Source organism: Paenibacillus sp. BAC0078 (assembly GCF_054483875.1).
In genome coordinates this window covers 1-57671 of record NZ_JBTLRW010000025.1, presented here as the reverse complement: position 1 = coordinate 57671, position 57671 = coordinate 1, and the positions used below count along the sequence as shown (strand labels likewise).

Genomic DNA, 57671 nt, shown 5'->3' with positions numbered 1-57671 from the left:
TGAAGTAATCTGGACAGCGAAGGATGAGAACGGCAATGTGTCCACCGGCGTGCAAAAGATCACGGTCGTGGATACAACGAAACCCGTTCTAACCGTGCCGAAGGATCTGACCGTAGAAGCGACCGCAGTGAAGACTCCAGTGGAGATCGGACAAGCGGCAGCAACGGATATTTTCAAAGTAACTGTAACCAGCAACGCTCTGGAAGTCTATCCGCTGGGAACGACAGAGGTCACCTGGACGGCCAAGGATGAGAATGGCAATGTATCCACCGGCGTGCAGAAGGTGACAGTTACAGATACAACCAATCCTTTGCTGAAATTCAAAGGCTCGCTGCATATCACTCGTGAGGCTTCCGCGCTCTCAACGCCTGTTGAGCTGGAAGTGCCTGAGGTGCAGGAAATTTTCCCGTTCACCTTAACAACCGATGCGCCAGGGTTCGGCGGCAAGGGGCCGATCAGTTCCGGGGAGACAATTACAGCTAAATTCCCACTCGGAACGACAAAAGTGACCTGGACCGCCGAAGATGCCAACGGAAATGTAATGATTGGCATTGTGACAGTAACCATTACGGATACCGTCAAGCCTGTACTCAAGCTTCCGGCAGATATCACTCTGGAAGCCACTGCAGTCAAAACGCCTGTTGAGATTGGTAAAGCAACAGCGACGGATATCTTTGACGTAACTGTAAAGAGCGACGCTCCGGCAGAGTTTGTGCTGGGAACAACTGAGGTAAAATGGACGGCTATGGATGCGAACGGCAATGTAACCACTGGCGTGCAGAAGATCACGGTCGTGGATACAACGAAGCCGGGACTGATCCTGCCAGCCGACAAAACTGTAGAAGCAACTGCACTCAAGACTCCGGTGGACATTGGAGAAGCCAAAGGAACAGATATTTTCAAAGTAACCGTAACCAGCAACGCTCCGGCAGATTATGCGCTGGGAACAACTGAGGTAAAATGGACGGCTACGGATGAGAATGGCAATGTGACCACAGGCGTACAGAAGATCACGGTAGTAGATACAACGAAGCCGGGACTGACGCTTCCAGCTGACAAAACCGTCGAAGCGACTGCGCTGAAAACTCCGGTGGATATCGGAGAAGCCAAAGGAACAGACATTTTCAAAGTAACTGTAACCAGCAACGCTCCGTCAGAGTTTGCACTGGGAACAACGGAGGTAAAATGGACGGCAACAGACGAGAATGGCAATGTGACCACAGGCGTGCAAAAGATCACGGTAGTGGATACGACGAAGCCGACTCTGGAGCTTCCGGCGGATAAAACGGTAGAAGCAACTGCGCTGAAGACTCCGGTAGATATCGGAGAAGCCAAAGGAACGGACATTTTCAAAGTAACCGTAACCAGCAACACTCCGTCAGAGTTTGCACTGGGAACAACGGAGGTAAAATGGACGGCAACGGATGAAAACGGCAATGTGACCACAGGCGTGCAGAAGATCACGGTAGTGGATACGACGAAGCCGACTCTGGAGCTGCCAGCGGACAAAACCGTCGAAGCGACTGCGCTGAAAACTCCGGTAGACATCGGTCAGGCAAAAGGCACAGATATTTTCAAAGTAACCGTAACCAGCAACGCTCCGTCAGAGTTTGCACTCGGAACAACAGAGGTAAAATGGACGGCAACGGATGAAAACGGCAATGTGACCACAGGTGTGCAGAAGATCACGGTAGTGGATACAACAAAACCAGGACTGACACTTCCGGCAGATAAAACCGTCGAAGCAACTGCGCTGAAGACTCCGGTGGATATCGGCCAGGCGAAGGGAACAGACATTTTCAAAGTAACCGTAACCAGCAACGCTCCGTCAGAGTTTGCACTGGGAACAACTGAAGTGAAATGGACGGCTACAGACGAAAATGGCAATGTGACTACCGGCGTGCAAAAAATCACGGTAGTGGATACGACGAAGCCGAATCTGGAGCTTCCAGCGGACAAAACGGTCGAAGCCACAGCGCTGAAGACTCCGGTGGACGTCGGTCAGGCGAAAGGAACAGACATTTTCAAAGTAACCGTAACCAGCAACGCTCCGTCAGAGTTTGCACTGGGCACAACTGAAGTGAAATGGACGGCTACAGATGAAAATGGCAATGTGACTACGGGCGTGCAGAAGATTACGGTAGTGGATACGACAAAACCAGGACTGATCCTGCCAGCCGACAAAACAGTCGAAGCAACAGCACTTAAGACTCCGGTGGACGTCGGCCAGGCAAAAGGCACAGACATTTTCAAAGTCACTGTAACCAGCAATGCCCCAGCAGAGTTTGCACTAGGTACAACAGAAGTAAAATGGACGGCAACGGATGAGAACGGCAATGTGACCACAGGCGTGCAGAAGATTACGGTAGTGGATACGACGAAGCCAGTGCTTAAAGCCCCAGCAGATGTATCTGTAGCCGCGACCGGAACACGCACCAATGTAACGTTGGGCCAAGCCACAGCGAGCGATATTTTCGGCTATACGCTGAAGAACGATGCTCCTGCAGATGGATTCCCGGTTGGAAAAACAACTGTCACCTGGACCGCCACCGATGCGAACGGCAATGTATCGACGGCAGTGCAGTATGTAACCGTATTTCAGACGTTTAAAGTCGAGTCGTTCAATGCCAACAGAGCGAGCGTTACGAATACGATTGCTCCAAGAATCTTATTCACGAATACGAGCAACAGCACTATCCAGCTCTCGAATATCAAGTTTAGATACTACTACACCATTGATGGTGAGAAACTGCAAGGCTTCTACTCCGATTACGCCCGGGTATGGGGCTCCAGCAGCACCATTCAGTCCTATATCACAGGAAGCTTCCAAAAGACCACTAGCAAGACCGGTAGTAATTATTACCTGGAGATCAGCTTCTCCAGAAGTGCCGGAAGTCTGAAGCCGGGTGAAAAAGTAGAAATTCAATGCAGATTCTGGAAATCAGACTATTCTAACTACATCCAGACTAATGATTATTCCTTCAATGCATCGGCAACAGATTATACAGATACCAATAAAATTACGGTCTATTCCTCAGGAAATCTGATTGCAGGGATAGAACCGTAAGCACATAAAAGCAATGAAGCGCTATTTCCAGGCTGCCGTCCGCTAATGGATGCGGTAGCCTGGAGCTTAATATGAGAGATCAACCAACCAGCTCCATTCCGGGGGTACTATATGCCAGATGACATGAATGAAATATTACAACGGTTGACCCGCGTAGAAACAAAGCTCGACATTATGAACTCAGCAAGAGATATTGCGCTTGAGGCGATGCAGAGCACCAAATCGGCACATTTGCGCATAGATGAGATGCGGGATGAGCTGGCCAGATTGAAGGTTCGGCAAGGGGAGAACCAGCGGTGGCTGGTAGGAACCATAATCAGCAGTGTGGGGTTATTTATTGCGGCTGCAGGGCTTTTGTTGAAAATAATGATTGGATAACCTTAATGAAAGAACACTATTTGCTTAAGCCACCCTTGGGTGGCTTTTTGGCATTTAATTTTTGAAAAAAATTCAATAAATAGATTTATTTATGTTTCCGGCTGTAAAAAGCGCTATGGAATTTACATCTTCTATAGGACTGATTTTTACAGAGGGGGGACCCAGCTTGCAGACTCAGGCAACCGTGAGTAAGGAAAAAGAGAACACTTCCGCTCACCAAAAACCATACAGAACGCAACTGACATACACGAAACCAGCGGCTGCGCGGCAGCCGGACCCGGTGGAGATTATCCGGCGTATCCGCAAGAACCCGGCTTCGTTGACGCGGGAGGATCAGATGGCGCTCCAGCGGACCCTGGGCAACCGCGCCGTTGTTAAGTTGTTATCCGAGCTGAAGAAGAACGGCAAGAAAGAGGAGAAGACGGATAACGAGGCAGACGGAAAGCAGGAGGGGAAGGAACCAGGAGGTCTGGATAAGGCCGGCGAGAGTCAGGGGGCTCAGGGGGCACAGCCGAATCAACCTGCACAATCCGAACAACCCTTACAACCTGCACAGGTAGAAGAGACGCCGGTGGTTAAGGTGGAGCAGCGGGCGAGTGAGCCGCAGAAGCAGAGCCAGGGTGTGGAACAGTCGGCGGTGAAACAGAGCAGCTTTGTTCTTGAGCAGCAGCCGATTCAGAAGGCGAAGCCTAGCGGGGGAGTAATGGGTTTTCTAAAGAAGAATCTTCTGGAAAGCTCTGTAACCGGGAAAGCTTCACCTGGAAGTGAGGAAGGCACTAGGAATTCGGCTGCTGGGCAATTGGATGGGGAAGGTAAAGCTGCAGCGGCTCAGCAGAAGAATGAAGCGGGAGCCACTTCGAAAGCTGCGGGCGGCGGGAATGTACCAGCGGCGGAGTCGGCTGAAGTGCAGTCAGCGGATGAGAAGGACAGCAAGGCTGGCGAGGGCGCAAAGGGCAGCAAGGAAGTGAAGGGTGGCAAGGGAAGCAAGGACGCCAAGGAAACCCAGGAAGCGGAAGGTAAGGAGGGCAAGGCTGGCAAAGGGGGGAAGGGCGCTAAAGACGCCTCGGAGAAAGCTGAAAAAGGCGAGCAAGCCGCGTCAAAGGAGCCTTCACTAGGAGATGCCCTCGGCGCTATAGCCGGGGACGGCAAGGAAACCCCGGTCAAAGCCAAGAAGGTCAACATTCGCGGCGAAGATCCGGGGCAAATCCTGGATCAGCTCACCCAGGTTCAGCCTACCGAGATGGGCGACGCGTATGCCCAGGCCGTGGAGGTTTCCGCAGGAGCTTTTGAAAAGCAGAAGCAGAAGACCAAGCAATCCCTCCCGGCGATTCCCGCGCCGACAGGACTGAAAGGGAAGGTGCTGCAAGCCCGGAAAAAACCGGTGCCGCTGAAGCACTCTGCTCCAGAGAGCTATAAGAGTGAGCGGTCCGGGGGAGCAGCAGCTCCGGGGAACCTCGAACGCATGAACATCGGCTCCTCCGGCCCGGACGGAAATCCCGAAGCCATCATGAGTGAAATCCGTTCCGCCGCAGCCCAGCCGCCCGGCATCAGCATGACCGGCGAAGCCGATCCCTCCCAAGTGGAGGGCTTCAGCCAGGAAGCGTCTCAGCAAGTAGGCGCGGCAAAGCAGGCGGAGATGGGCCAGATCAACAATCCGTTCGGTGAAAATGACATCTATCCCGAACCGGATGGCTCGACCCTGAAAGCCAATGCAGAGCTGCAAGGCGGCAACAGCCCCGCCGCCAAAAAGCTGCCGGGTCTGGCGATTCCAGGAGAGATGACCGCAGGCCTCAACAAGACGCTTGCCCCGGAAATGAATAAGCAGCTCGGTGCCAAACAGGCCGAATACAATAAAGAAAAAGAAAAATTCGACAGCAAAGTTATGCTCTCCAAAGCTGACAGCCACTCGCAAATCCAGCAGGCGGAAGCCGAAGCCAAGGAACAGCAGCTCAGCCAGCAGGCCGGTGCAAAGGCTGAAGTGGACAACCTAAGGGGCGAGTGGAAGAGTGAACTGGATGCTGCAGAAGCCGACTATGCCGGGCAAGCCGGGGCAGCAGCCCAGCAGAAGAAAAGCGAAATCAACACCGTGCGCACCGAAAAAGAACGCGAAGCCCAAAAGCGGCAGTCCGAAGCCGAACAAGAAGCCACGACCGCCTACAGCAAAGCCAAAAAAGAGGCCGACGGAAAACATGAAGAAGAAAAAGCCAAGGAAGAGAAAAAAGGCGGCTTCCTCGGCTGGGTGAAAGACAAGCTCGAAGCAGTGGTTGAAGTCGTCAAGAAAGCCGTCAACTTCATTTTTGAGGGTCTGAGAAAAGCGGTTAAGTTTATTTTTGAAAAAGCGAAACAAGCGGTGCTAGGTATCATCGAGCTGGGCCGCAAGCTGATCACCACCCTGATCAAAGGACTGGGAACCCTGCTCAAAAAGCTGGTCTCAGTAGTCTTTGCCAAATTCCCGGGCATTGCAGCCAAAATCTGCAGCAAAATTGACGGCGTCGTGAACAAAGCGGTCAAAGCCGTCAACCAGCTCGCACAAAAACTCAAAACGAAAGTCACCCAAGTCATGGACTTCCTGGCCACCAAAGTGGATCAGGCCTTGGCTGTGGTGCAGAACTTCTACACGAAATTGATCTCCACCTTGGGCAACCTCCTGATCGCCGTGTTCCTCGATGTGATGGAACGGATCGGGGCGCTCGGCAAGGCGGCAAAGCGGTCATTCAGCCATTTGGAAGGCAAGATGTGGGAGTATCTGCTGGGAGTGGATATCTCGAAGCCGCTGGGCGCTGGTGCAGCAGAAGGCGGAGCAGCAGAGCAGGCCCAGGAAGCAGGAGAACCGCAACCGGAAGAGAAGCTTACCGCAGACGACATCGAAATGGAATCGGTCGAAGAGGGCGAAATGGACCCTGAGCTGGTCCAGGAAGCAAATCTCAAAGACGGAGGAAGCAAGCAGCTTCCGGGCAGCAGCGACCCGCATACGATGGATAGCATCATGGCGGATTTTGATACCGGAAAAGCGGACCAGAGCCTCGGAGGCAAAATCGCAGACGGCGTATCGCTGCGGGCAAACAATGCCAAAATGGTGTTTGACCAGATAAAAACATATGTAATAAAATGGATGAAGAGTAATGGATTGAAGCTTTTGGCTGCGGTCATCGGGATATTGGTTGGCGTTGTTGTCGCAGAGATCCTCACGGGTGGAGCCATCACGGCAGCTCTTCCGCTCCTGATGAATATTTTAATGACCGTCATGGAAGCGCAGGCGATTGTATCCGTAGCGCAGACACTGGCAGAGGCCTCTGTCCACATTGGCACTTACCTCAGCCAAGGCTGGCAAAAGCTGATCGAACCGGCGGCAATTGCACTGGCAACGGCGATGGCGATGGGCCTGGTCGAGCTGGCGATGGAGCTGGGCTTCAAGGGCCTCGGCAAGGGGCTCAAGAAGACCGGACAAGCCGTGAAGAAAAGCGCAGCGGCAACGGCCAAAGGTGTGAAGAAAGTAGCTGGCGCAGGAGCCAAGGGCATCAAGAGCCTATTGAAAACCGGAGCGAAGCTTGCCTCTAAGAGCGGCAGCATGATCATCCAGAGCGGCAAAATCGTGATCAAGAGCCTGCAAAAAGGGCTCATGAAGGGGGCTAAGAAGCTCAAGGGCCTGCTTGACCGGATTCTTGCGAAGTTCAAGTTCAAGAAGTTTAAGCTGGAGCGTAAGGGGAAACATATCCGTCTGTATGGTGAGGTTAATCCTTGGGTGCTGCTTGCGGACGGAACGATCCGGGATGTTGATGAAAAAGAGTTGAAGCAGCTTGAACTCGATGGCAAGAAACCGATCACCCTTAGCGATGCGGAGTTAGAAAAACTCAATAAATTAGATAAGGATCAGAGAGTAAAAGTCTCCGAGGAAGCGGATGGAGATAAGAGTAAAATAGATTTTGATAATGTGGGGAACCCTAGCAAGGTTGTCGAAATTACTCTTACTTACGATAAAAAAATGCCAAAACGTGAATTTGAGAAAAAAGCTGGCGAACTGAAGAAACTAGGCGAGCAGGGTTTATTATTTAAATCACAAAATCCTGTATCCCGAAATCCTGCTGTTACTAGAGAATATCGTCAGGACATGATAAAAAGGATTTGGAGTCAATATGGTCAAACTAATCCTGCATTTGGAAAGAAACTAATAGATAGAATAACGAAACGTATGCAGCCAGATCATATATGGGAGTTACAGTTAGGTGGACCTGATATTGTTGGGAATTTGAAATTTTTAGACTCCTACACGAACTGGAATATTGGCAGTATGCAAATAAGACCTCAAATTAGAGATCTACCAACTGGTACTAAGATAAAAGTAAATATTGTTATGGGGGAATAATATGTATGGATAGCCACTTGAAATCAATAATCGAAAAGGTTAAAAAAAAATTGGTAAATGAACCGGATAGTATAATCATTGGCGAATTAAATCAGGGGAATATTTCAATTAAACCTAACGAAGATCACCTTAAAGACTACTTTGATTTTTTAAGTGAAGTTGATGGTGCCAGATGTGGAGCAATTGACATTTGGTCGTATGATGAACTTGCTGAACATCAATTCCGTGTATCAGATTACTTGGAAGAAAAGGAGGATGACAAATGGATAGAAATTGGTCAAGTTTTATATGAACCTTTATTCATCAATGCAAATTCTGGACGGGTTCTCTGTTTCAAGCAAGGCTATCCACTCAGCGAGGGACAGTCTTTAGGAGATTTTAATTACTTTTTGCTTAATTATGTTTTTGGTCGAAAATACGCAGAACTAGTGCCTGATTCTCACTTGGAGTACTGGTATCAGTTCCTCGTAAAGATAAAAATTGTCTGAAATTAGTTTATAACTCAACCTTGTGGAGTAAGGGGATAAACGAAGGAGTGTCAAAAAATGATGTGTTTTCCAGTGAATAAAAAGAAAATTTTAAAATGACGATACATGATGCAGTTTTTGGTGAACTTGATTATGAATTTGGTTGGGTAAGGAACACGACCATTGAGTTTTGTGGAAAAGAAGCTGAGATAGCATTGATGGTAGATGGTGAAAAGGAAGGAGGATTTTTAGAAAAATAATATGCAGCACATAACGCATTTTTGCAAAATTGGGCAAAATTCCAACAAAGTATCTTGCAACCCATATTGGAGTATTACGAAGAAAAGTGGCATGAACTTGGTTATGATATTGAGTTTAATGAAAATTACCCATTAATTGAAACAACCGATCAACTACTCGCTAGAATAAGTTTAGTTGGAATTACTGTTCCAAATTTGAAACGTTTGGAGGGCAGATACATTGGGCTATCCTTTGACTGTACATGGGATGAAGAAAATGGGTTAGGTCTTCGTCTTATAGATGAAAAAGTCATCGAAGTAGGATACCAGGATGTTGCGATCGGAATGCTTAGGTTAAGAACTCCTCTTAAACAATGAAACTCTTATAACGCTAGTATGTTACATTCAACAGGTTTGATTATGGTCAGGGGCTACCATGATCAAACCTGTTTTTTTTATTTTCGGATTATTCCTTTTTATGGAAAAAAATTATATTAGGTTTATGGATTGAAGCTTTTGGCTTTTGTAGCAAAGGACCAAGAACAGATTCAGAAATATCACGTATGGAAGGACAGATAAATAAAGATATAGAACTTTTCAATTTAGGAGAAGCTAATCCACATTGGCATTTTGATCATGATCCGACAGTGTCACCTGAAATGAAGCCTTTACTTGATAAATTAACAAACGCAGGTATACCTTGGACATTTGGTCCCAATAAACCATTTTAGATAATTGGAGGATCACTATGGGGCAAACTTTTAGTAAGGATATGGAAGAAACACTTGGTGTAACTGTTGCAACGGCAGGGTTCAAAGTAACTCCACCATTAATTTCTGAAGATGATTATTGTGTATTTGTAAAACGCTATAATGAAAAAATTGCGCTATATATTAAGTGTACGGATAATCGAGCGCAGGGGGGCGACGTGGTAATAGCTCTCTGGATAGCACCGGTCGAATTTCCTGATGATAGAATAGAAGTCCTTAATATTGGGTTTAAGATCGTTGTTTATTCCGACTATGAAGTCTCTGATGAAATCATATACTCAGTGGGACAAAAACTTGTTGAACTAAGTAGCAATATAACAAGTTTAGCTGTCTCAGTAGAGAGGGATATGGCTAATCCTTTCATAGTAAATAAACGCACAAAATTCTATTTCTATTCAAGGGAGATGTACGATAAACTTTGTGCAGCTAAAGAATATTCGGAAGCATTTGAAGAATTGAGATCTGTAACTAGAAAATGTATAGAGAACAATGCATCATTTGATAAATTAGGGGAGGATTATTTCTCCGATGCACTATCATCTTTGAAATCTCAAGAAAAAGGCAGGTTACTAGCTTGTGCTTTATATGCAGAAATGTTGATACAATAATTATCTGAATGAAAATTTAATGATAAATAATCACAATAATTGGAATATGAAACAAAATTACTACAAGTTGAGGTGCTTGTTGACGAAAGAATTCCATCAAAAGAAAGATTTATAAAGTATTATTCCTAAGAAGTGAGAACAGAAAGTGTGAAGATGTGGATATGAAAGTTAAGTAACACTGCTACAAGACAGGTCGATTACAGTCCAATGACTGAATAATCGGCCTGTCTTTTTCTTTCTTCTAGCTCTCCCAAAACTTCCTTCCTCATCCAGTTGTAAACCCTCACCCCAAACTTACTTTATATATGAACGAGAAAATATAGAGTGAGGACATAAACGGGCGATGAAATTCAAAAAACTTGCCAGAACCTTTCGTCAGGAAACGCCGAAAGCCGAGTGTATGGAAGAAGCTCGACGCCCCTTGAAGCAAGATCTTTCGCAGACTTATGAGATGGAGCTTGCTTCGGATCGGAGCGCCGAACATGCTGTGGATCAGGCAAATAAGCATGCTGCGAATCCGGCGGCTGCCCCCACTCCTGATCAAGCCAATGCAAGCACCGATGCAAGCGAAGCAGCCGATTCAACGGCCGCTCATTCCCCAGTTCCCGAGGCTGTGCCCGAAGACGAGGGGAGCGAATCCGCCCAGCCCTACACCTCCAGCCATGAGCATCTGGCGGAGGAATTGCGGCGGCTGGATTTGCAGCTTCTGCTGCAAATACTTGCGGAGCCGCAGATGGACTCCGAACTGGCCCTGATGGACAGTGAGATCCGCAGTTTGCTGGATGCTGAGGCAACAGGGGAGGAGGATAGCAGTCTCCTGACTGCAAAGCTCGGCCTGCTAGAGCTGCGCATCGCAGCCAGGCTGGAGGCTAGCAGCCGGCAAGGGATCAAGCTGCCGCTCCTGCAGTTGGCCTCCAAGCTGAAGCTGTCGCAGCTCGAAATGCGGTGCATTATCGCTTGCCTCGCGCCTGAGCTGGACCGGAAGTATGAGCGCATTTACGCCTTTCTGCAGAATGATATGTCGGATATGCGCCCTTCCGTGGATTTAATCCTGCAATTGTTTACTCAGACGGAGGAAGAGCGGCTCGCGGCCCGTCTGCTGTTCGATGCAAATGCACCGCTGATGAAGCTCCTGCTGGAACGGAAGGGGGAATACGGCGACAGCCGCATCCCGCTTCTGGCCAGACCGCTTAAGCTGGAGGATTGGACAGTGAATGCGCTGCTGGGCTATGAGGTGCTCGATGAGCGTCTGGCGAAGGTGGCCGGCCTCAATCCCCTGGCGATCCCGGAACAGACGGGGCAGCCGGATGAAACGGAGCAGCGCATGCTCCGGTTTGTGAAGCACTACAGCAGCAGGATGGAACGAAGGAGCGGCAGTCTCCTGTACTGCAGTGGGCCGGATGAAGCCGGGAAGCTTAGCTCGGTCAAGGCGGTCTGCGGCCAGCTTGGCGTTTCGCTGCTGGTGGTCGAGATGGACAAGCTGCTGCAACCCGAGGCGGATTACAGCGAAATGCTGCGCCTGCTCGGAAGGCACACGCTTCTTATGACAACGGCGCTCTGCATTACGGGCTTCGACAGCATCGTGTCGGAGGATGACCGCTACAAGCTGAAAATCCGGATGCTGGTGGACATGCTGGAGACTTACGCACCGCTGACTTTCATCCTTGGAGAATCGGAATGGGGAATAAGCTTGACCGGGTTCAGTCTGAATTTCATCCAGGTTGATTTTCCTTTCCCGGATGCTGCGGCCCGCAAGCAGTCTTGGGCAACCTTCAGTCAGGACTACAAGCTGTCACCGCAGATCAACATGGCAGATCTCAGCGGCAGCTTCCGCTTTACCTCCGGGCAGATCCGGGCCGCGTTGACCGGAGGCGAGAATATCGCCGTCTGGAACGGTTCCGGCAGCGGAGAGGTTAATACGAAGGAGCTGTACCAGGCGTGCTACTTCCAATCCAGCCGCAAAATTCAGGCGCTGGCCACGAAGATCCGCGCGGCCTATACCTGGGACATGCTGGTGCTTCCGGGCGAGCAGATGAGCCAGCTGCGGGAGATTTGCCACCAGGTGAAGTACCGCTCGCTGGTCTATGGAGAGTGGGGCTTCGCAGGACGGCTGTCACTGGGCAAGGGGCTGAACATTCTGTTTTCCGGCCCGCCGGGATCGGGGAAGACAATGGCTGCCGAGGTAATCGCAACAGAGCTGAACCTGGAAATCTACAAAATTGATGTTTCACAGATTGTGAGCAAGTACATCGGGGAGACGGAGAAGAATCTTTCGCGGATTTTCGAGGAAGCGGAAACCTCCAATGCGATTCTCTTTTTTGATGAGGCGGATGCCTTGTTCGGCAAACGCTCCGAGGTCAAGGATGCGCATGACCGGTATGCAAATGTGGAGATCAGCTATCTGCTGCAGAAGATGGAGGAGTATACGGGGATCGTCATCCTGGCTACGAATCTCAATCAGAACCTGGACGATGCCTTTGCGCGCAGGCTGCATTTCAAGCTGGAGTTCCCGTTCCCGGAAAAGAACCAGCGCGGGCTGATCTGGCGGGGCATGTTCCCGCAGGGAGCGCCGCTTGATCCTGACATGGATTACGATTTCATGGCGGACAAGTTCATCCTTGCCGGAGGCAATATCAAGAACATTGCACTGAATGCCGCTTTTTATGCCGCGCATGAGGGCTGCCCCATCGGGATGAAGCAGATCATGCTCGCAGCCAAACGGGAATATCTCAAGCTGGGCAAAACCTTTTTGCAATCCGATTATGCTCCCTACCACAAACTGATTGAGGTGAAATAAGCATGGCCGTGGACACCGGTACGGTAATAAGAGATGTCAGTACGAGCCTCAAGGCTCTGCTGAAGGCACACGTGCCGGAGCTGAATGACGACAGCTTCATCAGCTTCGGCTCTCCAAGCGACATTGACAGCTCAACGATGAAGCTCTCGATGTGCTTGTACTATTTAAGCCACAGCCCAAGCATGCGCAACAGTGAGAAGGAAGAGATTAGCGGCACGAACGAGTTCCATTACCCGCCTGCCTATCTCGATTTGTATTATCTGCTCACCCCGTATGCCAAGGACAGAGAGACTGAGCAGCTCATCCTGGGCAGAATCTTTCAATTGTTTCATGAGCATCCGGTGCTCAGCGGATCTGACCTGACCGGCAACCTTGCCGCATGCGGCAACGAGAAAATCAGGATATCCTACAACAATCTCACGATTCAGGATATCAAGCAGCTATGGGAGGTCTTTCCCGGCAAGCCTGCGAAGGTGAGCCTGTCCTATCTGGTATCACCGGTAAGGCTGCCGGCTGACAAGACTATCAAGATTCCGCGGGTTCAGGTAAGGGATCTGGGCATCCACCCCATTTAAATAGAATGGCCCAGGCTTCTTCTTTGAAGGGAGTGATTCATGGAAGGAATAAGCTCATCTGCAAGGCAACCCGAATCAGCGGATTTTCCGCAAATCTATAGCGTATGCTTCCGAAGCGAGTTTTGTACGAAGCGGAATCCGCGAAGTGATGCTAACAAAAATAAGCGTATGCTTCCGAAGCCAGTTTTGTACGAAGAGAACTCATAGAAGCATCTGCTAACAAAACTTTTAGGAGGGTAAGAGATGGCAAATTATTCATCGCCAGGAGTGTATGTGGAGGAAGTCTCAAGCGGTGTCAAGCCGATTGCCGGCGTGGGCACATCTGTGGGGGCTTTTGTAGGGATTGCGGAAAAAGGTGTGATCGGAAAAGCGGTGCTGGTCACGAACTGGAGCCAATTCGTAAACGAGTTCGGCCAATTTATTCCGAACGGCTATTTGGCCTATGCCGTGTATAACTTTTTCGCCGAAGGAGGCACCTCCTGCTATGTGGTAAGAGCGGCAGCTAAAGACATTCAGCCAGCTTCTCTTACGATCAGAGACACAGACAACCTGGATCTGTTCAAGGTGGTTGCACGCTCGGAGGGGAATTGGGGCAACCGGATTTCGGTTAAGATCAGCCAGTCCTCCAACAAGCAGCAATTCGGCTTCAAAATGGTTGTGCAGTATTTGCTCGACAGTGAATTCGATGATGAATACACCGGGGAAGACGAAGACGGCAAAATCGTCGAGGTTTTCGATAATATGCTGCTGATCAATTTCGAGGAGAAGATCAATCAGGTGTCCGCTTTTGTCAAAGTAAAGCCGCTGGTTGACCTGACCATTCTGGAGAATATGGAGAAAACACCGGCCTTCAACACAGCGGCCTTGTCGCTTAGCGGCGGCGTGAACGGGATGAACCCGATTGATTTCCTCGGCGATTCTGTTGGCCGGACCGGTATCCATGCGTTCGATACGATTGACGACATCAATATTGTTGCGGCTCCTGACCTTGCGGATATGCCATATAGCCGGGGCACCATCCTGGATATGCTCAATTATTGCAAGCTGAGAAAGGACTGCATCTTCATCGTTGACCCTCCGCATGGGCTGAGCCCAATGGAAGTCAAGGATTTCAAGGAAGGCGCAGGCAATTATTCGGGCAACTCGTTCAACACCTCTTACGGTGCTCTGTACTACCCTTGGGTGTATATCAATGATCCGCTTACCGGCAAGCAAAAGCTCGTGCCGCCGTCAGGCGCCGTTGCCGGGACTTACGCTTATGTGGATTCTGTACGCGGTGTTCATAAAGCGCCGGCAGGCACAACGGACGGTTATCTCGATTCCGTCGTTGGCATTGAGAAGGTCATCACCAAAGCGGAGCAGGAGCTGCTCAATCCCGACGGCATCAACGTGATCCGTTCCCTGCCGGAAGGCATCTGCGTATGGGGAGCCAGAACCCTGTCCTCCGATTCCGAATGGAATTATGTCAACGTTCGGCGTCTGATGATGTACATTGAGGAATCGCTGGACGAGGGCAGCCAATGGGTTGTTTTTGAACCGAATGATCCAAGCCTCTGGGGCAAGGTGAAGCGTAACCTGACGGCCTTCCTGACCCGTGTCTGGAGAGACGGCGCTTTGTATGGAACTACGCAGGAAGAAGCCTTTTTCGTCAAAGTGGATGAGGAGAACAATCCTCCGGCAGTACGGGATGTAGGCCAGCTTATCATTGAAGTCGGCGTAGCACCGGTCAAACCTGCTGAATTCGTAATCATTCGGGTCAGCCAGAAAACCCTGTCCAAATAAAAGATTGAGAGGAGAATGATCCTATGGCAACCGGCAAAAGATTGGACCCATACCGCAATTACCGTTTCCGGGTCGTTATTGATGGCATTCAAACCGCGGCATTCGCGGATGCGACGATTCCGGATACTTCCACAGAAGCTGTGGATTACCGCGAGGGCATAGATGCTCCGCATGCACGCAAGCTGTCAGGACTGACTAAATTCGGGAACATTACCCTGAAAAAAGGCCTGACCGACTCCCTGGAGCTCTACAACTGGCGTAAGTCGATTGAAGACAAGGGAGCCCTTAAGAACCGCAAGAGCTTGTCGATTATCCTGGTCGATGAGGAAGGCAACGACAAGGCGCAGTGGGATATCCTCGAAGCCTGGCCGATCAAGTACGATGTCAGCGCATTAAGCGCGAAAGGGAACGAGGTTTCTGTCGAATCTATGGAGCTTGTGCATGAAGGTGTGCGCCGGGTGAAATAGTCTTCGTCCATCGTCACAATGAATTTGATGCGATACTCCAAAACATGAGACGGAAGGTATGCGATCAAATTCAGATGCTGATGATGCTGTCCGGGAAAGGCGAACACATTATATAGGTTGAACTAAAGAAAACATAAATAGGGTAGAAGTGCGGAGGGGAAGTTTGGATACTTACGGAGCGAACGCGTCCGCCTTTGTCTTCAAATTTCATCCGCTAAAGGCGGTATGAATCAAGAAATTTGAAGACAACAGCGGCCGGAAGTCCAAACATTCCCCGCAGTTACGACCAGACCCCATTATGAAAATCTAAAGTTCAACTTATATAGAACTATCTGAGTAGAAGCGAGGGATATCATGGAACTTTTGCAGACTGAATTCAGCTTTACGCTACCCAAAGGGTACGTGGATGAAGCAGGCACACTGCATAAACAGGGTACGATGCGCCTGGCGACAGCCGCAGATGAAATTACGCCGCTCCGGGATTCCCGGGTCCAGCAGAACCCTGCGTACTTGACCGTCATCCTGCTCTCCAGAGTCGTAACCGGCCTGGGAGGGCTTAAGATGATTACACCGCGGGTAATCGAAGAGCTGTATACTTCCGATTTTGCCTATTTGCAGGATATGTATAACCGGATTAACCAGAACGGCGCAAATACGGTACATGCAAAATGCCCTAAATGCGAGCAGCCGTTTGACATTGAAATGGAATCTCTGGGGGAATAGTCGGCTACCCTCTCGACCGCCTCTATGAGGAGGTAGCCTTTCTAACCTACTATCTGCACTGGGACTATACAGCGGTGCTGAACCTGGAGCATTCCGAACGGGGCCGCTGGTGCAAGGAAGTCAGCAAAATCAACCAGAAGCTGAGCGGCGGGGAAGACAAGAAGGACTTCTTTGAGGCTTAGGAGGATAACATGAAGGCACAAAACATATTGAATATCGGAGCGAAACGGAACTGGGTTCCCGGATACAGGGAAGACCCCTATCTTGCCTTTAATTTTATTGTGGAGATTGACGGGATTTCTGTTGGCGGATTTACCGATGTTTCAGGCCTGAGCATTGAGACGCAGGTGGAGCGCAAAAACTTCGGCGGGGAGAATCATAAGGAGTTCGTCTTCCTCAGCCAGACCAAATTTTCTGACCTGACGCTGAAGAACGGAGTCACGAACGACGACTTTCTCTGGAATTGGTATCAAAATGTGATCAACGGCGTGATCAAGCGGCGCAGCGGCTCCATCTGTCTGCTGGACCAGTCCGGCACGCCCAAGGTGTGGTGGAACTTTATCGAGGCCTGTCCCATTAAGTGGGAAGGACCGGCCTTCAGTGCAAGCAGCAGCTCGGTTGCTGTCGAGAGTCTGGTTCTAACCCATAACGGGCTGTACAGGTACAGATAATGAAACAGAGCATCCGGGCGCATATTCCACTGGCGGATCGGAAGAGGCTGGACTTTGTACAAGGCATCCTAGGGAAGTATGGCTTAACGAGATGGCGGCGGCAATTTCAGAGCTTGATCCTGCTGCGGTACCCTTTGCTGCCGGCAGAGCCGGCTGCTGTGAAGCCCTCTGACGTGATTGTTAACAATATTAGCTCTCACACAGAAAAGCATATCTATCATTCTATTTACCATCCGGTGATGCAGACCCTTACACTGCAGAAGTCACCAAATCTTATGTTGAAAATAAACCCTGACAGCATCGTTACCCGAATTTCTACCGGGAGCTTGTCTGTCCTTCCGCCGAATGCAGGCGGTGATAAGGGAGACAGCAAACTGATCTACAGCAGCCCTCACCCGGCTGAGGCACTGGAGGAGAGAGTCAGGGAGTATAGAAGATCAGGACAGAATCGGCTGGCCGATTCCTACCCGCCGCTTCATTCCGGCCTTAGGGAACCGCAAGCGCTGAAGGATCTGGCGGCCGTAAGGAATCCCGAGGTGACCGGTGATTTCCGGCGGTTTGTTCCTCCGCTGAAGTCAGCCTTGGCAGATAGAGCGGCAGAAGCGGCTAACGGAACAGGGAGCGAACTTCAGCTACAGCAGTTTAAGCTGCCCCGGCTGCGGGAATCCATTGCTGACAACGCTCCGCAGCATTTGCCAACTGCCTATCGCCAGCTTCAGGCTCTACGGATCTACAGTCTGATTAATGGTCCTAAGGCTTCTTCCACAGCTCGGCCTCTGGCGCTGAATCAGGAAGTGCAAGCTGCACGGTCTGAAAAGGCTGAAAGGGCTGGACTGGCTGGACTGACTGGGCCTCCATTAATGGCACTGAAGCATATTACCAAAGAGGCAGTCTCAGGCTCTGCCGGGACCGCTGTGGGAACACAGCATAGCACTCCATCAACAGCCTTCGTGCCAAGTCCGGGGCTCCAGTCTTCGCCAGGTCCTAGCCTTAAGCTGGCCCTTGGCCGGAGAATTGAGGCGGCACTGGAACATATGGAGGCCACGCCAAGCCAGAGGGAGGCGCAGCAGCAGGGGACTGTAGTAGCGCCCAAACTGCTCCCGCAGTTGAAGGAGCGGATGATTCTGCAGTTGTCGGTTCCACAAGAGCCGCAAGAACTGCAAGAACCGCAGGAGCCACAATTGCCGCAGGCTGCCGCTTTGCGGCACACTCCAGCCATGATGAACAGCGCTGCCCGGCTGACGGAAGCTTACGGGCGGTACGCTAATGTTCTGAAGTCAGGCCGGCAGATCACAACCGCCCCGGAGCAAGCGGATAGCCTTCAGCTCCCTAGCCAGCCGCGCAGCCTGATTCTGCGCAAGCCTGAACCAAGAACGGCAGTGCCTTCAGCGCCGGAACACTCGCACACGGAAGATGTCCTCCGGGAGCAGGCTGTCCAGCCCCCGGCCCATTCTCCCGTTCAAGCAAAGGCTCCCGCTACAAAACTGGACGCGGCAGAATTGAACCAGCTCGCAGAGCGGGTCTATCAGGTGCTCGAAAAGAGAATAGCCATTCGAAAAGATCGGAGGGGGCTTAGATAATGGCGGAGAAAGCGAAAATTATCCCCCTGGATATGGGCGGCGGAGCCATTGAGGTGATGTTCAACCCCAATGAGTACACCGTTTCGTTTGAAGGCAAATATACCGGGGAGAAAAACAACAAGCAGTTTCAAATTACCGAAACGCCTGAATTCAAGGTTTCTTTATTCTATGACACATATGAAAAACGCACGGATGTGCGCAAGAAAACCAAGCTGCTGACCTCACTGCTTGATCCCAAGGTTAGCGGCAAGAGTACGAAAAAGCCGCCGGTCTGCATGTTCGTCTGGGGCGGCTTCACCTACCGTGGCCTACTGAGCAAAATTGAACAGAAATTCACGATGTTCATGGAGAACGGGACACCTGTGCGTTCCTTGCTGGACGTAACGTTCATCACGGATGAGCCGGACAAGACGGTGGAGGACAGCCAAGGGCTTAATGCTTGCCGGAAGCTGTGGGTGGTCAAGAGCGGCGACCGGCTGGATCTGATTGCAAACGAAGCGCTGAAGGATCCGCTGATGTGGCGCAGAATCGCCGAGCTGAACAAGATCGTCAATCCCATCGGTTTTCCTGGAAAAAATGATGTCGGGAGGACCTTGGTCATCCCGGATTAAGGCGGGGGTTACATGAGCACCAGCGTTGCGAATTACAAGATTGAGCTGAATGGAAGCAAGCTTTCCCAAGAGCTGACGGCAGCGGTGGAGGGCGTCACGCTGGAGGATGAAATCAATCTGCCGGCTTTATTTTCCATCCAGATGAATATGGTCAATTCCGGCAGCGGCATGTGGCGGGGAACTGATCTCAAGAGCATCAAGCCGGGGGATAAAGTGAAGCTATCGCTTGGGCTGGACAAAACCCAGCCGCTCATCAGCGGGGAGGTCACTTCCCTGGATCTGAATTTCTCCGAGCATTCCGTGGTGGAGATCCGCGGATATGACCTGCTTCACAGGCTCCGCATGGGGACAAGAAGCAAAGCTTTTTTGAAGAAAAAGGACAGTGACATCGCTTCGGAAATCGCCAAAGAGCATGGACTGACGCCAGTGGTCGATGATACGGGGACCGTATATCCCTACATATTCCAGAACAATCAGAGCAATTACGAGTTCCTGCTGGAAAGGGCGGCCATGCTGGATTATGAGCTCTATGTGGACGACAAGAAGCTGTATTATGTCAAGTCGCGGGCCGGGAAAGCTCCTGAGCTGCCTGAGATGAGCTTTAAGAAGGATTTTGAACGGCTGAACCTGGAGCTGCGGGCGCTGACACGCGGAAGCAAGGTGAAGATCAGAGGCTGGGACGTCAAGGAGAAGAAGGAGCTGGAGGCCGAAGCCAAGACCGGGGATGAGAAGGCCAAGATGGGCGGGACAGAGTCCGGGTTCGCGCTGAGCGCGAAAGCCATCGAGGAATCGCCGATTGCCATCATGGCCGAGAATCTGCTGGATATGAGCGAGGCCAAAACACTGGCATCCGCCGCGTACAACAGCCGTCTCCGCGACTTCATCGCCGGGGAAGGCATGTGCTGGGGAAATCCGCAGCTTAGAGCCGGTCAGACGGTGAAGCTGATGGGACTCGGCGACCGCTTCAGCGGCATTTATTACATTGTCTCCACGGTTCACAAGATAGACAGCAAAGGCTACACAACGACATTTAAGGTAAAGAGGACTGGCCTATGAATGAAGGACCCGGAATTTCAAATTTTACCGACAGCATCATTAATGAAGGACGGATCTACGGGGTCATGGTGGGGATTGTCACAAGCAATGATTCTGCTAACAATGCGGATAAGCCGGGGCCTGGACGGGTGAAGGTGAAGATCCCGCTGATGGGCATGCCGGAATCCAATTGGGCGCGGATGGCCTCCTGGATGGCAGGGAAGGAGCGGGGAGCTTTTTTTCTGCCGGAGGTGGATGATGAGGTGCTGGTGGCTTTTGAGAACGGTGATGTCAACCGGCCTTATGTAATCGGCTCTTTGTGGAACGGCAAGGATACCCCTCCCGAAACGAACAAAGACGGCAAGAACAACATCCGAACGATTAAATCGCGCAGCGGTCATGTGCTGGAATTTGACGATACAGGGGGGAAAGAGAAAATAACGCTCACCTCCTCCAAAGGGCATGTCATCCAGCTCGATGATAAAAGCGGTGCAGAGCAGATCAGGATCGCCGACAAATCAGGCAAAAACAAAATCGTCATAGATATCAAAGCGAATAAGCTGTCGATCCTGTCAGATCAGGATATCGACATTTCCGCGCCCAAGGGCAAGCTGTCCTTCTCCGCCAAAAATATTGAAATGAAATCATCGGCAGCGACCAAAATCGAAGCCTCGGCGGGGATGGATGTCAAAGCATCGGGCAGCATGACCCTCAAAGGGGCCACAGTGAATATCAATTAGCGAGGAGAACTGACACATGGGACAACCTGCCGCGAAAAAAGGGGACCGTATTCTTGCCACGGATACGCACATCGTTATGCTTCCTGCCGGTTCCGCCCTCGTTCCGACGCCCTTGCCCCATCCGTTTACGGGGATTCTGGACGGTGCGCTAAGCGGCAATGTCAATATTATGGGACAGCCGGCAGCTACCGTGGACTCCACAGCCACAAATACACCGGCCCATGTCCCGCAGGGAGGCCCCTTTCAGAAGCCTCCGAAGAATCAGGGGAAAATCATAGCCGGAAGCGCAACAGTAAAAATCAATGGAAAAATGGCCGCCAGAAACAGCGATCCGGCGCTAACCTGCAATGATCCGGCTGACCTGCCTGTCGGCAAGGTGGTTGCGGCGGGGACGGTCTTAATAGGAGGCTGAATTATGGAAGTCGTTGATTTTTTGGGACGGGGGTGGAAATTTCCCTTCTCTGTCCAAAGAGGCAGTATCAATAATTCAGATGGAGAAGACTCCATCAAGGAGTCAATCATTCTGATTTTATCCACCTCCCGGGGTGAGCGTGTAATGAGGCCCGATTTTGGCTGCAGGCTGAACGAGCTTGTCTTTGCGCCAAATACGATGAGTACCGCCACATTGCTCAGAAGCTACATTCAAGAAGCGCTGCTGAACTGGGAGCCGCGGATTGAAGTGGAGGATATTACAGTTACGCCACGCTCTGATCTGTCGGAGCTGGAAGTGTCCATCGACTATTCGATCAGGGCCAGCAACAGCAAGTACAATCTGGTCTATCCATTCTTCCTTGAAAGCGTGGGGAAATAATGCCGAACATTGTGCCTACTATTGACAAGCGGAATCAGGAGCAGCTGGTTCCGGAGCTGAGACGCTTAATTCATCAATACTGCAGCAAAGAATGGACGGATCTGACGGAGCTGGAAGCGGATAAGAAGGTGGACGCCCTGGTCCATATTTTTACGGGCATGATGGGAAAAGTCATTGACCGTTTGAACAAGGCGCCTGAGAAAAACTTCATTTCCTTCCTGAATCTGATCGGCATTCATCCTACACCCCCGAGAGCCGCCAAAGCCCCCCTGCTGTTTAAGCTGAAGCCCGATTCGGACAAAATCAGCACGATTCCGGCAGGGACCAAGGTATCGGCACAGCCGGAGACCGGAGCCGAGGTGATTTTTGAAACCGAGAAGGATTTGACGGTCATCCAGCCCCGTCTCGTCAGAGCCGTCAGTCTTGATCCCGGGGAAGACCGGTGGAGCAATCAGGATTTTCTGTTCGCTGAGGAGCGCTCCGGCAAAAACGCCAAATTGTTCACAGGAGATTCCACAGTGGTTCACAGGCTGTATCTGGGCCATTCGCAATTGCTGGGCTTCGAGGAGGCGGGCAGCCGCTTGTCGGTGTACTTTAACAAGCCTGAAGCTGCTGCGTCCGCGAAGGCGGAAGGGGACACCGAACAGCGCAGCCCGCTGCTGGATATGAACTGGTTCATCTTCGATGATCAGGGGAACGCCGTCCGGCAGAAGCCGGATTATATCCGGGAGACAGCAGATACCGCATGGAGGGCTGTTTTTCAATTCGATCATCTGTCCGGGGTTCATTCCAAAGCCATTTCCGGTTATGAACGCGGGGAGGAGCTGCGGTCCTGGACGAACAAATGGATATTTGCCGAGCTGCAAACTTCGATCACCAAAGCTGGCCTGATGCCGGATATCGAGGACATCCGCATGGAGCTGAGCGTGGTCAGCCCGGCTCCATTATTGCCCGATTTGGCTGTGAACAATGGAACGCTGCTGGAAATGGGCAAGGATTATTATCCCTTTGGCGAAAAGCCCAAAGTAAATGACACGTTCTACATCGCCTGCAATGAGGCTTTTTCCAAGGCGGATTCAGAGATTTCGCTTAAGATTGAGCTGTCCGAGCCGGAAATCAGCAAGCTGCCGGATACCCCCTATGTCAAGCTGGGCTGGGAGTATTGGAACGGAAGCGAATGGCTCGCTATTAACAGCCTGCATGAAGAGAACAGTGGAAATGCTGGGAATTCAGAAGCCGCTGCTGCCCGCGTATCCTGCTTAACCACAAGCGGGACCCTCAGCTTCCGGTGCCCGGGGATGCGGCCGCTTACGATTAACGGTGAAGAACGCCACTGGCTTCGCGTCCGCATCACCGGCGGGAATTACGGTGAGGATGCGAAATATGAATACCAGGATGAAGCGGTCAAGCTTGGCGAGGCCAGCATCAATGTGGCCCAGCTCAAGGTGACGCAAGCGACCTACGCGCCGCCCTCGATCCGCAAACTCAGCATAACCTACAGCTATACGCTGGAGGCGCACCCTGAAATGGTGCTCACGGAGAACAATTTCAGCTTTGCGGATAAGACGGCTGAATGCATGGAGCCGGGTCAATACTTCAAGCCCTTTTATCCTTGTGCCGAGGTGGAGCCGACGTTTTATCTTGCTTTTGACCGTGATATCAGCAATCTGCCGGTGTCGCTCTTTTTCCCGTTGACAGGGGAGCAGCTCGGGCACCCGATCGTGGCCTGGGAGTATTGGGAGGGCAGACGGTGGATGACGCTTAGTGTCAATGACGAGATCAGAGGTTTTACCAGAAGAGAGATTCTGCAGTTTGCCGTTCCCGCGGATATCGAGAAGCGTCCGCTGTTCGGAACAGAGCATTACTGGATTCGCGCCCGTCTGGACGAAGGGGATTTTGAAATTCCGCCGCAGGTGGATGCGATCTCCGCAAATGCGGTGTGGGCCCGCAATTCCAATTCGATTGCCGGCGAGATTCCCGGCTCCAGCAACGGCGAAGAGAACCAGACATTCCAGTTATCCAAAACGCCGGTATTGCCCGGCCAGCTTCTCAGCATCCGTGAGACCTCGGGGCAAGGAGAATGGGTGCGCTGGGAGGAAGTCGATGCCTTCTCCATGTCGGCATCCGGCAGCAGGCACTATATGATGGACCGCAGCAGCGGAACGATTATTTTCGGGGATGGCAAGAACGGCATGATCCCGCCGACCGGAATCGACAATATCAAGTGCGATTACAAGCATGGGGGCGGAGCCACGGGGAATGTGGCGGCTGGAACCATTACGAAGATATGGGACAGCTTCAGTTGGCTGGATTCCGTGACCAATCCGGTGGCGGCGGATGGCGGCTTTGACCAGGAAGAAGCGGAGCAGGCGGAAATTCGCGGCCCGCATACGCTGAAAAGCTGGGACAGAGGTGTAACCGCCGAGGATATGGAGTGGCTGGTGCGGGAAGCGATGCCGCAGATTGCCAAAGTAAAATGCCTCAGCGCCATGAACAGCGACCTGGAATTTGTTCCCGGTACAGCCACGATGATTGTCGTGCCGGAGACAAACGATCCGAAGCCGGTTCCCAGCCAGGAGCTGCTCAGTGAGATTGAAGCTTACCTGTGCGAACGGACCTCAGCGATTCTGGACACCAATGTGCCGGGAATCCAGGTGATGGGCCCGGATTATGTCCGCGTCGGAGTGGAAGCAAATGTAACCTTCACCTCAGTGGATCAGCGGAAGGTTGCGGAAGGCCGGATTATTGATAATCTGAAGCAGTTCTTTCATCCACTGTATGGAGGCGACGGAAATACGGGCTGGGATTTAGGCAAACACCTGTATGTGTCCGAGGTCTATGCCGTGATTAAGAATACTCTCGGTGTCGACTTTGTCTCCGGAATTGCCATCAAAGCTTCGGTGCAGTGCTTTACTGTAAGCCTTGAACCCTTAGAGAGCGGCCCTTATAAACCTCTGGCAGCTTATCCGAAATACAGTGCGGTCAGATCCGACGACAACTCCATCCTCTATGCCCTTGGGGAAAAAATTGAGGCCGGAAGCAGTGTGAAGACACTGGTGCTGAAGGGCTTCAAGGAGAAGGAATTCATCAGGCTCCGCTACAGAAGCTATACTCCGGTAGAGCTGATAGTGGTATCCATTGACGGTGACATTCTGGAATGCCGGACCAAGGATGAGGAACCGCTGGAGCGGAGCTATCCCGAAGGCAGCGATTTGGAGTTTGACATTACCGAGGATTTGACGCTCCGTACCTACATTCTAAATGAGGTCTCAGCGGGTTCGGTTTCATTTTTTGTAAAAATCGCAGTGTTTGAGCCAAAGGACATTGTGTACCTAAGCCGGACCGATGAGTATGTCAACACTACGCCGCTCAAAATTCATGAAGTCAGCGCGGAAAATATTTATCTTGAGTCAAATGAGCTAATCTATGGCGGGACTCATTTCATTAACAAGCCGGACGAGCTGGTCTTTCCTTATTTATTGGACAAGAATGCGAACCGCATTCACGATCTGACCGGCACTACGACAGACTGCAAGCTTGCGTCGATCATGAAGGAAGACCGGAAATATTTGACCGAGCTGACCGCAGCACCGGAAACGGCAACCCGTTGCCTGTATTGTTTTGCCAATAATTAACACATAAGTTGAACTTAAAAAATTCACTATAAGGTGAAGTGCGGAGGGGAAATTTGGAACTGGAGGAGCGAATGCGTCCGCCTGAAAGCTTTCCGCAGGAAAGCTCGCTTCGGAAGCATAGGCAGTCTACGGATTTCATCCGCTACAAGCGGTATAAATCAAGAAATCTGTAGACGGGCAGCGGCCGGAAGTCCAAATGTTCCCCGCAGTACGACCGACCTTAAAATTAATAACTAAAGTTCAACTTATGATCACAGAAAGGAGGAAATCGCATGCCGCTTCCTGTACCCAATCTGGATGACCTTGGATTCGATGCCCTTGTCGCCGATGCCAAATCATTGATCCCGCTCTACGATCCGGATTGGACGAACTATAACCCCTCCGACCCCGGTATCACACTTTTGGAGCTGTTTGCCTGGTTCAGTGAAATGGTGCTGTACCGTATGGACCAGGTGACCGAGGAGAGCCAGCTTCAATTTCTCAAGCTGCTCGGCATTACGCTGGCTGAAGGGGAAGAGCTGGCATCCGGGATACGCCGCGGGGCGCAGCAATTCACGCAAAGCTACAGAGCTGTAACCGCAGCGGATTTTCAGCTTCTGGCAGAACAGGGTTTGCTCGAAATTCCCTCAATCCTTGTTAAGTATCCCGATCTGGCGGTCCGCACATTATGTCTGATCAATACAGATCTGGAGAACGGCACCGGAGTGAAGAAAGAAGCCTTCGGGCATGTCTCCGTGATTCTGATTCTGCAAACGGGCAATCAGAAGGATCTGCTGCGGGAAATAACAGAGATCAAACAAAGCGTCAAAGCTTATCTGGATGCCCGCAAGCTGCTGACCACCCGGGTTCATGTGGTGGAGCCTGACTACCTTGAGGTCCAGATCGAGATGGTGGTTGCAGCCAAGGATAAGAGCATTGGCAGCACTGTAAAGGACAGCATTGTCCGGTTTCTTGATCCGGTTAGCGGGGGAGAGGAAGGCAAGGGCTGGCCTCCGGGGAGAAGGCTGTACGCTTCCGATTTGTACCATCTGGTAGAGGGCATGACCGGAATCGACCATGTCACCCGTGTGGTGCTTGAGTCGCCTGAGCTGCTGCCCTATCAATTATTCAAGCTGCAGGAGCTGAAGGTTGAGGTGGAACCATGAGCAGTCCGAATGATAACAGCTATGTGCAGTACCTTCCGCGGGTGTTCCAGCAGAAATCGGGAGAATCCGATGAGAAGTTTTTTCTGGGCCGGTTCCTGAAGGCGTTTGAAGCGATGCTCTCCGGTAAAACTGGGGCAACCAGTGAAGAATCGGTGGGCATTGAAGCTCTGCTGGACAGCCTGCACCAGTATTTTGACCCGGCTATGGCCCCGTCGCAGTTTCTGCCCTGGCTGGCGGGTTGGGTAGGACTGGAGCTTGCGGAGGGGGTGGAGTATGACGGAGAGCAGGATAACCGGGAGCGAACGCTTGCCACCCTGCAGACTCTTCCGCTGTCCGCCGCCCGCAGCACGGTCAACCGCAATCTGCTCGGCAGCATTGTCCAGTTGTACAAAAAACGCGGAACGCTGGCAGGGCTTGCGGAATATTTGCAGGTCTATGCGGGTGAAGAAGCAGCGATTCATATCAGTGACTACGAAGAGCCGGTCCGCTGCGGCAATGAACAGCGTGTGGGGATCAATACAATGGTGGGGGCAGCGGAGCCGAGCTATTTTTCCGTTCATGTTGTCCTTCCTGCGCACAGCCGGACGATTCTGCAGAACAAAGTGCAAATCCTGCAGGAGGTTATCCGGAAGGAAAGACCTTTTTACACCAATTCCAGCCTGAATGTTGAAGTCCCGTATATGTGCCTTGGGGTCTATGGCGCGCTAGGAATGGAAACCTTGCTCGGGGGTATGACAGAGGAATAGAGATTATAGAACGGAGGCAAGTCAATAATGGGAAAAGAATTTGCAAGAATGCGGTACTTTGACGGTCTCTTCCTGAACGCGGAGGACTATAAGCTGGACCAGGATTTCTATCTCCGCCTGCAGCGGCTGCATAACCGCTATCTGCACACCTGGGGGATTGTTTGCGGGCTGAAGGTGCTGCCAATGCTTGCTCAAGGGGAACAAATGAAGGTGAAGGTTGCGGAAGGTCTGGCGCTGAATCAAGTGGTGATCAAGGGGACAACTCCCCAGAAGAACGAGAGCATCAGCCAGGAGATTCTCATTTATGAGGGACACCCGGACAATCCGGTGGATCTCTCCGAGTACAATGCCAACGAGAGCATTTATCTCTGGGTCAGCTATCAGGAAGTGGAAGCCGAGCGGAATATTGAACGTGGCCAGGGCCAGGAGATTCATATCTGGGAGCGGGGGAAGATCAGCCACAGCACCACCAAGCCCACAGGCCCGGAGAATATTGTGCTGGCCCGGATTGTTCCGCGCAGGGAAGCTGCCGGACTCATAATCGACAATACATGTATTTTTGATTATGACAGCGATGCGGCCCGCACGCCGCTTCGGGTATACGCCGGGGCAGCAGGCAAGAAGATGGTTACGGAGAAGCTCGTCATCAAAGCCAAGAGCGATGACAGCATCGAGGATATGCAGCTGAATGAAGAAAGCCTGGCCGCCATGCCATCGGTATACACCCTGCAGGAAGGTACGGTGCTGGAGGTTAACTCCAAGGATACCCAATTTACAGGAAACATCAAAGTTGGCGGTGATTTGACGATTCAGGGAGAGCTGCTCCTGCAGAGCAAGGATCGGTCACAGAGCGAACTTCGGATTATGAACAGCTTCGTTGAGGTCAACAGCCCGAACTATGATGACCCGAAATATGAATTTCCCGGCCCGCGGGACGGCGGACTTGAGGTGTACCGCGGAGACGGGGGCACGCATGACGCCCGGATAGTCTGGGTGGAGAATGAGAAATGCTTCAAGGCGGGGCTGGGTACGGACCTGAAGAAAATCGCTTACGGCAATGAGTGGGACGCCCTGATCAAATATGAGTTCGCCGACCTGCTCCACAGACACAGCAAGCTTTCCTCACAGGGGGGATTGTCCCTTGGCTTCAATAGTTCAGGCAAGCTGTACAGCGATGCTGACCTGGCGCTCAAGGACGACAAGACCTTTTGGCTAAAAGCGACGAACCAGGATACGATTGACGGCTCGCATGGGCTCGGCTGGTTCGGAACAGGCAAGCCTTTTGCCGGACTTGAGGTTGACGGACCTGTATTGTTCGGGAATGCCGGAGGTATTCTGGGTGCCAGAACGGCTAACCCCGACGGCACACGGACCGAAAAGCCGGTTCTCTCCTGGAATAAAAACGGGTATGTCGGAATCGGCCCCCAAAAGGCGCTGGAGGATTCGCTAGATGTCGATGGCAGCCTGCGCATCCTCAGCGGCAGGAACCCGATCCGCTTCACCTCTGTATGGTCCGGCTTCCCGGACAATAAAATTAACGGCGCTGAAATAAGCAATGATATCACCGATCACAAAGCTTTGATGATTGTCGGCAACCAGTCAGCCGGGCAGGGAAGAAAGGTCGCAATCTGGGACCGCCTGGATGTGAACGGGTTCCTGTATGTGAACGGCAAAATGCAAGCGTCACAGGAGATCATTCCAAGCGCGGGCAACGGAGAGCATAACGGCATTATCTTCCCGGCCAATCCGGGCGGCGGCGGCTATGACCTGGCGTGGATCAAATATTATCCGCGCATCGGAGAAGATTGCACGCTGGAAATCGGCACCTCCAACGATGGCAATGATCACATTTCCCTGAATGCTTCAGGCAATGTGGGTATCAGTACGCTTAATCCGGCGGACAAGCTGGATGTTGCCGGTGGCATGCGTTTGTTGACCGGGGATAAGATGAATCCGATCCGTTTCACCTCCGGCTGGACGGGCTTCCCTGACCAGGCCAATAACCGCGCTGAAATCAGTAACGACACCACCAATTACAAAACCTTAATGATCGTCGGCAACTCCTCGGGCGGACAAGGCCGGAAGGTTTCGATCTGGGACCGTCTGGATGTGAACGGCTTCCTGCAGGTGAACGGCAACGCTCAGATTACAGGGGATTTGGTGATTAACGGCAAGATCAAGACCGATGTGCTCACCTTCGACGGACAGTTCAACAGGCTGAATGTAGGGAATTACTTCACCGCTACCGTAGGCTGTGCCGATTTCTGCATGGGTTACTCCGCGCGCCGGGGCTCCCCTGGCAGAGCCTTGGTCGATAATGGAAGCAATCTGGTGCTGAATTACGGCAACGATTGGTCGTATGCCTCCGTACACAGCAGTCTTGAAGTGAAAAACGCCATTATTCCAAGCGCAGGCAGCGGCAACAACGGCATTGTTTTCCCTTCCGATCCCGGCGGCGGCAGCGGCGACTCGGCATGGATCAAGTACTATCCGTCCGGCGGGGAAAACTGCGTGCTGGATATCGGTGTATCCAATGACGCCGGGGACCGCATCTATCTTCACGCCAGCGGCGGCGTATACGCCAACGGCAGCATGTACTGGTGGTCTTCACGTGAGCTGAAGGACAATATCGCCGATCTTCCGGTCAAGGAAGCGAAGCAGCTGCTGGATGGGCTGAACCCGGTTTCTTTTAAATACAAAGGCGGCACGAAGGAAAGAACACTTGGTTTTATAGCGGAAGAGGTTCCAGCAGTTCTGGCGGATGCCGATCAACGGGCGGTTAGCGGAATGGATATCATCGCGGTACTGACCAGTGTCGTGAAGGACCAGCAAAAAGCAATCACAAGAATGCAAAAACAAATTGCCACCCTGCAGGGTGCCTAAACCATTGGAGGATGAACGATATGAAAGAACAAGTAGTAGCACGTATTAATGAACTGAAGGCAGAACTCGAATCCGGGCAGCGGATGATGCAGGAGCTGGATGAAAAACGCAGCAATCTGGGTTACACCATTATGCGCATCAGTGGTGCGATTCAAGCACTCGAGGAATTAGTTGCCGGGGAAGAAGAGTCTGCCCAGGCCTGAACAAACGCCGTATAGCCGCATATTTGAAAAGCCGGGAGGAGTGGGATTGTGCCAAAGGACATGAAACGCATGCATTATTTCAACGGGCTTTTGCTGAAGGAAGATGATTTGACGCTGGATCAGAACCATCACAAGCGTTTACAGCGCCTTCACAACCGTTATTTTCATGATTGGGGAGTTATCACAGGCCTCGAAGTTGAGCAGAAAGAGCTGACCAAAGTAGAGATTACGCCGGGCTTCGCCTTGAACAGAGTCATTGACCCGGACAACAATGAAGAAATCAGCCAGGAAATTATAATCAGTGATACTCATCCTGCGAGGGTGCTCGATTTATCGGGCTACAGCACCTCAGATCAAATCTATATTTCAGTGAACTACAAGGAAGAGCTGGCGGATAAGGACCTCATCAAAGGCGGGGGCAAGGAAATTCATGTGTGGGAGATTTCAGAGCTCAAAGCCAGCTCCAAGAAGCCTACGGATGTCCAGAAGGATATTCTGCTGGCCCGCGTGACCATGAAGCATAACCAGGACGGAACCTTGGGCATCGACCAGATTTATGATACGGATGTGGATGGAAAACCCCTGAGGATCAGAGCGGTAGGCGGAACTACGCTGAAGGCCAAGAAAATAATCATTGGTTCAAAAGAAGACCCTGCTCTGCCCTTTTTCGACATCTCTGTGGATGAGAAGGGTAAAGAGGGGAACAACCTCAATGTTCATGCCTCTCTGACAGAGTTCACGGGGAAAATTAAATCCGGTGCAATCGACACCTATGGAGCAGTTGAAGTTAACGGCGAGCTTACGGTTAAAGCCGGCAGTGAGCAGGCGCTCAAGGTTAACGCTTCCGGGGATGTGGACATGTCCGGTTCTGCCAGTGTGGCAGGTCCGTTCTCGGCAAAAGGCGGGCTTGATGTCAGCGGGGGAATGGCGACGCTGGATGTTCCGCAGGTGGTCATTGGCGGGAATATGGTCACACTCAACAAAAATGCCAATAAGAATTCCAGCAGCGGCATCGAGATCAACCGCGAGGATCAGCCAAACGCCAAGCTGGTGTGGGATGAAAAAGACAAAGCCTGGAAGATCGGAACGGATCAGAAGGAAGGTCAACCGGACAGCGGAATGTATAAGGTAGCTTACGGCGCTGACTGGGAGAAGCTGCATGGCGGGGCCAATGCGGACAGCCTGCACACCCATAGCCAGCTTCATTCGGCAGCCGGAAATCCAGTGCTTCGCAGCGACCCGAACGGGAATATTGTCATTGAGAACACCTTAACCGTGAACGGGGGGCTCGTATCGAAGGGCGGGGGACTGGAGGTATCCCGTGGAGAAACGCTGCCGAACGCCAAGATTGCCTGGAATGAACAGGAGAAATCGTGGCAGATCGGTACGGTGAACGGCGATATGACCAATATTCCTGACGGGAAGCAGTGGGAAGAGCTGACCGGCGGAAGCAGCAATGCGGATGCCCTGCATACCCACAGACAATTCCATAATGAGGATAAAAGTCTGCTGGCGCTGGAGATCGGTGCGGACGGGAACGTTAACATTCCGCATGAGCTTATGGTTGGCGAGACGCTTACGGTGAACAAGCTGATCGTTAGAGAAGAAGAGGTTGTCATCAAGAAGGTTGAGCAGGAAGTGGCGGACAGCTTCATTACGGTGAACAAGAACGGCAATAACACGCTGGACAGCAAGGGTGGTCTGGGCGTCTACCGGGGAAGCCAGAATCCGAGTGCCCGGATGGAATGGAATGAGACAGACCGCAAGTGGAAAATCGGCATTGAAGGCAGCCTCTCCGACATTCCGTATGGCAACAAGTGGGACTCCCTGACGAACGGCTCAGTGGCTGACAAAGCCCACAAGCACAGTACGCTGAGCACCTCATCAGGAGGAACCGTAGTATCCGTAGATGATCAGGGCAAGCTGTCGGCTTCCGGAAATGCGGAGATAAGCGGAACGCTGCTCGGTAAAGGCAATGCTGATCTGAAGGCCGATCTGAATGTGGGCGGTTCTGCAACCATTGAAGGGAACCTCACCGTAAAAGGTAAAACTACATTCGTGAAAAAAGAGGACCTGGTGGTTGTCAGCAACCGCATCGAGATGAATAAATTTGAAGGAGACAGCTCGACCCTGAATCAGAGCAGCATTGAGGTATACCGGGGCAAGTCTAAGCCCAGCGCCAAGCTGGTCTGGAACGAGAGTGAGGGCAGATGGAAGCTGGGGATGGGAGACGAGCTGTCCAATATTGCATACGGCAAGAATTGGGACGCCTTGACCGGAGGAGTAAATTCAGATGCCGACGGACTGCACAGACATAACTCGCTCAGTGACAGCAAAGGCGCTACGGCGTTAGCAGTGAACTCCGAGGGAAATATAGAGATCACGAATGACGCTGAAGTAAAGGGAACGCTCAGCGTGAACAATGGCGCGGATATTACCGGAGGGCTGGCGGTGGATGGCTTGGTGACCGTGGCCGGCAACCTCATCGTCAAGGGTACGACCACAACCGTCGAGAAGAAGGATCTTGTCATTACCGATAATATGATCAAGATTAACAAATTCGAAGGTGAAACTCCTCCAGTGAATGAAAGCGGGCTTGAGGTATACCGCGGCGAATCGCAGCCTGCTGCAAAAATCATCTGGAGTGAAAGCGAGCGGAAATGGAAGGTTGGCACCGGCAGCGCGCTGGAAAATATCGCAAGCGGCAGCTCCTGGGATAAGCTGACGCAAAAGGCGAGTGCAGATTCCCTGCATATCCACAGCCAGCTGTACAATCCGCAGACCGACATTCTCGCACTCAGCGCCAGCGCGGACGGTGATGTGGATGTTCATCATGATCTTACTGTCGGCAGCAATCTTACGGTGGCCGGGAACCTTGAGGTCAGAGGCGCATCGGCCAGCATCAATACAGATGAGCTGGAGATCGGCAGCCCGCTGATTACGCTCAACAAAAATGACGATGCTGTGTCTTCAATCTCCGGCGGTGGAATGGAGATCTTCCGCGGAACCGGCCAGCCCGCAGCTCAAATAGCCTGGGATGAGGACAAGGACCTGTGGAAGATCGGGACCTCCGGTGAGAAAGCATTGACTGTCGATAAGGCTGGCAATGTCAGTGCCTCCGGCAGCCTGGAAGCCGCTAGCGCCAATATTCTTGGTGCTGTCACCGCAGCCAGCGCCGCAATTGCCGGAACAGTGAGCGTTGGAGATGGGCTTGAGGTTCCCCAAGGAACGGAGACCAGCGCCCAGATCAAGTGGGCGAAGGACCGCTGGAAGCTGGGGACAGCGGGTAAAACCGTCCTCAGTCTGACGCGCAGTGGAAAGATGGGTGTGGGCACCGATAATCCGACCGAAGTGCTGGATGTGGCCGGCAAGGCTATCTTCCGGACAGAAGCGGAAATCGCCGGAGCGGCTTCCTTTTCGGGCAAGGTGACTGCACATAAGGAAGCGGTTTTTGAAGGTGATACTACCTTTAACAAGGGAGTTAGCGCGGTGGACGTTGCCGTAAGCCACAATATGGTGGTGGAGGGAAGCCTAGTCGCTGGCGGTATTGAAGCACCGCGCGGCCTGGACAGCAGCGGTGCGGCCTTGCCTAATGCGCGGATTGAATGGAACAACGAACAGAAGGCCTGGTTCTATGGAGATGGGAAGACAAAATATGAGTTCGGCACAGGCAAGGGCGGACAGAACAAGCTGTATAACGAGCTTGGAGATACGATTGCGATGTATTCCGATAAAGAAGGAAAAGTCGGTATCGGGACTACGACTCCGCTTGCGCTTTTGGATGTCAGAATCGCTGGCGACAGCACTGCATTCAGTGTAACCAAGACCGGAAATGTAGGGATCGGGACCATTCCTGCTAATCCTAATTCGAAGCTCGAGGTGCAAGGCAATACAGCAGTTAAAGGCAACCTGAGTGCTGAAAATGCTACATTCTCCAAGGATTTGACGGTAGCAGGAAATTTAACTGTTAACGGTGATGTAGTAACGATCAACGCCGCCACTTTGGAAGTTGAAGACAATATTATAAGAGTCAACAAGTATGAACCGCGCGACACTCCGCTTGTGAAAAATGCAGGGCTTGAGGTGTTCCGTGGCGGAACCGCTCAGCCGGCGCAGCTGATATGGGATGAAACTGCCGACGAATGGCTGGCCGGAGCCGCAAATACGCTGAAGGCAATTGAGTTCAAAGGGCATACCCATCCGGAGTTTGCCGGATTGTCCGGTGCAATGACCGTGGATTCCGGGAATATCGGAATCGGTACGGCTAAGCCGACAGCCAAGCTGGACGTGAACGGGAATGTGGCTGTCTCGGGCAAGCTGACAGCAGTTGATGCGCAGCTCACCGGCAAGCTGAATGCGGCCGGGGCGGAAATCGCAGACACGTTGACCGCCAAGGATGCTGGAATCAGCAATAAGCTGACGGCGAAGGATGGCGTGTTCACAGGCAGTCTTGCGGTTAGCCAGGGTATTGAGACAAGCAGAGGCGCAGATCCGAAAGCGCAAATCCTCTGGAATGAAACGATTGATGAGTGGCAGGTTGGCATTGCCGGAAGTCTTAAGCAGTTGTCTTATCAAGGACATACCCATCAGGAGCTTGCCGATCTGACTGCTGTGCTGAAGATCGTCTCCGGCAATCTCGGAATTGGCACTGCAACACCAACAGCCAAGCTCGATGTGACCGGAAATGCGGCCATCAACGGCAAACTGACCGTCACCGAAGCCGCCGTTAGCGGCACGTTAACCGCAAAGGATGCGTCATTAACCGGAACGGCTACGCTTAAGGATGCGACTGTCAGTGGTACGTTAACTGCGAAGGATGCCAATGTCAGCGGAGTCTTTACTGCCAAGGATGCTACGGTGAGCGGCAAGCTGACCGCCAAGGACGCTGCTGTCAGCGGAAATCTTACACTTGGTCAAGGGATTGAAGTGGCTAGAGGCGCTGACGCCAAGGCGCAGATTCTCTGGAATGAAGCCGTAAAAGAATGGCAGATGGGTATTGCCGGAAGTCTTAAGCAGCTCTCCTACAGCGGCCATACTCATCCGGAGCTTACGGACCTGGCGAACCTGACTGGTGTGCTGAAGGCTGTCTCCGGCAATATTGGGATCGGAACCCAAACGCCAGCGGCCAAGCTGGATGTGAAGGGCGATACGGCGGTCTCCGGGAAGCTGACGGTAGCGGAAGCGGCTGTGAGCGGTGCTCTGTCCGCGAAGGATGCAACACTAACCGGTACACTGACCACCAAGGACGCAACGCTCAGCGGTATATTGACGGTTCAGGATGCAACGCTCAGCGGTGCATTAACAGCAAAAGATGCGGCGCTAACCGGCAAGCTGACTGCGACGGACGCTGTAATCAGCGGCAGCCTGGCGGTTAGCCAGGGCATCGAGGTTAACCGGGGGAAAGACAAGAAAGCACAGATTGCTTGGAATGAGACCGATGGTGAATGGCAGGTCGGTGTTGAAGGCGGCATGAAGCGCCTTGCTTACAGCGATCATACCCACGACGAGCTAACTACACTTACGGGTGCGATAACGGTAGATCCAAGCAGCAATGTAGGGATAGGCAAAACAGCCACAGACGGCTACAAGCTCGATGTGAACGGGAACCTGCGGGCGACCAATTTCTCGCAGACCTCCTCCAGAACCTTTAAGGAAAACATCGCCAGCCTTCCTGCTAAAAAAGCTCTCGAGCTGCTGAACAAGCTGAAGCCGGTCACCTTCAACTACAAAGAGGAGAACGGCAAGCAGCAAAATATCGGCTTCATCGCCGAGGATGTGCCACACATTTTTGCCACCTCCGATCACAAATCTGTCGTGCTGATGGATATCATCGCCGTCCTGACAACGGTTGTACAGAAGCAGCAAAAAGAAGCTGTGAACATGCGCAAGCAGGTTAACGAGCTACAGGTGCAAGTAGCGGCCTTGGCAGGCGTATAACCAGAAGCCACTCATAACGGATGGATTTAGAAGCTCCTGCAGCCATAGTGCTGTGGGGGCTTCTTTAATGTATCAAGTGAGATCGGCTTCAGGATCATCAAGATGCCGCAAAATAAGGCTCAAAACCAAAGTTAGCGGTTGTCATTCGATTAGGAGTCCAACTCACGTTGGAAGGCCTGATAAGAGGAAAAATACCCGCTACTTCGTATGAAATCCTCATTATCCACGAGTTAAGGGGAAGTCCTCCCTGTATCATCGTCCAATCTAGCACGGAAAGGGCTACCGCCCAAATATAGGGGGAGCATTTCCCTCAGTTTTCTTGAAACGCCTGTTCCTATCCAGAATAGAGTGGGATTTTCCCGCTATTTTGATGTTCGCTTCTTTTTTGCACTCGTTCTGGAATAAGAAGATGAACACCGCAGGAGGAACATGGATGTCAAAGGAATATTCGCGCACGTATATTGAAAGTGTAAAGCTGGAACTGCTCCACAGACTTGGCTTGAAGCAGGTCTATTATAAGGGGCAAGCGGGCGATGATTTGCTGTATGAGGCTTCTGGTTTCGACAAAGGGACGGAGCATAAATTTTGCGTCAGAACGAAAACTGGAACCATTGACGAGTTCGTCGCAGGGAAATGGATGAAAGTCCGCAGCTTTGCGATCAAGAGCAGAGAACAATAAGACTTGGATAAAATAATCAAATCCGCCTAACCTACAACTCGTGGGTTAGGCGGATTTTTTGCTGTAATACGTCCGCCTTTGTCTCCGGAAGTCCAAACATTCCCCGCAGTTATGACCAGTCCCCAATATGGAAATGTTTAGAGTTCAGCTAGTTTACATCGAGAAGTCATTCCCCAGATATACGTTCGGCGCGGTCAGGTACAGCTCCCGGACTACTACATTCCGGGGCTGCTGCAGTGCATAAATCACCGCTCCTGCAATGTCATCCCCGCTCAGGAAGGTCTGTCCCATCGCTCCGCTAATGCGGGCAATCAGCTCTTCCGGCAGATGGTCCCCCTGCTTGAAGTCAACCTCCATGCCCAGCTTGCGGGCAAGCTGCATTACGGCCTCCGGCTCCAGGTTCCGTCCGAAGTTGGTTGCCACCGCACCAGGAAGAAGCGTTGTTATCTGAATCGGTTCGGTTGAAAGCTCCCGTGTGAGCGCTTGTCCAAGCGCGTTCACCATATGTTTGGTGGCGCTGTAGAAATCTCGCCCTGGCTCATAGGCGTTGCCTGAGGAAATATTAATGATATGCCCGGGTGCGCCGCCTACGTTCAGCCGCATCGCCCGGACGGCTGCTTGCGAGCCGGCAAGCAGGGCTACAATATTGACATCAATCATTTCCTTCCAGTCTTCCACCTTCGTATCCACGATGTTCCCATGAATATGCAGGCCGGCGTTGTTGACCATAATGTCCAAGTGGCCTGTCTGCTCTTGCGCCTGACGGATAAAGCTCTGCAGCTTCCCGGTATCCCGGAGATCAAACGCGCTATAAGTCGCCTGTCCGCCAGCTTGTTCAATTTGTGTTTTTATGCCATCGAGCTGCTCCTCACTTCTTCCTGTAATAAAGACATGCGCACCTTCGTGTGCAAGCCGGCTGGCAATGGCGCGGCCAATGCCGCTGGATGCTCCGGTAATGACGGCTGTTTTATTGTTCAGCATGATTCTTTTCCTCCTCCAGATAATAAACAATGTGTTGATTTATGAACCATGTGTTAATTATAATAAGGGCAACTTAGACATACAATAATCACTATTTCGAATAGTGTTCATTAAGTGGAGGGAGTCCTTGTGAGCAAAGCAGATGATCTTCGGGTAGTCAGAACGAGGAGGATGATTGACGAGGCTTTTTTTGCGCTGGTTGAGGAGCAGGGGATTGAAAGTGTGAATGTAAGGAGCCTGACTGCCAAGGCGGGAATCAACCGCGGAACCTTTTATCTGCATTATCTGGATATTTACGATCTGATGGAGAAGATGGAGGATCGGATCATAGAGCAGATGAACAACCTGCCCGCCCGCAGTGAGCCGGAAGAGCTGCTTGGGAGCGGGATGGAGGATGAGCCTTTTCCGTCGATTGTCCAGTTTATCCGCTTTATGTCGGAGCAGCAGCGTTTTTTCGCTATCTTTTTTGCCCAGGAGGGACACGCTTTTGGTAAAAGACTAAGAGCCCTGATCCTGAGGCGCATGTATGAAAAGCTGCCGATGCGGGACTTGGAGCAAGACAGTCTTGCAGTTCCTGCCGATTACATTGTTGCCTATTTCAGCTCAGCCCACTTCGGTGTGATCCGGCATTGGTTCAATACAGGCAGAGCGCTTCCCCCGGAGGAGCTGGCATTGATCTTAACCCGCCTGGTCCGGGATGGCCCGCTGCTGACCGCGCTTAACCGCAAGCCGGAGAAGCCAAAACACTCTTAAAGTGTTGAAAGCGCACTAGAATACAGGTTTACTTCTTACTCCGGGTATGATCCGGCATCAGGAATGAGAGGGCGGCAGCAGCAAGGACGATGATTAAAGAGGCCAGAAATATATCATGAATGGCCGTAGAGAGAATGCCATAGATCTCTATTAAGAACCTGTTGAAATTGTCTATTGCAGCAGGCGGGATTTGTTCCTTCAAGGCATTTATAGTTTGAGTATCCATCAGCGCTTGGGGTGAGCTTAGGACGGCACTGAAATCGATGGATGGATCAGCAGAGGAAAACCTGGATATGTCTATATTCTTAATCCCGCTTGTAAGGGATGACAGCATAATAGCGCCAAACACAGCAGAGGCAATAGTTCCACCGATATTTCTGAAAAATTGAACCGCGGCTGTGACGATCCCCATTTGAGTCTGTGGAAATGCATTCTGGACCGCCAGCGTAAAGACCGGCATATTCAGCCCAATGCCCAGCCCGGAAATCACCATGGCCACATCAACCTCTAGAATCGTTGAACCTGCATTCAGTCTTGTCAGGATGAAGAATCCTATTGCTGTGATGATAAATCCGGTGATTGCGATGATCTTGAGTTTTCCCGTTTTGGAGATTATTTTTCCGCCAAGCACGCTTGCGATCGCAAAGCTTAGCATGAGCGGTGCCATGGCCAGGCCGGAATTCGTTGCATCTTTGCCCAGCACAACCTGTGTAAATAAGGGAATAAACAGTACCGCTCCAAACATACTGGCGTTAGATAAGAACACTATTACCGTTGTTACACGAAATGTTCTATCTTTAAAAAACCCCAAGGGGAGAATAGGCTCCTTTGCGGTCCTTTCAATCACAACAAAAATGATGAGTGCGAGCACAGAAAAAATAAACATACAGATAATCTCCGGTGATGACCATTCGAATTTTTTCCCGGCCCATGTAAAAGCCAGAAGCAGGGGAACAAGGCCCACAATTAAAGCTGCCGTGCCTGCGTAATCCACAGTTCTTGGTGCGGAGCTTTCGTTTTGGAGAGTGGGGACGGTGGTCAGGATAAGGAATATAAACAATATGCCTATCGGAAGATTGATGTAGAATATCCATCTCCAGCCGAAGTGATCCGCGATGATCCCTCCAAGAACGGGGCCAATAATACTTGCCAATCCAAATGCGGAGTAAGCGATTCCTGTGTTCTTAGCTCTTTCATCAGGCGGGAAAATATCTCCGATCATGGCAAATGTGTTGGCCATTAAGATTCCGCATCCCAAGCCTTGGATGCCTCTGAATATAATCAGCTGGAGCATGCTTTACGATAGTCCGCATAAGCAGGAACCGATCAGGAAGGCTGCCGCACCTATCATGAAAAAGAGCTTACGTCCAAAGGTATCGGCGAGCTTTCCGGCGATAGGGGTAATGATCGTTGAGAACAGCATGTAAATGGTTAAGGGCCAAGCGAACAAATCCAGGCCATTCAGGTCATCGGTAATATTTTTCATCGCCGTAGAAATAATCGTGCTATCCAAAGCCGTTAGAAGAACACTCAGAGTCAGACCCACCATAATTACATTTTTTTGTTTTTGGGTTAGAGCTTCAATAGGTTTCACAATTTTTTATCCCCCGATTCAGTTTTAGACATCAGCTGCTGCACAATCATCAGTGAATGTATGAATTGCTCGGATTCCTCATCACTGAGGATAGCAAACCTCTTACTGATCCCAATCTTTAGGTTCTGTTTATTGTTCACCGCCAGTTCCTTGCCTTTGTCAGTGAGTGCAATATTAATAATTCTGCGATCTTCCTGATCTGGAACTCTTTCTATCAGCTGTGCTTCAAGTAATTTGTCCACTAATACAGTCATTCTGGATTTGGATATCATCAGAATCTTCCCGACTGCTGAAATGGGAGCCCTCCCAAATTCTTCGAGTATATGTAATGTGACAAAATCTTGGTAGGTATACAACGGGTCAGATACCTCGTCTCTAAGCTGAAAAAAGTATCTTACAATTTCCGGGAAGACCTTGATCACCCCTTCTGCCACTTTATCTCGTTTGTTATCATCCAAATCCAATCTCCTCCTTAAAATTTAGATCAATAGTACATTTTGTTAATAGTACATTTTATGAATGGTACACTTTATGTACTATAATATAGATCTTCCCGCGTTCTAAGTCAACTAAAAATGACCAGACTGAGATGCCTTAGTTGACACACTCAACATTTAGCGTTATAACATAGTTGATTAGATCAACTAACGGAGGCGGTCAAACTGGAGCTTTTACCTTTAGCCAGATATGTGGGGATATTTAACAGGCAAACTCAGGCTTACATTACAGCAGCTTTTACCAGCTTGGACATAAGTTTTTCGGAAAGCATCCTGCTGATGAACCTGTACGGCAACGAGGGGATCAATCAGGAAGAGTTATCTGCTTTGCTATTTATTGATAAGGCTGCAACTGCGAGGTCCATCAAATCACTTGAAAGAAAAGGGTTTATCAGGCGGGAAACGATGCTGGAAGACAAGAGAGCCAAGAAACTCTTTTTAACCACAAAAGGATGTGAGTATCAGGATTATTTCTACAAGCGTTTGGAAAAGTGGGAGAGGTATGTTACCGGAGGGATGGATGAAGGGGCAAAGGATCAGGTTACCAGAGGGCTGCAAATGATGGCTGAACAAGCGATGAAGGTTGATCTTGACGAATTCACTAAATTTGAGGAAGAAGGATATGAGCATGCCGCTGAACCCAAAACTGAATAAATTGCTTGAAACTGATTTTGAGCAGCTCTACGCGCTGCCGCTTGATCAGCAAAGGGAATGGTATGCCGCAAGCTGGGATGATTGCAAAGGAAGCCCTGAGGAAGTTGGAGCTGTATACGATCTTACTGTTACAACATCCGTAAGAGATACACTGATCAGAGTCTATCAGCCCAAAGGGTTTGGCCGTCATCCAGCCTTGATCTGGATTCATGGCGGCGGATTTGTGTTCGGAAATATTGAAGTATATGACCCGTTATGCCGCACGATTGTGAACACTGGGAATTGTACGGTAATCTCCATAGAATATGGCTTGTCGCCGGAGCACAAGTTCCCTGAACCGGTGGATGAATGCTACCAGGTTGTGAAATGGATCTCTGATCATGCGGATAAATTGAATATTCTGCCCGGTAAAATCGCCATCGGCGGCGACAGCGTAGGGGGAACCCTTACGGCTGTAATTAGCCAATTGTCCAGAGATAGAGGGGAATTTAAGCTTGTATATCAGCTCATAATTAACGCAATGCTAGATTTAATGGGTGTGACAAAACCGCAATCCCGGGTGGACAATGCTGTAGGCTACAGACTTACCACCAAAGGCATCGAGTGGTTTGTCCGTCAATATTTGAATGAATTAAGCGAGGCCAAGAATCCGCTCGCTTCACCACTGCTGGCCGACAACTTCGGAGAGCTTCCTCCTGCATGTATCATTACCTCACAATTTGATCCGCTGAGAGATGAAGGAGAATTGTATGCGCAGCGTTTGGCTGCAGCCGGGGTTGATGTTTGTCTGAAAAGATTCGATGGCGTCATTCATGGCTTTTTCAACATGCAGATGACCTTGGAGGAAGCGCGAGACGCTCTGGCCTTAGTATGTACAAAATTAAGCGAAGCTTTCAATGAGGAACTGTGATGACAGCGAAAATTGATCTTCATTCCCATTACCTGCCGCAGGCGTACAGAGAAGCATTGCTTCAGTTCTGTGAACCGAACCCCGACGGGTTTCCTACTCCTGCATGGAGTCCTGAAATCCACTTAGAGACTATGGATGATTTGGGAATTGCTACCTCGATGCTCTCCTTGTCATCTCCCCATATCCATTTTGGAGACAAATATGCTACGAGAGACTTGGCCAGAATAGCTAACGAAGAAGGTGCAGAGCTTGTAAGGAAGTATCCCGGGAAGTTTGGATTGCTGGCCTCTTTGCCTTTGCCGGATATTCCGTATAGTATTGCAGAAATTCAATATGCGCTGGATGTTCTGCATGCGGATGGCTTCACATTGCCGACGAACGTGCTGGGAGTGTACCTGGGCAATCCGGGCTTGGAGGACATATTTGCAGAATTGAACAATCGTAAAGCCATAGTCACCCTCCATCCCAATAAACCGGGCCTTGTGCCAGAGCATGTAGCGGAAGGTTTGCCTATTCCAATGATGGAATTTTTCTTCGATACGACCCGCACGGTTATGAACCTGATCTTAACAGGAACCCTGAACCGCTTCCCCGATATAAAATTTATTGTCCCCCATGCCGGAGCATTTCTGCCGGTTCTCGCCGACCGGATTGCACCAGCTCTTCAAATGATGCCCTCAGCCTTCGGCGGACATATGGAAAATGCTGCGGTGGATATTTATGCGGCTCTGCAAGGACTGTACTATGACCTTGCCGGAGCCTGTCTGCCCAGACAACTGGCGAATCTGCTGCCACTAGCTGGAGCGGAGCAGCTCATGTACGGCAGCGACTACCCTTATACACCCGGCTTTGCCTGCAAGGTTTTAGCTGATGACCTGGACAGAACGGACTTACTGACAGATGAACAGCGCAGGCAGATTTATTGTGACAATGCCCTGCGTTTATTTCCGAATATCGCACCCGGTAAGAATGGCAAGCTGATAAAGTAAATTATTGACAAAATAGATGGATTGTTTTATTGTATGTCTAAAGGATATATGTTGAAACGACATATGTTCAAACGGTATATGTGGAGGGTGAAATGTTAGAGTACATTATGCTGGGTTTTTTAATGAACGGTGAATTGAGCGGTTATGACTTAAAGCAGTGTATGGTAAAAAGCACGTCGAATTTTTTTGATGCCAGCTTTGGAACAATATACACTGCACTAAAAAGAATGGAGGCTAGAGGCGCAATAGATTCGCGTGAGGTTGTTGATGGAGGGAAGCTTAAAAAGCTGTATTCAATCAGCGGGGATGGAAAATCTGAGTTTATGAAATGGCTGGAACTGCCGGTAGAGTTCACAAGGACCAAACCGGATCATCTCGTTAAGGTGTTCTTTTTGGGATTTCTTCCTAAGGAAAAGGCAATAGAGAAATTGCAGGCCTTAATTGCTGAAGTTGAAAAAGTTTTTAACAGCCTCAGGAAACATGAAAACCAAATAAAGGAATCGTATGATGTGTACCAATTTTCTACGTTAGTTTTCGGAATCAATTATTATAAATACGTTATTGAATGGGGCAATAAGTTATTGAGCGATTTAGAGAATGCGTAAAACAGGAGGTGCCGGATGAAGATAGCAGTTCTGAACGGAAGCCCAAAAGGCGAGGAAAGTGTGACGGTACAGTATGTGAAATATTTAGAGAAAAGATTTCCGCAGCATGAGTTTATTTACATTCATGTTGCCCATTCGCTCAAAAAACTCGAGAGTGATTTAACATTTTTCAACAAAGCAATTGGGAGTGTAGCAAGCTCTGATGGAGTCATTTGGGCGTTTCCTCTTTATTTTTGCATGGTGCATTCCCATTACAAGCGCTTTATAGAGTTAATCTGGGAGAGAGGCGTGCAGGATGCTTTTAAGGACAAATACACGGCATCGGTGGCTACTTCCCTGCATTTTCATGATCATATTGCGCTGAACTATATCCATTCCATTTGTGACGATTTGGGAATGCGGTATATTGATTCCTTTTCCGCTCATATGAATGATTTGATGCAAGAAAAGGTGCGAAGCAATTTGATCCTTTTTGCAGAGAACGTGTTTGAAAGTATAGAGAAAAGAAATAAGACATTGAGAACGTACATGCCCATCCAATACAGCGCTGTTGATTATATACCTGGAGAAGTGAAACGCACACTCGAAAATAAGGGACAAAGGATCGTTATTGTGACTGATTCCGTCGATCAGACGAGCAATATCGGTAGAATGGTGGATCGTTTCAGAAAGCTAACTCAAGCAGAAGTGATTGATATATCTGCCATCGAGATCAAGGGCGGCTGTAAAGGATGCATAAAGTGCGGGTTCGATAATCAATGTATATACGGGAAAAGCGATGACATCCAAAAAATCTATGAGCAAATAAGAGAGTTTGACATTATTGTCTATGCAGGCGGGATGAAGGACAGATATTTATCAGCCACATGGAAAATATTCATTGAACGGAGTTTTTTTCGGACCCACCAACCCCAGTTTACAGGCAGGCAAATGGGGGTTCTAATCTCAGGACCTTTAAGCCAGAACAGTAATTTGCTTGAACATTTGCAGGCTCTTATAGAGTTTGATGGAGCAAATCTGGCGGGAATTCTTACGGATGAATACGGGGATTCCGCGGAAATCAATGAAAGAATGGAAGCCTTGGCTCACAAGCTCGTGCAGTTCTCTGCACAACACTACCTTAGACCACAAACGTTCCTTGGGATCGGCGGTATGAAAATACTAAGAGATGATATATGGGGCAACCTCAGATTTGTTTTTCAAGGCGATCACAGATATTTTAAAAAGCATGGATTATACGACTTTCCACACAAGAAGTATGGCACGAGAATGGTCAATTCAATAATGATTCCGCTGACTAAGCTGCCCCCTGTAAAGAAAAACATTCGGCAAAATATCAACAAGTATATGGTTATCCCCCATAAAAATGTTGTCAAAAATAAGTAACTTGCGCAAGGATGGCATAACATATTCATTATAGAAATGGACTTGGCGAAACGCCAGGTCTATTTTTCTGTTTGCTGCCCGGTAGAAGGTAGATTAGCTAAATTCTCCAAATTGCAGGGCTTGGCGGATGCCAGGCGTCTAAAAGAACAAGTGGCGCTGGACCAAAATGGAAATCAGCTTGCCCTCCCGCGAATCTCAAATGGCTAACCTCAACTTAAGATTATCGTAAGATTCGGCTAAGAAAAAAGAAATGATTGGCAGCTACAATTAGGATTAATGACGACAATGGACTACTAGGGGGATGAACGAGATCATTATCAAACCAAGCAAAACCACGGTACAGTCGGTCTGGATGTTATGGGAAAAAGCCTTTGCGCTCAGTTCACGTTTTCGTGGAGCCGGTACGACGCATTTTGGCATATGCAGTGTAATGCTTAAAAAGCATAGAGGGCAGCCCATCGTATGCGAGGATTCCACGGTCATTCAGCCTGGAGAGTGGGTGGGGGAGCTCCATCTTGATAACGGAAGCATTCTTAAGCTGATTCAAACCGAAGGCTCGAACCGGGCTGCGCTTCAGACAGCGCGAATGCTGCGTCAATCCATGCGGCAGATCAATGAGGCCTTTGAAACGCAAAGCGAATTTAAGCAGGTGAAGGCAGTATTAGGGATCACGCTTCTCCACCGGGGAATCATCCATGGTCTTGGCTTTGAGCAGCAGAACCTCCAGCCCGGTTTTTTTAGACGCATGACTACCATTTATCTCCGCTTGCTGCTGTCTGCGTTGCATCCGGAAGGGCGGGAGCGGATTGGACAGCGGACCGAACAACTGGTGCCGATGAGGCTGGTCCATTCGCGGGCTTCACTGAAACAACGGTTCTCGCCTGCACAGAAAATGTCGGGGTAATTAGATATGGAATGAGGGAGGACAAATGTTCACATTCACGGCAAGCGTAATACTATTCATCGTAACTCTATACATGTTCGTACCCGTTCTGATCACACGCATGGCCGGATTAGGTGTCATTCGTAAAGGAAGGACCTGTGGACAGGTCGCTTTTACTTTTGATGATGGACCACACCCGGAATACACCCCAAGGCTGCTTGATTTATTGGAAGCTCACCAGGTGAAGGCAACGTTTTTTGTGCTTGGAGCCCAAGCGGAGCAGTATCCTGATTTGATCAGAAGAATGGACAGGGAAGGCCATCAGATCGGCATCCACAATTATTGCCATACATCCAACTGGCTGATGCTGCCCGGCACGATCCGGCGCAAACATCTGGAGCGCTCCGCTGATATTATAGAGTCGATTGTCGGCACGAGACCCGACCATTATCGTCCACCCTGGGGATTAATCAATCTATTTGATTTCTGGCGTCTCAAGCAGTACCGGATTGTTCTATGGACGCTGATACCAGGTGACTGGAGCAGCCGGGTCTGCAAGACCAGGTTGCAGTCAACGCTATTAGGCCGGATTACTGACGGCTCAATTATTGCGTTGCACGACAGCGGGGAGACAGTAGGGGCAGACCGGCAAGCACCTCATTTCATGCTGCAAGCTCTAGAGCAAGCACTGAAGCAACTGAAGACCAGAAATCTGGAGTTCGTCCGGCTGGATGAAATGGCGTGAAAGCATCTGAAATAGCCTGTAGACCAGACCCTCCCGGGGTGCGGTTTACAGGCTGTTTGCAATTTAAGAATTTATATGTTTCACACTATAAATTTTTACTTATTGAGAACATCCGCATATTCGGAGTGTTGTTCGAACCGGCCCTTAGCAAACGGACATAAAGGCACAATTTTAATTCCGTTTTCCCGGGCATATTCCACGATTGCTTTTACAAGCTTGTCGCCGAGCCCCTGTCCCCGGTAAGCTGTGTCAACGAAAGTGTGATCAATAATATAAAGTTCCGGGTGTGTGATGACATACGTCATTTCGGCAGCAATTGTGCCTTGATCTCGAATAAGTAATCTTTTACCGGCTGTGTCATGATCGACAATATGCATGTCTAGACCTCTTTCTTTGTTGAATGTTCATCGCTCAGACGCGCATATTGTAGTGCGCCGCTTGGACATTTGTCAATATGTCTGGCAAGTTCCTCCGCAGTGGCGGCATCCGGGTCTACCCATGGGCGGTTGCTTAAATTAAAGACGGAAGGGAAGCCCTTAACGCAAACACCGGAATGTATGCATTTCTCTGAATTAAATGTAACGTTGATATTCTTGCCGTAGTACACCTTTTGTTCACTGCTCATTTCTTTACATCCTTCCTGCCTTTTTAAAATATACTTCAAGTGTTTTTACCCGAATGTGATTTAAGTGAAGCATGGCAATACATGGAAGGCATAACCCCATTCACAGGTTCTGTGTTAAAATGATTCTGGCATTTTGGTTAAATGTTCCATACCTGCAGTCAGGAAGGGATTGGGTAGAACTGTGGAGAGTATTCTAATTATTGAAGATCAGGAGGATGTCAATCTGATGCTTGCGGAAGCTTTGGCGGATGCGGGCTACAATGTGAAATCCTCTTATACCGGCATTGATGACAACGAGGAGCTTCGCAGCAACACATATGATCTGATTCTGCTCGATATTATGCTTCCCTATAAGAACGGGGACGAGCTGCTTAAAGAGCTGCGCGGATATTCGGATATCCCCGTAATCATCATTTCCGCCAAGGGGATGATCGGGACGAAGATAGATCTGCTCAAGCTGGGCGCGGATGATTATATTACCAAACCTTTTGATTTGGGTGAAGTGATCGCACGGGTAGAATCCAATCTCCGGCGGTCCCATAAGCTGAAGCAGGGGAGCACAGTTCTGCGCTATAAAGATTTATTACTGGATACAGGCACCAAGCATGTTACTGTGAGCGGTAACGATGTGGAGCTGACAGCCAAGGAATATATGATTCTGGAGCTGCTGCTGACGCACGCCGGCAAGGTGTTCACCAAGTCCAATCTGTATGAGTCGGTCTGGCAGGATGAATATCTCGGCGAAGACAATGCGGTGAAGACCCACATCAGCAACCTGCGCAATAAGCTTAGAAAATTCAATCCGCAGGAGGAGTATATTGAAACGGTGTGGGGCCTGGGCTACCGGCTATACAAGAAATAAAGGTATTATACTTAGAACTTCTTTTTGCTGCACTTAACCTTTTCTAAACCTTTGAAAATTACAGTAGAGCCAGAAAGGGCTGGTGAGCAAAATGAAAGAAGCTGTTCTAAAAACAAATAACCTGACAAAAAGCTACCGGGGTCAGAATGTGCTGCATAATGTGTCCATCACACTGGAAGCCGGTAAAATCTATGGCCTGATTGGACAGAATGGAGCGGGGAAAACTACACTCATGCGGCTTATTGCGGGGCTCAGTTTTCCTGCCGGCGGCAGCATTGAGCTTTTTGGCCATACTGGAGAGAAGGCTTTACAGGCTGAACGCAAAAGATTGGGCTGCATGATTGAGTATCCTGGTATCACCCTGAATATGACCGCAAAGGAAAATCTGAAGCTTCACCGGATCATGCGGGGCATCCCCAATCAGGAAGTAGAGCAAGAGCTGCTGGAGTTCGTCGGCCTTGCGGATACCGGGAACAAGAAAGTAAAGAATTTCTCCCTGGGCATGAAGCAGCGGTTAGGGATTGCTATCGCTTTGCTTGGAAATCCTGAACTGCTTATTCTGGACGAGCCAATCAATGGCCTAGACCCGTTAGGTGTCGTGGAAATCCGCAATCTGCTCAAACAATTGTGTGAAGATCAGCAAATGACCATTCTGATTTCAAGTCATAACCTGCCGGAGCTGTATCAGACGGCAACGGATTATATTATCATCCATAAAGGCGAGGTCAGACAGACGCTTACGCTGGCACAGCTTGAAGAACGCTGCAGGCATCATATTCGGATTAGCTGTGACAATCCCGGGAGGCTGGCAAGTGTTCTGGAAATGAAGCTGAAGACGAAGAACTACAATGTGCTGGCGGATTATACAGTCAAGCTCTATGATTACCTGGACGACAAAGAAAAAGTATCGCGAGTCCTCTATGAGAATGGAATTGTTGTAACCAACCTCTCGGTTGAGGGTGACACGCTTGAAGATTACTTTATTTCTGTTGTTGGGGGTGGCAGCAATGTATAATCTGATTTGGGCTGACTTATATAAATTACGCAAATCTTTAGCTATTAAAATCCTATTTGGAATCACAACAATAAGTGCGGTGGCGATGGCATTTATAGCCCATCTAATCCCACAGGGCAAGGTTGATGAGAGTATGACCGGTATCGGGTTCCTGTTCTCAGATGTTAATGTAATTAGCATTCTCGGAGCGGTTATCGCCGGGGTCTTTATCTGCGGTGATTTTGATAACAAAACGATTCATAATGCTATAGCGACTGGAAGCAGCAGGGTAGCCGTCATTATAAGCAAGACCATTGTATTCTGCATGGCGCTGGGCTTCATCCTGCTCCCCTATGCCATTATTACAAGTATTGCGCTTGGCACGAATTCCGAATATAGTATGGGTTCTGTGGCCATGGGCTTTCTCCATGTGCTGACGTCAGGAGCGGGCAGCGGTCTTTCTGCCTCCGGGGTATTGAAGCTGCTCGGGCTCAGCTTGACCTTGATGATCGTCTACATGGCACAACTGAGTATTACCGTACCTCTCGCTTTTGTGCTCAAGAAGCCGGTTCTTGTAGTTGCTATTTTTTATGGGTTCTCCATTCTATGCGGGCAGCTTGGGGGCTTAGCAGAGAGGTATCCGGGGTTTGACCGTATTTTCGCCGCTACTCCATTTAGTGGAAACTATTCGCTTATGACGATAAATACAGGTACGGGAGTTATTTTCAAGGCAATCGCGGTGAGTCTGATATTTCTGCTTGTGATGCTTGCCATCACGTACAGCGTATTTAGAAGAACGGAAATCAAGTAATTGAAGGGCCGGTGAAGGCTTTGACGACAGCGGTTGTCATTTTGGCTATTTTGGTTATTTTGCTCGCCTTGTACAACATCTTGCTCCGGCTGCAGCTACGCAATATCAACGGGCAGCTTGAGAAGAGGCTGAGTGAAAGAACGCGGCAGCCGCTTAGTCTGGAGCTGATCAACCGGGAGCTGAACCGATTGACGGCAAATATCAACAAATGCCTGAAGGCGGAGGAGAACCTCCGTCTTGACAGCATTCGCGAAGAAAAACGGTTCAAGGAAATGATTGCGAATATCTCACATGATCTGCGGACGCCGCTCACCGCTATTAAGGGGTATCAGCAGCTTGTGGAGAGGGGAAATCTGTCTGAAGCAGAGCGGGAAAAGCTGCGGATTGCCGGGAAACATGCGGATGAACTGGGCAGCTTGATTGAGCAATTTTTTGAATACTCCTATCTTGTGAATGCGGAGCCGGAGCCTGAGCTGCGGCGGATCAATCTGACGAATCTTGTTGCAGAGTGTCTGGCAGAAGCCGCCGAAGCTTTTGAAGACAAGCATTTAGCGGTGCATATCGCTGAAGCTGCGCCCGTGTATGCTTTTGCCGATAAGGATATGGTCGTTAGAATTGTTCACAATCTCATCCGCAACTGCATAGCGCATTCCGATGGTGATCTGGAGGTACAAATTCGGACAACGAAGAATGCGGTCATTGTGTTTCGAAATCACGTGAAGCATGCTGCTGAAATGGATGTGAACCGGCTGTTCGAGCGCTTTTACACAGCCAATAAAGCAAAGAGCAGAACCACGGGTCTCGGACTGTCCATAGTCAGGCTTCTGGCCGAACAGCTTGGAGGCAGTACAGGCGCAGCTATACAAGACGGGTTTCTTGAGATCAGTGTTGAGCTTCCTGTACTGCCGGGGACAACTAGAGAAATATAGAACAAGTTTCAAAAGGGGGTGGCTCCATTGTTCAAAATCATGCTTATCGAAGACGATGTTACGCTTTTCAGTGAGCTCAAGGAACGATTGTCTCAGTGGTCCTATGAGGTCTACGGTATTTCGGATTTCGGCAACGTCATGGAGGAATTTGCGGCGGCCCAGCCGGAGCTGGTCATTATCGACATCCAGCTTCCGCGCTTTGACGGGTTCCACTGGTGCCGGATGCTGCGGGCCCATTCCAATGTGCCGATCATCTTCCTGTCCTCCCGCGACCATCCGAGCGATATGGTGATGTCCATGCAGCTTGGAGCCGATGATTTTATGCAGAAGCCGTTCCATTTCGATGTGCTTATCGCCAAAATCCAGGCCACGCTGCGCCGGGTATACAACTATAACACCGAGCGGATCGAGCTGAAGACCTGGCGCGGAGCAACGATTGAATATGGGAAGAATACAATCACGAACGGCCTTGGCACTGCGCTGCTGACAAAAAACGAAATGTTCATTCTGAAGCATCTGGCTGAGCGCAAAAATCAGATCGTGGAGCGTGAGGAGCTCATCAAAAGCCTGTGGGACAACGAGCATTTTGTGAGCGACAATACGCTGACCGTGAACGTGAACCGGCTGCGCAAAAAGCTGGAGCCGCTGGGCCTCAGCGATTTTATCGAAACCAAAGTGGGACAAGGCTATATGGCGACTGAGGAGACGGCGTCATGATATGGAAATACATAAAGGAAAGGCGGAGCTGGCTGCTCCTGCTTGGCGTACTGCAGGCGATCATTCTGTTCGTGGCCTATGTCGATGCTACAATTCCGTTTCTGCCGGTGCTCTACATTGTTGTATTGAATGTTCTGGTCTGCATCACTTTTGTGTTTATCAGATACCCAAAGGAGACCCGTTTCTATAAAAACATGGCTGCCTGGGACGAAGTGTATGATCACAGCACATTCAGCGAAGCTGTGAGCCCGTTCGAGCAAATGGTACAGGAGGCGGTGAATACCCAAACCGAACGGTACAGGAAGGAGTCTGCGCAGAATTTCCGTCTGCTGGAGCAGGAGAAGGATGATCTGCTGTCCTGGATTCATGAGGTCAAGACCCCGCTTACCGCTATGCAGCTCATGATCGAACGGCTGCCGGACGAGATGCTGCAGAGCCAATTAATGTACGAATGGCTGCGGATCCATCATTTGCTTGATCAGCAGCTTCATCAAAAGCGGATTCCGTTCATGCGCAACGACCTGTTCATCGAAATCACCCGGCTTGAGCCGATTCTGAACAAAGAGATCCGGGCATTGAAATCCTGGTGTATTCCCAAAGGCATCGGGTTCGACGTATCACTTGCTGTAGAAGAGGTGCTAACTGATGGCAAATGGCTTGGCTTCATGCTTAGGCAGCTTCTGACGAATGCCGTGAAATACAGCGAAATCTCCGATATCCTCATTGTGAGCCGGGAAGTGGACGGACACGCCGTGCTTGTCATCGAGGATCAAGGACGGGGGATTGATCCGAGGGATTTGCCGCGGATTTTTGACAAAGGCTTCACCTCGACACTGGGCCGGCAGGAAGGAGCCGCGACCGGAATGGGGCTGTATCTGACAAGACAGGTGGCGGAGCCGCTGCTGATCGGCATTCAGGTGGAGTCCACGCCCGGGGAGGGCACAACGTTTACTTTAACCTTTCCACGGGAAAATGACTTCCTGCGGATTACGGGCGTGTGACAAGAATGTCACATGCCTCTTTATATTGTTCGGCGAAACGCAGGAAAAGGAAGCAAAACCCGCTTATGATAGGATTATAGATAAGGAGTGGGTAAAACATGATGATTCTTGAAGCGAATAAAATTTATAAAACGTACGGCAATAAATTCAACAAACAGGAAGTGCTCAAGGGCATTGACCTTCAGGTGGACAAAGGCGAGTTCGTCGGCATCATGGGGGCATCCGGTTCGGGAAAAACGACCCTGCTGAACGTGCTGTCCTCCATTGACCGGGTGAGCCAGGGCACCATTGAAATTGAGGGCAAGGAATTTACAGGCATGAAGGAGAAGCAGCTTGCCGAGTTCCGCAAACACCATCTCGGGTTTATTTTTCAGGAATATAACCTGCTGGACACGCTCACGGTCAAAGAAAATGTGCTGCTGCCGCTCTCGATTACCGGTATTTCCAAGAAAGAGGCCCATCAGAGATTTGAACAGGTGGCCGGAGAACTGGGCATCTACGAATTGAAAGACAAATACCCGGCGGAAATTTCCGGCGGACAGAAGCAGCGGACGTCTGCGGCGCGGGCGTTTGTGCATGAGCCAAGCATTATTTTTGCGGATGAGCCTACAGGGGCGCTGGATTCCAAATCGGCCTCCGATCTGCTCAACAAGCTTGCCGACATGAACACGAAACGTCAGGCCACAATCGTAATGGTCACCCATGATGCTGTTGCCGCCAGCTATTGCAGCCGGGTGGTGTTTATCCGTGACGGGCAAATTTACACCCAACTGAACAAAGGTGATGAATCCCGGCAGTCCTTTTTCAATGATATTATCAAGACCCAGAGTGTACTAGGCGGTGTCCAGCAATGAGCCTGAATTATATTATCCTGCGCAATCTGCGGAAAAATATCAAAAACTATTACCTTTACGTCTTTGCGCTGATCTTCGGTGTGGCGCTGTATTTCTCCTTCGTTACGCTGCAATATGACCCTTCTATGGGTAAACTCAAAGGAACGGTCAAAGGAGGAGCGGCTATCGGCGCATCCTCGGTGCTGCTGGTGGCGATTGTGGCGATTTTCCTGCTGTATGCCAATACGATTTTCATCAAGCGGCGCAGCCGGGAGATTGGACTGTTTCAACTGATTGGGCTAACGAAGGGAAGAATCTTCACGCTGCTGAGCGCGGAGAATCTGATTCTCTATTTCGGTTCCATGATTATCGGGATCGGTGCCGGGTTCGCGATGTCGCGCCTGGTTCTGATGATTTTGTTCAAAATCCTGGCAATTGAAGCCGTGGCCAAGCTCCGCTTCTCTCCTGAGGCGCTACAGCAGACTGTAATCGTTTTTGCCGCGGTATACCTGCTCATCATGCTCATGAACTATATGTTCATCAAAGGGCAGAGCATTCTCTCCCTGTTCAAAGTTACTTCCACCGCACAGGAGCGCATTAAGAAAATGCCGGTGTGGGAGATCGTCATTGGCCTGCTCGGCATCGGCTTTATCGCGGTTGGGTATTATTTGTCCACCTTGCTCTTTAGCGGGAAAATAAACGGCATGAACGAGCTGATGATCTCAATGATCCTTATCCTTGGTCTGGTTATTATCGGCACGTATTTGTTCTATAAAGGCTCAGTCAGCTTCGTGTTCAACGCTATCCGCAAGAGTAAGAAAGGCTACCTCTCCATCAATGAGGTACTTTCGCTCTCGTCCATTATGTTCCGGATGAAGTCGAATGCGCTCTTGCTGACGATCATTACAACGGTATCCGCGCTGGCTATCGGGCTGCTGTCGCTCAGCTACATCTCGTATTATTCTGCCGGAGCGAATGCCAAGAGCAGCTCGCCTAACGACTTCGGGTTTTCCCGGGTGGAGGCTAAGGAGAAGTTTGAAGCGGCGCTGGATGCGGCGCAGATCAAATACAGGGAAATTCATATGCAGCCTGTCATGATGGAAGTCGATGCTGCGAAAATAATGCCTAAGGATTCCTCAGACACTATTATTACTTCTTCCGTGGTCAGTGACAGCGGCTTGAAGGGACTGGATGTACAGCCCGGAGAAGTTCGGATTATGGGGTACAGCAGTGCTATTAGCAGCCTTATGTCACTGAGTGACACCGGGGAGGTTGGCTTTAAGACCTTGAACGGTACGACCAAGCAGCAGCTTATAAGTGTATCCGAGGATTCTATTGTGCCTTACTATTACAGCGGAGGCGCCGGCGTATTTGTTGTCGATGAGACGGTCTACCAGGAGCTGATTAAGGACCTGAATCCCAAGCTGCAAAAAGCAAAGGACAAGTCGGAGTACTACGGAATTGAGCTTGCCGACCGCTCGAAGATTGATAAGGCAAATCAAATTTTTACGGATCAGGCGCCGGAGATTCCAAGCTTTTCACAGCATGAGTATGAAATGAGCCAGCGCAACAATATGGGGCTTATTATGTTTATTGTCGGCTTCCTGGGCTTGACCTTCCTGATTACTTCCGGCTGTATTCTGTACTTCAAGCAGATGGATGAGGGAGAGGAGGAAAAAGGAGGCTACACCATTCTGCGAAAATTGGGCTTTACCCAAGGCGATCTCCTGCGCGGCATTCAGCTCAAGCAGCTTTTCAACTTCGGAATTCCGCTGCTCGTTGGCCTGAGCCATAGCTATTTTGCCGTCAAGTCCGGCTGGTTCTTCTTCGGCACGGAAATGCTCACACCGACGATTCTGGTTATGCTGCTGTATACGGCGCTGTACTCCATTTTCGGGTTCCTGTCGGTGCTGTATTACAAAAGAGTGATTCAAGAGTCGTTGTGATTTTGCTATATATGTTGAACTTTTGTTTTTCATATTTGGGCCTGGTCGTAACTGAGGGGAATGTTTGGACTTCCGGCCGCTGTTGTCTACAGATTTCTTGATTTATACCGCTTGGGCGGATGAAATCCGTAGACAAAGGCGGTCGCTATCGCTCCTACAGTTCCAAACCTCCCCTCCGTCCTTCTGCCCTTTTTAAATTTTCTTTAGTTCAACATATATAGTTGTATCTGGAATTACAAGAGGCTGCCGAGATTATCTCGGCGGCTATTTTGCTTAGTACGCCCAGCATGGGCGTCATCTCTAGAGTGAAAGTCCGGTAGAAGTAAGAGCCAAGCCGCATTAAAAATATTGCTTTCTCCACCCGGCTGTAAAAAGCGCTATAGAATTTACATCTTCTATAGGACTGATTTTTACAGAGGGGGGACCCCGCTTGCAGACTCAGGCAGCCGTGAGTAAGGAAAAAGAGAACACTACCGTTCACCATAAACCAAACAGCTATCAACAGACATTTGTACGGCCAGCGGCCGCGCGGCAGACGGACCCGGTGGAGATTATCCGGCGCATCCGAAAGAATCAGGCTTCGTTGACGCGGGAAGATCAAATGGCGCTCCAGCGGACCCTGGGCAACCGCGCCGTTGTTCAGTTATTATCCGAGCTGAAAAAGAACGGCAAGAAAGAGGAGAAGTCGGATAACGAGGCAGACGGGAAGCAGAAGGGAGCAGGACCGGGAGGTCTGGATAAGGCCATCGAGAGTCAGGGGGCTCAACTTGCGGAATCCGCTTAACCTGCACAACCCGTACAATCTGCACAGGTGGAAGAGACGCCGGTGGTTAAGGTGGAGCAGCCGGCAAGTGAGGCTCAGAAGCAGGGACAGAGCCAGGGTATGGCACAGGCGGCTGTGAAACAGAGCAGCTCTGTTCTTGAGCAGCAGCCGATTCAGAAGGTGAAGCCAAGCGATAGAATAAAGGGATTTCTAAAGAGGAATCTGCTGGAAAGCTCTGTTACCGGGAAAGCTTCACCTGGAAGTGAGGAAGGCACTAGGAATTCGGCTGCTGGGCAAACGGGTGGAGAAGGTAAAGCTACAGCGGCTCAGCAGAAGAAAGAAACGGGAGCCGGTTCAAGTGCGAAAGGCAGCGAAAAAGAACCAGCGGCAGAGCAGGCTGATTCACAGCCAGCGGACACTAAGGAAGGCAAAGCTGGAAAAGGGAGTAAGGGCGCTAAGGACGCCTCTGAGAAAGCCGAGAAAGGCGAAAAAGCCGCGCCCAAGGAGCCGTCGTTGGGGGATGCCCTCGGCGCTATAGCCGGGGACGGAAAGGAAACCCCGGCCAAAGCCAAGAAGGTCAATATCCGCGGCGAAGATCCGGGGCAAATCCTGGATCAGCTCACCCAGGTTCAGCCTACCGAGATGGGCGACGCGTATGCCCAGGCCGTGGAGGTTTCCGCAGGAGCTTTTGAGAAACAGAAACAAAAGACGAAGCAGTCGCTCCCGGCGATCCCCGCACCGACCGGACTGAAGGGGAAGGCAATACAAGCCCGGAAAAAACCGGTGCCGCTGAAGCACTCTGCTCCAGAGAGCTATAAGAGTGAGCGGTCCGGGGGAGCAGCAGCTCCGGGGAACCTCGAACGCATGAACATCGGCTCCTCCGGCCCGGACGGAAATCCCGAAGCCATCATGAGCGAAATCCGTTCCGCCGCAGCCCAGCCGCCAGGCATCAGCATGACCGGCGAAGCCGATCCCTCCCAAGTGGAGGGCTTCAGCCAGGAAGCGTCGCAGCAAGTAGGCGCAGCAAAGCAAGCGGAGATGGGCCAGATCAACAACCCGTTCGGTGAAAATGACATCTATCCCGAACCGGATGGCTCTACCCTAAAGGCAAACGCAGAACTGCAAGGCGGCAACACCCCCGCCGCCAAAAAGCTGCCGGGCCTGGCGATCCCGGGCGAGATGACCGCAGGCCTCAACAAGTCACTTGCCCCGGAAATGAACAAGCAGCTCGGCGCCAAGCAGGCCGAATACAACAAGGAAAAAGAAAAATTCGACAGCAAA

46 protein-coding genes and 3 pseudogenes (1 of these 49 running past the window's edge) are annotated in these 57671 nt (G+C 50.5%); 44 read left to right on the top strand and 5 right to left on the bottom strand.

The genetic code is table 11. The annotated features are described in order from the left end of the window. From ACX1DY_RS28335 to ACX1DY_RS28210, 26 genes and pseudogenes are all read left to right on the top strand, one after another. Positions 1-3067: the final stretch of an HYR domain-containing protein gene (locus ACX1DY_RS28335; RefSeq protein ID WP_458967467.1), read on the top strand. Its footprint begins 4658 nt before the window's first position; only the last 3067 of its 7725 coding nucleotides appear in the window; its start codon lies off the left edge, out of view; its stop codon occupies positions 3065-3067. A 111-nt stretch (positions 3068-3178) separates the two neighbouring features. Then, complete coding sequence (locus ACX1DY_RS28330) at positions 3179-3445, top strand: hemolysin XhlA family protein (protein WP_458967466.1); 267 nt, start codon at positions 3179-3181, stop codon at positions 3443-3445. Between the two features lie 166 nt (positions 3446-3611). Next, complete coding sequence (locus tag ACX1DY_RS28325; RefSeq protein WP_458967465.1) at positions 3612-7808, top strand: HNH endonuclease; 4197 nt, start codon at positions 3612-3614, stop codon at positions 7806-7808. A gap of 5 nt (positions 7809-7813) precedes the next feature. Next, the gene (locus ACX1DY_RS28320) at positions 7814-8296 is read left to right on the top strand and encodes a hypothetical protein (protein WP_458967464.1); all 483 of its coding nucleotides are present in this window, start codon (positions 7814-7816) and stop codon (positions 8294-8296) included. Between the two features lie 95 nt (positions 8297-8391). After that, positions 8392-8892: pseudogene (locus ACX1DY_RS28315) on the top strand (DUF2004 domain-containing protein). Positions 8893-9262: 370 nt separating this feature from the next. Then, entirely contained in the window at positions 9263-9892 is a 630-nt protein-coding gene (locus tag ACX1DY_RS28310; protein WP_458967463.1) for a hypothetical protein, read from the top strand. A 343-nt stretch (positions 9893-10235) separates the two neighbouring features. Beyond that, positions 10236-12689 carry an ATP-binding protein gene (locus ACX1DY_RS28305; RefSeq protein ID WP_458967462.1) on the top strand — a complete coding sequence of 818 codons (2454 nt, stop codon included), beginning with the start codon at positions 10236-10238 and terminating at the stop codon, positions 12687-12689. 2 nt (positions 12690-12691) lie between these two features. Beyond that, positions 12692-13264, top strand: a complete 573-nt coding sequence (locus ACX1DY_RS28300) for a DUF4255 domain-containing protein (RefSeq protein WP_458967461.1) — start codon at positions 12692-12694, stop codon at positions 13262-13264. A 243-nt stretch (positions 13265-13507) separates the two neighbouring features. Continuing rightward, the gene (locus ACX1DY_RS28295) at positions 13508-15046 is read left to right on the top strand and encodes a phage tail sheath family protein (protein ID WP_458967460.1); all 1539 of its coding nucleotides are present in this window, start codon (positions 13508-13510) and stop codon (positions 15044-15046) included. Positions 15047-15069: 23 nt separating this feature from the next. Next, the gene (locus tag ACX1DY_RS28290; protein WP_019910188.1) at positions 15070-15513 is read left to right on the top strand and encodes a phage tail protein; all 444 of its coding nucleotides are present in this window, start codon (positions 15070-15072) and stop codon (positions 15511-15513) included. Positions 15514-15867: 354 nt separating this feature from the next. Continuing rightward, complete coding sequence (locus ACX1DY_RS28285; protein ID WP_019910189.1) at positions 15868-16236, top strand: hypothetical protein; 369 nt, start codon at positions 15868-15870, stop codon at positions 16234-16236. Next, positions 16221-16418, top strand: a complete 198-nt coding sequence (locus ACX1DY_RS28280; RefSeq protein ID WP_458967481.1) for a DUF6760 family protein — start codon at positions 16221-16223, stop codon at positions 16416-16418. The genes ACX1DY_RS28285 and ACX1DY_RS28280 overlap by 16 nt, the downstream gene beginning before the upstream one ends. 9 nt (positions 16419-16427) lie before the next feature. After that, entirely contained in the window at positions 16428-16907 is a 480-nt protein-coding gene (locus tag ACX1DY_RS28275) for a phage tail protein (protein ID WP_458967459.1), read from the top strand. Further along, the gene (locus ACX1DY_RS28270) at positions 16907-18487 is read left to right on the top strand and encodes a hypothetical protein (protein ID WP_458967458.1); all 1581 of its coding nucleotides are present in this window, start codon (positions 16907-16909) and stop codon (positions 18485-18487) included. Before ACX1DY_RS28275 ends, ACX1DY_RS28270 begins: the two co-directional genes overlap by 1 nt. Further along, complete coding sequence (locus tag ACX1DY_RS28265; RefSeq protein WP_019910194.1) at positions 18487-19098, top strand: CIS tube protein; 612 nt, start codon at positions 18487-18489, stop codon at positions 19096-19098. Before ACX1DY_RS28270 ends, ACX1DY_RS28265 begins: the two co-directional genes overlap by 1 nt. A 12-nt stretch (positions 19099-19110) precedes the next feature. Then, complete coding sequence (locus tag ACX1DY_RS28260; RefSeq protein ID WP_458967457.1) at positions 19111-20154, top strand: phage late control D family protein; 1044 nt, start codon at positions 19111-19113, stop codon at positions 20152-20154. After that, positions 20151-20873, top strand: coding sequence for a phage baseplate assembly protein V (locus ACX1DY_RS28255; RefSeq protein WP_458967456.1), 723 nt, complete (start codon positions 20151-20153; stop codon positions 20871-20873). The genes ACX1DY_RS28260 and ACX1DY_RS28255 overlap by 4 nt, the downstream gene beginning before the upstream one ends. 16 nt (positions 20874-20889) lie before the next feature. After that, positions 20890-21285: a PAAR domain-containing protein gene (locus ACX1DY_RS28250; RefSeq protein WP_458967455.1), complete on the top strand. Its 396-nt coding sequence runs from the start codon at positions 20890-20892 to the stop codon at positions 21283-21285. A gap of 3 nt (positions 21286-21288) precedes the next feature. After that, positions 21289-21684: a GPW/gp25 family protein gene (locus ACX1DY_RS28245; RefSeq protein WP_458967454.1), complete on the top strand. Its 396-nt coding sequence runs from the start codon at positions 21289-21291 to the stop codon at positions 21682-21684. After that, entirely contained in the window at positions 21684-25319 is a 3636-nt protein-coding gene (locus ACX1DY_RS28240) for a putative baseplate assembly protein (RefSeq protein WP_458967453.1), read from the top strand. The genes ACX1DY_RS28245 and ACX1DY_RS28240 overlap by 1 nt, the downstream gene beginning before the upstream one ends. Positions 25320-25591: 272 nt before the next feature. Next, a complete protein-coding gene (locus ACX1DY_RS28235) occupies positions 25592-26464 on the top strand; it encodes a hypothetical protein (protein ID WP_458967452.1) in 873 nt (290 codons plus the stop codon). Further along, positions 26461-27210 carry a phage tail protein gene (locus tag ACX1DY_RS28230; protein ID WP_458967451.1) on the top strand — a complete coding sequence of 250 codons (750 nt, stop codon included), beginning with the start codon at positions 26461-26463 and terminating at the stop codon, positions 27208-27210. The genes ACX1DY_RS28235 and ACX1DY_RS28230 overlap by 4 nt, the downstream gene beginning before the upstream one ends. Positions 27211-27237: 27 nt before the next feature. Beyond that, positions 27238-30093, top strand: a complete 2856-nt coding sequence (locus ACX1DY_RS28225) for a tail fiber domain-containing protein (RefSeq protein ID WP_458967450.1) — start codon at positions 27238-27240, stop codon at positions 30091-30093. A gap of 20 nt (positions 30094-30113) precedes the next feature. Then, positions 30114-30296: a hypothetical protein gene (locus ACX1DY_RS28220; protein WP_458967449.1), complete on the top strand. Its 183-nt coding sequence runs from the start codon at positions 30114-30116 to the stop codon at positions 30294-30296. 48 nt (positions 30297-30344) lie between these two features. Beyond that, positions 30345-36233 carry a tail fiber domain-containing protein gene (locus ACX1DY_RS28215; protein ID WP_458967448.1) on the top strand — a complete coding sequence of 1963 codons (5889 nt, stop codon included), beginning with the start codon at positions 30345-30347 and terminating at the stop codon, positions 36231-36233. Positions 36234-36666: 433 nt separating this feature from the next. Further along, on the top strand, positions 36667-36912 hold the full coding sequence (locus ACX1DY_RS28210; RefSeq protein WP_458967447.1) for a hypothetical protein: 246 nt from the start codon (positions 36667-36669) through the stop codon (positions 36910-36912). A gap of 153 nt (positions 36913-37065) precedes the next feature. On the opposite strand, the gene ACX1DY_RS28205 is transcribed toward ACX1DY_RS28210, so the two are convergent. Next, positions 37066-37893, bottom strand: a complete 828-nt coding sequence (locus ACX1DY_RS28205; RefSeq protein WP_458967446.1) for an SDR family oxidoreductase — start codon at positions 37891-37893, stop codon at positions 37066-37068. Positions 37894-38022: 129 nt separating this feature from the next. Here ACX1DY_RS28205 and ACX1DY_RS28200 point away from each other — a divergent pair, with 129 nt between their 5' ends. Next, entirely contained in the window at positions 38023-38646 is a 624-nt protein-coding gene (locus ACX1DY_RS28200) for a TetR/AcrR family transcriptional regulator (protein WP_458967445.1), read from the top strand. 28 nt (positions 38647-38674) lie between these two features. Here ACX1DY_RS28200 and ACX1DY_RS28195 read toward each other — a convergent pair. Next, positions 38675-40195 (bottom strand): annotated as a pseudogene (locus ACX1DY_RS28195) (MDR family MFS transporter). A 41-nt stretch (positions 40196-40236) separates the two neighbouring features. Further along, the gene (locus tag ACX1DY_RS28190) at positions 40237-40698 is read right to left on the bottom strand and encodes a MarR family winged helix-turn-helix transcriptional regulator (protein WP_458967444.1); all 462 of its coding nucleotides are present in this window, start codon (positions 40696-40698) and stop codon (positions 40237-40239) included. Between the two features lie 231 nt (positions 40699-40929). Here ACX1DY_RS28190 and ACX1DY_RS28185 point away from each other — a divergent pair, with 231 nt between their 5' ends. The 7 genes from ACX1DY_RS28185 to ACX1DY_RS28155 all read left to right on the top strand — a co-directional run bounded on the left by ACX1DY_RS28185 (position 40930) and on the right by ACX1DY_RS28155 (position 46909). Then, positions 40930-41391: a MarR family winged helix-turn-helix transcriptional regulator gene (locus ACX1DY_RS28185; protein ID WP_458967443.1), complete on the top strand. Its 462-nt coding sequence runs from the start codon at positions 40930-40932 to the stop codon at positions 41389-41391. Continuing rightward, entirely contained in the window at positions 41366-42301 is a 936-nt protein-coding gene (locus tag ACX1DY_RS28180) for an alpha/beta hydrolase (protein ID WP_458967442.1), read from the top strand. The genes ACX1DY_RS28185 and ACX1DY_RS28180 overlap by 26 nt, the downstream gene beginning before the upstream one ends. Continuing rightward, positions 42301-43290 carry an amidohydrolase family protein gene (locus ACX1DY_RS28175; protein ID WP_458967441.1) on the top strand — a complete coding sequence of 330 codons (990 nt, stop codon included), beginning with the start codon at positions 42301-42303 and terminating at the stop codon, positions 43288-43290. Before ACX1DY_RS28180 ends, ACX1DY_RS28175 begins: the two co-directional genes overlap by 1 nt. A gap of 92 nt (positions 43291-43382) precedes the next feature. Next, positions 43383-43895, top strand: a complete 513-nt coding sequence (locus ACX1DY_RS28170; protein WP_458967440.1) for a PadR family transcriptional regulator — start codon at positions 43383-43385, stop codon at positions 43893-43895. A 15-nt stretch (positions 43896-43910) separates the two neighbouring features. Then, the gene (locus ACX1DY_RS28165) at positions 43911-45281 is read left to right on the top strand and encodes an NAD(P)H-dependent oxidoreductase (protein WP_458967439.1); all 1371 of its coding nucleotides are present in this window, start codon (positions 43911-43913) and stop codon (positions 45279-45281) included. Positions 45282-45582: 301 nt separating this feature from the next. Next, the gene (locus ACX1DY_RS28160; RefSeq protein WP_458967438.1) at positions 45583-46185 is read left to right on the top strand and encodes a YkoP family protein; all 603 of its coding nucleotides are present in this window, start codon (positions 45583-45585) and stop codon (positions 46183-46185) included. A 25-nt stretch (positions 46186-46210) separates the two neighbouring features. Then, positions 46211-46909: a polysaccharide deacetylase family protein gene (locus ACX1DY_RS28155; protein WP_458967437.1), complete on the top strand. Its 699-nt coding sequence runs from the start codon at positions 46211-46213 to the stop codon at positions 46907-46909. A gap of 95 nt (positions 46910-47004) precedes the next feature. Here ACX1DY_RS28155 and ACX1DY_RS28150 read toward each other — a convergent pair whose 3' ends face one another. Together ACX1DY_RS28150 and ACX1DY_RS28145 are read right to left on the bottom strand one after the other, a co-directional pair. After that, positions 47005-47286 carry a GNAT family N-acetyltransferase gene (locus tag ACX1DY_RS28150; protein WP_458967436.1) on the bottom strand — a complete coding sequence of 94 codons (282 nt, stop codon included), beginning with the start codon at positions 47284-47286 and terminating at the stop codon, positions 47005-47007. A 2-nt stretch (positions 47287-47288) separates the two neighbouring features. After that, positions 47289-47534 carry a (4Fe-4S)-binding protein gene (locus ACX1DY_RS28145; RefSeq protein ID WP_458967435.1) on the bottom strand — a complete coding sequence of 82 codons (246 nt, stop codon included), beginning with the start codon at positions 47532-47534 and terminating at the stop codon, positions 47289-47291. Between the two features lie 181 nt (positions 47535-47715). Between ACX1DY_RS28145 and ACX1DY_RS28140 the strand changes: the two genes are divergently transcribed. The 10 genes and pseudogenes from ACX1DY_RS28140 to ACX1DY_RS28095 form a co-directional block, all read left to right on the top strand. Then, positions 47716-48396: a response regulator transcription factor gene (locus tag ACX1DY_RS28140; RefSeq protein ID WP_458967434.1), complete on the top strand. Its 681-nt coding sequence runs from the start codon at positions 47716-47718 to the stop codon at positions 48394-48396. Positions 48397-48487: 91 nt separating this feature from the next. Further along, positions 48488-49411 (top strand): ABC transporter ATP-binding protein, encoded by a 924-nt coding sequence (locus ACX1DY_RS28135; protein ID WP_458967433.1) that lies wholly within the window; start codon positions 48488-48490, stop codon positions 49409-49411. Further along, a complete protein-coding gene (locus ACX1DY_RS28130; protein ID WP_458967432.1) occupies positions 49404-50201 on the top strand; it encodes an ABC transporter permease in 798 nt (265 codons plus the stop codon). The genes ACX1DY_RS28135 and ACX1DY_RS28130 overlap by 8 nt, the downstream gene beginning before the upstream one ends. Positions 50202-50212: 11 nt before the next feature. After that, positions 50213-51130, top strand: coding sequence for a sensor histidine kinase (locus tag ACX1DY_RS28125; RefSeq protein ID WP_458967431.1), 918 nt, complete (start codon positions 50213-50215; stop codon positions 51128-51130). Between the two features lie 27 nt (positions 51131-51157). Beyond that, a complete protein-coding gene (locus tag ACX1DY_RS28120; RefSeq protein WP_458967430.1) occupies positions 51158-51847 on the top strand; it encodes a response regulator in 690 nt (229 codons plus the stop codon). After that, the gene (locus ACX1DY_RS28115) at positions 51844-52848 is read left to right on the top strand and encodes a sensor histidine kinase (RefSeq protein WP_458967429.1); all 1005 of its coding nucleotides are present in this window, start codon (positions 51844-51846) and stop codon (positions 52846-52848) included. The genes ACX1DY_RS28120 and ACX1DY_RS28115 overlap by 4 nt, the downstream gene beginning before the upstream one ends. Before the next feature lie 98 nt (positions 52849-52946). Further along, positions 52947-53702 (top strand): ABC transporter ATP-binding protein, encoded by a 756-nt coding sequence (locus ACX1DY_RS28110; protein ID WP_019910220.1) that lies wholly within the window; start codon positions 52947-52949, stop codon positions 53700-53702. Next, positions 53699-55627, top strand: coding sequence for an FtsX-like permease family protein (locus ACX1DY_RS28105; protein ID WP_458967428.1), 1929 nt, complete (start codon positions 53699-53701; stop codon positions 55625-55627). The genes ACX1DY_RS28110 and ACX1DY_RS28105 overlap by 4 nt, the downstream gene beginning before the upstream one ends. Before the next feature lie 430 nt (positions 55628-56057). Continuing rightward, entirely contained in the window at positions 56058-56411 is a 354-nt protein-coding gene (locus ACX1DY_RS28100) for a hypothetical protein (RefSeq protein WP_458967427.1), read from the top strand. A 42-nt stretch (positions 56412-56453) separates the two neighbouring features. Beyond that, positions 56454-57671, top strand: a pseudogene (locus ACX1DY_RS28095) (HNH endonuclease); the annotation flags it as partial.

What these genes read in the sequence shown, in the direction of transcription:
- ACX1DY_RS28135 (WP_458967433.1), top strand. Translation starts at nt 48,488, where the DNA reads ATGAAAGAAGCTGTTCTAAAAACAAATAACCTGACAAAAAGCTACCGG.
- ACX1DY_RS28245 (WP_458967454.1), top strand. Translation starts at nt 21,289, where the DNA reads ATGGAAGTCGTTGATTTTTTGGGACGGGGGTGGAAATTTCCCTTCTCT.
- ACX1DY_RS28115 (WP_458967429.1), top strand. Translation starts at nt 51,844, where the DNA reads ATGATATGGAAATACATAAAGGAAAGGCGGAGCTGGCTGCTCCTGCTT.
- ACX1DY_RS28300 (WP_458967461.1), top strand. Translation starts at nt 12,692, where the DNA reads ATGGCCGTGGACACCGGTACGGTAATAAGAGATGTCAGTACGAGCCTC.
- ACX1DY_RS28110 (WP_019910220.1), top strand. Translation starts at nt 52,947, where the DNA reads ATGATGATTCTTGAAGCGAATAAAATTTATAAAACGTACGGCAATAAA.
- ACX1DY_RS28235 (WP_458967452.1), top strand. Translation starts at nt 25,592, where the DNA reads ATGCCGCTTCCTGTACCCAATCTGGATGACCTTGGATTCGATGCCCTT.
- ACX1DY_RS28205 (WP_458967446.1), bottom strand. Translation starts at nt 37,893, where the DNA reads ATGCTGAACAATAAAACAGCCGTCATTACCGGAGCATCCAGCGGCATT.
- ACX1DY_RS28220 (WP_458967449.1), top strand. Translation starts at nt 30,114, where the DNA reads ATGAAAGAACAAGTAGTAGCACGTATTAATGAACTGAAGGCAGAACTC.
- ACX1DY_RS28225 (WP_458967450.1), top strand. Translation starts at nt 27,238, where the DNA reads ATGGGAAAAGAATTTGCAAGAATGCGGTACTTTGACGGTCTCTTCCTG.
- ACX1DY_RS28180 (WP_458967442.1), top strand. Translation starts at nt 41,366, where the DNA reads ATGCCGCTGAACCCAAAACTGAATAAATTGCTTGAAACTGATTTTGAG.
- ACX1DY_RS28145 (WP_458967435.1), bottom strand. Translation starts at nt 47,534, where the DNA reads ATGAGCAGTGAACAAAAGGTGTACTACGGCAAGAATATCAACGTTACA.
- ACX1DY_RS28160 (WP_458967438.1), top strand. Translation starts at nt 45,583, where the DNA reads ATGAACGAGATCATTATCAAACCAAGCAAAACCACGGTACAGTCGGTC.
- ACX1DY_RS28175 (WP_458967441.1), top strand. Translation starts at nt 42,301, where the DNA reads ATGACAGCGAAAATTGATCTTCATTCCCATTACCTGCCGCAGGCGTAC.
- ACX1DY_RS28330 (WP_458967466.1), top strand. Translation starts at nt 3,179, where the DNA reads ATGCCAGATGACATGAATGAAATATTACAACGGTTGACCCGCGTAGAA.
- ACX1DY_RS28130 (WP_458967432.1), top strand. Translation starts at nt 49,404, where the DNA reads ATGTATAATCTGATTTGGGCTGACTTATATAAATTACGCAAATCTTTA.
- ACX1DY_RS28310 (WP_458967463.1), top strand. Translation starts at nt 9,263, where the DNA reads ATGGGGCAAACTTTTAGTAAGGATATGGAAGAAACACTTGGTGTAACT.
- ACX1DY_RS28255 (WP_458967456.1), top strand. Translation starts at nt 20,151, where the DNA reads ATGAATGAAGGACCCGGAATTTCAAATTTTACCGACAGCATCATTAAT.
- ACX1DY_RS28150 (WP_458967436.1), bottom strand. Translation starts at nt 47,286, where the DNA reads ATGCATATTGTCGATCATGACACAGCCGGTAAAAGATTACTTATTCGA.
- ACX1DY_RS28230 (WP_458967451.1), top strand. Translation starts at nt 26,461, where the DNA reads ATGAGCAGTCCGAATGATAACAGCTATGTGCAGTACCTTCCGCGGGTG.
- ACX1DY_RS28295 (WP_458967460.1), top strand. Translation starts at nt 13,508, where the DNA reads ATGGCAAATTATTCATCGCCAGGAGTGTATGTGGAGGAAGTCTCAAGC.
- ACX1DY_RS28265 (WP_019910194.1), top strand. Translation starts at nt 18,487, where the DNA reads ATGGCGGAGAAAGCGAAAATTATCCCCCTGGATATGGGCGGCGGAGCC.
- ACX1DY_RS28260 (WP_458967457.1), top strand. Translation starts at nt 19,111, where the DNA reads ATGAGCACCAGCGTTGCGAATTACAAGATTGAGCTGAATGGAAGCAAG.
- ACX1DY_RS28240 (WP_458967453.1), top strand. Translation starts at nt 21,684, where the DNA reads ATGCCGAACATTGTGCCTACTATTGACAAGCGGAATCAGGAGCAGCTG.
- ACX1DY_RS28305 (WP_458967462.1), top strand. Translation starts at nt 10,236, where the DNA reads ATGAAATTCAAAAAACTTGCCAGAACCTTTCGTCAGGAAACGCCGAAA.
- ACX1DY_RS28165 (WP_458967439.1), top strand. Translation starts at nt 43,911, where the DNA reads ATGAAGATAGCAGTTCTGAACGGAAGCCCAAAAGGCGAGGAAAGTGTG.
- ACX1DY_RS28155 (WP_458967437.1), top strand. Translation starts at nt 46,211, where the DNA reads ATGTTCACATTCACGGCAAGCGTAATACTATTCATCGTAACTCTATAC.
- ACX1DY_RS28170 (WP_458967440.1), top strand. Translation starts at nt 43,383, where the DNA reads ATGTTAGAGTACATTATGCTGGGTTTTTTAATGAACGGTGAATTGAGC.
- ACX1DY_RS28275 (WP_458967459.1), top strand. Translation starts at nt 16,428, where the DNA reads ATGAAGGCACAAAACATATTGAATATCGGAGCGAAACGGAACTGGGTT.
- ACX1DY_RS28105 (WP_458967428.1), top strand. Translation starts at nt 53,699, where the DNA reads ATGAGCCTGAATTATATTATCCTGCGCAATCTGCGGAAAAATATCAAA.
- ACX1DY_RS28285 (WP_019910189.1), top strand. Translation starts at nt 15,868, where the DNA reads ATGGAACTTTTGCAGACTGAATTCAGCTTTACGCTACCCAAAGGGTAC.
- ACX1DY_RS28210 (WP_458967447.1), top strand. Translation starts at nt 36,667, where the DNA reads ATGTCAAAGGAATATTCGCGCACGTATATTGAAAGTGTAAAGCTGGAA.
- ACX1DY_RS28250 (WP_458967455.1), top strand. Translation starts at nt 20,890, where the DNA reads ATGGGACAACCTGCCGCGAAAAAAGGGGACCGTATTCTTGCCACGGAT.
- ACX1DY_RS28270 (WP_458967458.1), top strand. Translation starts at nt 16,907, where the DNA reads ATGAAACAGAGCATCCGGGCGCATATTCCACTGGCGGATCGGAAGAGG.
- ACX1DY_RS28320 (WP_458967464.1), top strand. Translation starts at nt 7,814, where the DNA reads ATGGATAGCCACTTGAAATCAATAATCGAAAAGGTTAAAAAAAAATTG.
- ACX1DY_RS28290 (WP_019910188.1), top strand. Translation starts at nt 15,070, where the DNA reads ATGGCAACCGGCAAAAGATTGGACCCATACCGCAATTACCGTTTCCGG.